We start from the raw sequence: 57,671 nt of genomic DNA, 5'->3' as shown, positions 1-57,671 counted from the left end.
TTATTTGTACAATAAACCTAATTTTATTAAATAATTATACTCTAATTAAAATTAATTTTATTGTAATTAATTTTGGAACGTTTTCATATTTCACTTCTATAACATTAGACATTATTGAAAGTAGCAAAGAAAAGAAATATTTTTTTTTAGCTTGTATAATGTTGTTATGGGCGGGTGGAAACTTAATGGTAGATTTATTAAATCCATTTATAACACCGACAAATAATACTATAGTAATTTGTGCATTGTTATATTGTATCAATATACTAACCGAATTTCTGCATTATAATCCTACATCTCATAAATTAAATTTAAATTCCAAATTTTCATCCTTAATAAAAAATGTCGAATTACAATTATTGACAGGCTTCGTAGTTGCTTATGTCACCTTGGATATATTATGGTATTATGAAGCTTTTGCATTAAAGAAAGAATTAGTATTAATTAATTTAAGACTTATACTAAAATATATTTTTCTAGCAATATGTTTTTCTATAATTCCTATATGCTATATATTAAGCAAAGTAAATAAATATTTGGCTAATTTATCACTAACTATAATTCTGCTCGTCTGCTTTATTTTACTACCGCTTCATGGAACTAATAAAAACCTTAATATATTATATATAATACTAATCGGTAGTTGTTTAGGATCCATTTATATTTGCAATATTTTAATACTAATTGATAAATTTAGGGATTACGAACTTAGAACAGCTTTATTTGCGTATTTTTCAATGTGCAGCATCGGTACATATGCCGGAGCTTTATCATCTCATGTACCTTACGGCACTATTAACGGCAGTGATTTCTTATTTTCTGTTTTTGCCGTAGTCGGTAGTTTTGTAGCTTATCATTTTTGGTATTTTATTAAGTATACATTATATAGATTTTAATAAGACTTCTTACATCACTTGCTAATAAAGGTAATTTGTACGTCGATCCGGTACTCGAATCCTCACGTTACTTGCGGTGTACGCTGCGGTTCTGCGTTCCGTGTCTCCTGCAAATTTCTCCTTATTAGCAAGTGATGTAAGAAGTCTTATACTAAACATAGACGAAGCTCAACTTCAAAAAGAGCAAGGAATCCACAAGGTGAGGAGCGGCGCGTATACTTAATACGTAAATATCACAACTCTGGTAGGATGACACAGCCAATTTTGAAGTTCATCGAGTATATGTGTAATATTCTGTAACATAATATAACTTGTATAATTTGGCATTAAATATTAATATTTAAATATATTTTTACAATGCCTAAAATGCAGCAAAGTACATTATTAAAACCGGTTAGTTGTTACGGAATCGGGGTCCACTCAGGAAAACGTACCCAGTTAACTATAGAACCCGCTAAAGAAAATACCGGAATTATATTCATTAGAACCGATATATCTTCTGAAAATAATTATATTGAAGCTAGCTATTTCAATGTTTCCGATACCTTGTTATCTACCACTATCAGTAATGATCATAAAGTTCAAATTTCAACAATTGAACATTTAATGGCAGCACTTTGGGGATGCAGCATTGATAATGCAATTATTAAAATTGACGGTCCTGAAGTACCAATTATGGACGGCAGTAGTAAACCTTTTGTGTTTATGATTGAGTGTGCAGGAAAAAAATTACAAAATGCTCCTAAAAAATATCTAAAAATTTTAAAAGATATAAAAGTAGTTCATAAAGATTGTGAATTATATTGTACTCCTTCAGATCACATGACTGTAGATTTAACGATTGATTTTAGTAGTAAAGCTATAGGCAGACAAAATCTAAGTTTTAGGGATCAAGAATCTTTTACTAAAAATATTGCGGATGCTAGAACTTTTGGCTTTATAAGAGATGTTGATTATTTGAAAAGCAAAGGGCTTGCCCAAGGTGCCTCATTTGAGAATGCTATAGGAATAGATGAGCAGGATAAAATCTTAAACCCAAACGGCTTACGTTATGAAGACGAATTTGTTCGCCATAAACTATTAGATTTATTCGGTGATTTATATACCAACGGCACTAGCATTGTAAGTGCAATTAAAGGCTACAAAACCAGCCATGCTCTTAATAATGAACTATTGCATAGAATATTTAGCGATACTACCTCTTACAAATTTGTAACTAGCAGTGAGTTATAATAATCATTTCATATTGTTAAATTTCGCTTTCTTTTTTGCATCCTTTTTAAATTTTCACTTTTTGTCCTTTTTATTGCAGCATTATTAACTTTATCTTGATCCATAGCTTTAGTTAAAGGACTATATCCTTCGGCTTTACTAGGATTTTCATAAAATGGATTCATTACATTTTTAATATCTTTAACATAGCTCTCTTTGCTATTATCCATTGTTATTTTATTTTCTCTAAAAAATTCTTCTAAACCGTTTCTTTTTATTTCAGAATTAAAACTGCCTATTATTTCTCGAAATTTTTGTATTTTTTGGTCTTTATTCATACTCCAATAATTCTTATCCATTATTAATTTTTTTAAAGCTAATGTTTGCAATACTTGATTCTTAGTATAATTCTCTAATTGTTCTAAATTTTTATACATAGGAGTATCTTGTTTTTTATATTCTTCATTTATATTTAATTTAAATATTGCTTTTATTTCTATTTTTTCCTTTTCAGTAAGACCGTCGATAATTAATGATGCGGTCGTAACTACACCGTAACCCGTAGCTTTTAATATATCAAGCACATTACCGCTCGCACCTTTAATAATAGAAGCGGCCAAATTTGCGGCTCCACCTAAATTATTGCCAAATATTCGTCCTGTACTTTTCAATTTATTTACATTTAACTCATACTTATCTTGAGTAGCATCCTTACCTGCCGTTTGCGGCGTATATAATTCATTTGTCAAAATATCTTTTAAGCTCGGTTCTAATGATAATATATAATCTTGCTGATTTTTAGCATTTCTGTTATGTACTAATAAATTATTCTCTTTATGAAGTTTACACAAATCATGCACTTTCAAAGTCTCAGTTACAGCTTGAATTCCTAAGCTAACTCCTGAAACAACAGCTACAGCTATAATTATCGGTGATATAGGAGTAAAAAGTCCAGAAACTGTAATTGCTATAGAAGCTATGGAAACTGCATAACTTAAAGTATTGCTAAATAATATTTTACCGATTTTACTTTGTCTAAAACTAGTCCAATAAGATTTTAACTTATTAAATATTTTTCTAACCCTTGATTTTTTTGACATTTATTTTTCTCTCCAAAGAACAAATATTTTTATAAACTTTTCTTTTATTTATTTAATTAACTTCTCTTACAACTTAAATTATAGTATAAATTCTAATAAAAAAACAAAATAAATGTCTGGAAAAGAATTAAATAAAATTGTTGCAGCCATCTTATTTGCTAGTTTAATTGCTATGATGGTTGGATTTGTTGCAAATATATTATACAAGCCCACTCTAGAGTTACAACATCGCGGCTACAGCATTGCGGTTCAAGAATCATCAGCAAATCAAAATACTACCGCACTAGAGCAAGCACTGGTAAATATACCGGAATTAATGAAGACTGCCAACGCCGATAACGGTCGTGAAATAGCCAAGAAATGTTTAATGTGTCATTCTCTTGATAAAGACGGTCCAAATAAACTAGGACCGCATCTTTGGGATGTAGCAGGCAGACCAAAAGCGAGCATAGCAGACTATAAATATTCCCCTGCTCTATCAAAACTTGGCGGCGTATGGGATGATGATAGTTTATTTGCGTTCTTACATAAACCAAGTAACTATGCACCAGGAACTAAAATGTCCTTTGCCGGTATCTCAAAACCACAAAACATAGCTGACGTAATATTATTTTTAAAAACTTATGTTCATGATAAATAATTATCTCACCGAAATATGGTTAATAATAGGTATAATTTGCATAGTTGTTGAATTCTTTACAGTTCCAAGTATTGGATTCTTATTCTTTGGGCTTGGAGCGTTATCAAACACTCTTGTTGTATATAACTACCCTCTAGTTAACTTAACAAATCAAATAACATTTTTTGGTATATTATCACTTATTTGGTTTTGCATATTATATTATCCTCTTAAAAAATATGTTTATAATAAAACTGATAAAACACAAAATTACTCGGATATGATAGGCAAAACGGTAGAGGTTTATAGTGCTACAGTTTCTTCTGATACTATAGGACAAGTAAGATGGTCCGGTGCTATTATGAATGCTTACCTTGTGCCAAATGAAATCGATGCAAAAACAGGCAACCGACTTTTTATTATCGAAGTTAAAGGGAATGTACTAATTTGTTCTAGAGAAAAACCTAATAATAATTCTTAGCAAAATATTTCTAAATGATATTGCCCGCGTAAATACAAGTCCTCATTCAAGTAGGTATTGTTGCGTGGATCATTTTATGTCATTCCCACGGAAGCGGGAATGACACTAAATGCATTTTCCAGTCCAACACGGACAGCCTCTCTAAATATTCTCTTTAAACCAATCAAAAGCTTTTTTAAAGAAACTACTATTTGCATCAAGTCTAATATGAGCAAATTCTTTTTGCTGTTTTAGAGCATGAATTTTTAGCATTCCTATAGTTGCTGAATACATAGCCGGATTATAGTCTTCTATAAAACCGGCAATAATCTCCGGTTTACCGATTCTACTCTGTTTTTCAAAAATTTTATTTGAAAGCTCTTTAAGTCCTCTAAGCTGAGACCCGCCGCCGGTAATTACAACTCTCAAAACTTCAACCTGCCCTTTTGTTGCTTTATCATATTCGGCTTTTACCATTGATAATATTTCTTCGGCTCTTGCTCTTATTACCTCAGCCAATTTATAAATTGTTATGGAAGTATTTAAAGTATGATGAGTATCAACCTGAAAATCCTCCATATTTATAATACTATCTTTCTCAAATAAAGGTATCATTGCATTACCGTATAAAATTTTTAATTTCTCTGCCGTAACAAGATCAATACCAAAGACTTTAGCAATATCCGAGCTAATATGAAAACTACCTATATTTACATGCCCCGTATATATTAATTTACCGGCAAAAAAAATGCCGAAAGAGGTAGTTTTATCCCCCATGTCGATGATAAGCGAACCTAGATTTTTTTCATCATTCGTAAGACAGCTAATAGCAGAAGCATAAATTGCTAGAGTAATATTTGTGACTTCAACATGACATTTAGCGAAGCATTGTACAATATTTGATAACATATTTGAACTAGCAGCAATAATATGTAATTCACAACTAAGTTCTCTACCGTACATACCTATAGGATTCTCGACTGAATTATTATCAAGGGTAAATTCAAGAGGAAAATAATGAATAATGTCTTGGTTTTTAACTTTAAATTCAAGTAATGCTTTTTGTAGTAACTTTTTAATATCCTGCTGCGTTACGGTTTGCCCGTTAACTTTAATGGTATAATTAATATAATAAGATTTAGTGTCGGCACCTGATAACGATAATATAACTTTTTTTATATTTTTACCGCAATCTTTTTCAAGTGCGTAAATTGCTGAAACAATGCTAGTTTCAGCATTTTTTAAATCTGATATAACTCCTGATTTAATACCTTTAGAATGATGCAAATTTTGGCTAGCTACTTTAATTTCACCTTTTTTACTAATATAGGCAGCAATTACGGCAATCTTACTACTACCTAAATCAAGTGTAACAAAATTTGATATTTTCTCTTTCATTTTTTTATGCTTGTTATTCCAAAAACGTCATTACGCAAAGAATTACAAAGTAATGAGACGAAGCAAGCTCAGGATGCTTGACAAGAGTACCACGTCGAAACTACGTTTCTCTTCGCAATGACGATTCTCAGTACTTCTCTATATAATACTTATTCTTATCCCTTAAATCCAAAACCTTATAATTTTGGTTAAATAGCTTATTAGCTTTATTTAGTGCATCGACATATTTTAATGCTTCTTCAAACTCTTTTTCAGGTAACTTAATACTTATATTACCTTTAAGATTTAAATCCCACCTTCTATCTCCGAGTCTTACAGCAGCTGAAGTTTTATTCATTAATGCCGGATATTTCTGCAGCTCTAATACTAATGTACCTGCATAGATATTCGCCCCTTCCCCTACAACATGTAATAAATGAGGAAAAGGTTGAATATTTTTACTAATTTCGTAACCTTCTTCATCGACTAAGAAAAGCTGATTATTAATTTGCCAAATAGCAATAGGTTCTCTTTCAAATAATTTTATATATACCGTATTTGGTAATCTTCTACTGACATATACTTCCTTGATCCATTTATTTTTCTTTAAATTATTTCTAATTTCGTCTAATTTAAGAGCAAAAATAGGACTGTCCTTATTCGCATTTAAAACATTTAATATTGTAGGCTCATCGACATTTTGCTGTCCTTCAATGATAACATTCTCAAGTTTAAACCCAAGTTTTGTTGTTGTTTGGTATATATTTGTTGTTAAGTAGGTTTTTATGCCGGCAAAATATTTTGTAAAAACAAATAGACATACAAAGATAATTAAAGCAATCTTAAGCCCTAATATTGCTTTTTGGTAAATTAGTCCTAATTTTCGGCGTAATGAGATATTATTAGTTTTTTTTGTTTGTTTTTTTTTATTGGAGCTTGTTTTTTTTCTCATGATTCAAAGCTTGCCGTCTTTATAATTTCTTCAATTAAGTTAGTAAAATTTATCCCTGCATAAGCTGCAATTTCCGGCACTATTGATAAAGACATCATACCTGGGTGAGTATTTATCTCCAAAGCATATAACTTGTTTGTCTGCTCTTCTAAAATAAACTCTGCTCTAGCAGGACCTTTACAATTCATTGTTTTATAAATTTTTTCTGATTCTATAAGTAATTTCTCATATAAATTAGCAGGTAGCGGAGCAGGACAAAGATGATCAGCAAATCCTGCGGTATATTTAGTTTCATAATCATAGAAACGATTCTTTAGTAATTTAATCTCTAAAGCTCCAAGAGCTTTGCCGTTTAATACCGCTACTTGCAATTCTCGCCCTTTTATATATTGTTCTATTATTACCTGATCACCGTAAGGAAAATCATAATCGGCAAAGTTAAAATCGTCTTCTGCAAATATCACCTCAACACCAATACTTGAACCTTGCGTAAGAGGCTTAATAACGTACGGTCGTTTCATAGGATCATTTTTTATATTATCGCTTTTATTTACAACAATGCTTTCTGCCATATTAATATTATTCGTTAAAAACCAGATCCTAGAATGTATTTTATCGAATGCTAAAGCTGAAGATAACACGCCGCTATGAGTATAAGGAATCCGCATTATATTAAGTAATCCTGGTAAACCACCGTCTTCACCATATGTACCGTGCAGGCAATTAAACACGATATCAGGTTTTATTTCTTGTAATCTAACGGCAATATCCGCTCCCATATCAATAAAGGTAACTCTATATCCTAATTCAATTAAAGCTTTACTAACTCCTTCACTTGACACTAACGATACTTCACGCTCAGCAGACATACCGCCTGCCATTAATGCTATATGCTTTTTACCGGTACTACTTAATATTTTGACTATAGAGTGTTCTACCCAATGTGTTTGATATTTATGCACGTTTTTTCCTTTCTTATTAAATCCATTGTAATTCCTAACTAAAAGTGGCCTTGTTGCATAGCTCGAAAAACCTACTCGATGTCATCCCCGCGTAGGCGGGGATCCAGAAAAATAACTTCAATATTGATATAGAAGTTACATATTATAAAATAAACATATAAAAAACTTGTTTTTTATATGTTTTACTGGATTCCCGCCTTCGCGGGAATGACATAAAACTAGCTGCAACAACGCCATTTTTAATTAGGGATGACGTCCGATTCTCTTAATCTCCCACTCTAACTTAACCCCGCTATCTTCACATACTTTCTGCTGGACGAAATTACCTAAATCTTCTAAATCCTTAGCGGTAGCATCACCATTATTTATCATAAAATTACAATGAAGTTCTGACATCGAAGCACCGCCTATTCTATAGCCTCTAAGCCCCGCTTTGTCAATAAGTTCCCAAGATTTACACCCTTCAGGATTTGCAAAAGTACTACCGCCAGTACGCTCTTTAATAGGCTGTGTAGATGATCTTGCGTTATTTATTTCATTCATCCGTAATAATATATTTTCACTATCGCCTTTATTTATTTTAAAAATAACTTTGAGAATAATTAAATTCTTTGGTAAATTATTACTGCGATATTTAAAACCGATTTCTTCATTTGTGAATGTTAAAAAGTTTCCTGCAAAGTCAATCGCTTCAATCTGCACTACAATATCTTTAAATTCAGAGCCGTAAGCACCGGCATTCATAGCAACACCGCCGCCGATAGTCCCTGGAATACCTACTAAAAACTCAAAACCGGAAATAGCATTTGCTTGACAAAATTTTGCTAAATTATAATTAAGGCAGCTGCTACCTACTATTAAATGATTATCTATAAACTCAATATTACTAAAATTCTGACCAAGTTTTATAACGACCCCTTCTATGCCGCCGTCTCTGATAATAATATTTGAGCCTGCTCCAAAAGTCTTTATAGGTAATTTTTGCTTATTTTGTATTAAGAAACTTTTTAAATCTTCGCTATCTAAAGGTTTAAAGAAAATTTCAGCATTACCGCCTACTTTAAACCATGTTAAGTGTTTTAAATTATAATCTTTTTTATACTCGCCTTTTACTATCGGTAAAATTAACATATTTAGTCCTGCTATTCGCTTTACTGTTATCTTCACTCTTTTGTCCCCTAGTGCACTTGACCCTATGTTATACGAACAGATGTCATTCCCGCAAAAGCGGGAATCCAGAAAAAAATGATAAAAACAAAGAAAATTATATACTAAATTTTTATATAATTTATTTAAAAAACTGGATTCCCGCTTTCGCGGGAATGACATAAGAGCTATACAACAATACCAGTCAAACCACAGTATGACAGCTAAAGCCACGGGATGACAATCTCCCATCTAATTCATTAGCAAAACTTGAAATATTACCTGCTCCCATCATAATTATCATATCACCAGAAGCTGCATTATCTATAATAACTCCAACCGCATCATCTAGCTCTGCTAGAAAATTTGCTTTATCGTGATGTTTACGCTTAGTAATCTTATCAACTAAACTTCGTCCTGTAATTCCTTCTATAGGGTTTTCACCTGCAGCATATATATCGGTAATATAGAGTATATCGGCATCAGCAAAGCAAAGCATAAAATCATCAAATAAATACTGCATTCTTGAATATCTGTGAGGCTGAAAAATAGCAATAACTTTACCGTTTTGTTTATTTGCTATATTTTTAGCCGTCGCAAGCGTTGCTTTGATTTCCTCAGGGTGATGAGCGTAATCATCGATAATTGAAGCGTTATTATATTCAGCTACTTTAGTAAATCGCCTCTTCACTCCTTTAAAATTATTAAAACCGTTTTTAATAGCTTTAATACCGAAATCTAATTCTATCCCAACGGCAATTGCAGCAAGACTATTTAAAATATTATGTCTTCCGGGCGTTGGAATAGTAATTTTTTCAATAATCGTTGTACCTAGTACATTTGGTAGACTAATTTTTACGTCAAAAGTAGAGGAGGCAATATCAGTGTTAATATTAAACGCTATAATATGAGCATCTTCCGAATCGATGCCATAAGTCACAATCTTCCTTTCAGTAATCTCGTCTACTAACTTACGCACTATTTTATGATCGATACAACAAACGGCAAAACCGTAAAACGGCAAATTAGTAATAAAGCTTCTAAAAGCACCAATTAATGTTTCAAAATCTCTATAATAATCTAAATGTTCAGGATCAATGTTAGTTATTATCGCAATAGTTGATGGAATATGAATAAACGTTGCATCCGATTCATCGGCCTCCGCAATTAAATAATTACTTGAACCAAGATATGCATTAGTCGATTTATTATTGATGATCCCACCGTTAATAACCGTAGGACATAAACCAGCTGCCTCAAATAAACAAGCAACTAAAGAAGTAGTAGTGGTTTTACCGTGCGATCCCGAAACTGCTACTGAACATTTTAATCTCATAAGTTCAGCAAGCATGTCCGCACGTCTAATAATTGGAATTTTACGCTCCAAAGCTTCTTTTATTTCAGGATTCTTTGGATTAATTGCCGATGAAATAACAACATACGACACATTGGTAATGTTCTGCTCGGCGTGTCCTAAAAATATTTTAATACCGTATGACTCAAGCCTTTTAGTATTATAATTTTCTACTAAATCGGAACCTTGTACTTTATAACCTAGATTATATAATATCTCGGCAATACCGCTCATGCCAACGCCGCCGATACCTATAAAATGTATAGTTTCTAAGGTTTGATTAGTTTTTTTTAATTCAAGTAACAGCATTTAAGTTTAATCATTTAAAATTGAGTTCTGCATATAGGTTTTAAGTAACATTGTCAAGTACTAACTGTGTCATACCGCGACTTGATCGCGGTATCCAGTTTAAAATATTAAAATCATTGATATTAAAAGTTATTTTTATGGATACCGTGGTCAAATCACGGCATAACATCGGAGTCTTTTTCAAGAGCCATGCAACAAAACCGATTCAGTATGACAATCATTAATCCACTCTATCAAATTTTGCTTCGGAATAGAAGTTTCCTTGTAGCCCATCGACTTTTAGATCAATTAAAAATTTAGCTATTTCTCCGTTTTCTACGAATTCAGCTACCGTTGCAATACCTAAATCTTCTGAAATTTTAATTAATCTTTCTACGAAATACCTACTTTGTACATCACTTGTAATACTACGCACATATTTACCGTCAATTTTGATAATATCAATTGGTAAACTTTGAAGTTGTTTAAAAGAAGTAAAACCCGCACCAAAATCGTCTAATGCAAATTTACATCCGTACTTATGTAGTTTATTAATAAATAAAGTTATTTTATCGTAATGCTGATTGAAAGAAGTTTCCGTAATTTCAATAATTAAACGATCCCGAACATTATGAGCTTTTAATAAGTTTTCTGCTATTTCCCATAAAGCTTCATCGCCTGTTCCTATATTTGAAATATTAACGGCTAACATTAAGTTTGGGTTGCGGACAAGTTCATTAACAGTCATTTCTAAAACAATTTGATCAATTATAAAAATTAATCCTTTATTTTCAGCAATAGGGATTATAGGACCTACGGAAATATAAACACCGTTCTCGTCAGGTATACGAAGCAGACATTCATAATAATGAATCTTCATAGTATTACGATCTATTATAGGCTGATAAGCAAATCGCATAGTCTTTTTTGCTAAGGCTTGTCGTAGTAAGTTAAGCTGAAGATTAGATTTTCTTATATTTTCCAAATCATGTTCTGTACTGCTATATTCACGGTAATAATAATTATTATTTTGTGAAAGTAACATATTTAATGTTTTTTCAATTTCTGTAGCATTATTACTACCTTTTTTTGGAAATTTAATACTAGCAATATAACAATTCATATAAATTGCCGGCTTCTGTTCATTAATATAAAGCTGCAAAAATAAATATAATTTTCTAGCAAAATTTTTAATTAAGTCAGAATCAGTAGTATTTAGGATAAATAATATTCTATCTTTCTTTATTTTCTTAAACTTTGAAAAAATATTAAGTTCTTTGCTTACATCTTCAATGATTTGATCTAAATCTTCAATTATAAAATGCTTACCCTGCTCTATAAATTCTATTTCATCATAATTAACTAATCTACAAGCAAAACATACGCCTTTTTCCAATTTATCTATCGCATCTTGTAAATCTTTATAATTCGTGCTTAATTCCGACATTGCCATGTGTATCATAAAATTATATACTTAAGAATATTAGGACATTTTTACTGTAAATGAAATAAAAATATGAACCGCATAGAAAGGATACAAGAAAAATTAAGTGTGTTAAAACCACATTTTCAAGAAATAATAGATGAAAGCTATAAACATGCTAGTCATTATAACGGAATTCACAGCCATATAAAAATAAGAATTTCTGCAGAAACATTACAGGGGCAAAGCCTAATTGCCAATCATCGCACGATTAATAACTTACTTGCCGATGAATTTAATAACGGCTTGCATGCTTTATCGATAGAGGTACTATGAAAACAAATAATATTTTAAAAGTAGCCGTTGGAGCTAGCAGCGTAGCACAAAAAGCCTTAAATAGTATAACGGATAAAAGCTGTGGCATAATTGAGGATAAAATACTTAAAGGTAATTACGTCACTCGCGAAGAATTTGAAAAATTACAAACTTTAGTAATAAAACTCAAGAAAGAATTAGCAGAGTTAAAGAGCAAATAATTAATCAACTAGTTTCAGAATTTTCTATTTTTGCTTTTAGCTCTTCTATTTCTTCTATAGTGAGCCATGTTGAATCTACTATTATATTGACATCTATATCTTTAAGTCACAAGTTCTTTGCTATTTCTATGCTTCTTTCTTTCCCTTTTTCACACTGTTCTTCCTAAAGCTATTTCCTCGGCATCTTCCATTAATTTCGCTCTTATATAGGCATCATATTCTTTGGCGGTGAGGTTATGCATTTCTATTATATTGTATGCATCTAATACCTTCTCGCTCTTTATATTTGCAGTGGGCTGTTTTCTGTTTCTGCACACTTAAATAAATGTAGCCACTCATCTATAGTAGTTTCAAGCTTATCTTTATCAAAATTTTAAGCTCTATAAATAACATAGGAAAAATCAAATAAATATTTGTTTTAGTTTCAAGCATTTTAGTCTTAATAAGTGAAATAACTATTACTGGTAATAAATCTTTATGCTTTATTCCTTGTGTAAGTTGCTGTACGTAAGAATGAGCAGAATAATATTGCACTCTTTTTAAGTAATCGCTTTCATTTCTTTTGTGCATCTCGATTATATACCAGCTACCAGCTTCATCTTTAACCTTTAAATCAAATATGCTTCTTGTTCCCTTTATCGAGCATAGGTACTTGCTCTACAGATATAAATTCTATTGCTTTAATTCTCAGCCCCTCAGGTAGTTCAAGAACTGCATTGATAAATTCCTTGAACCTCTCTAAATCACGAAAGATTTTTTTAAATACACTATCAATCAGTGGGATCTCAATATCTTTGCATATTAATTATTACTTTTGGTATTACTCATATTATATAGCTTTTTAAGTAATCAGTAAATAAATACTAGAATATGTACTGTTAATAGAATAATTATTGCTATTTTTTAACAAAAATTACGTACTTTGATCCGTTCTAATGGATACGATTGCTGACATGCCAGGAACTAGATTAGCATTTGGGGATTCAAAATCTATTAAAACAGGTACACGTTGTACGCTTTTAGTAAAATTACCGGTAGCATGATCTGGTGGGATTAAGCTAAATTTAGAGCCGGTCGCAGGAGCAATATTACGAATCTTCCCGTAAATTACCTTTTTAGGCAAAGCATCAAATTCAATTTTGACTTTCATGCCGGACTTAAATTTCTGAATTTGTGTTTCTTTAAAATTAGCCTGAATATACATAGTATTATCTTGAACTATAGAAAACAACACCCTACCCGGTACTATGTAATTTCCGACTTCTAAACTACTATTACCGAATATACCGGGTACCATAGCAATAAGTTTAGTATTTTGTAAGCTCCTTAAGGTTACTTTTTTATTTTCTGTTAGCTCTTTAAGTTTTTCCTGTTCTGCTGCTTTTTCAAGCTCAAGAAGCTGTAAATGTTGCTTAGATATATCTAAATCTAACTGTGCTTGTTTATAATCCGTTTTGGCTTTTTGATATGCGTTTTTAGAATCATCTAACGTTTTAGGGCTAGCAAATTTTGCCTTATTTAACTCCTGCACTCTCATAAAATCTGTTGCAACAATATCAAAGCTTATTTTATTAAGCTTTAATTTTTCAGCTGCTTGCTCTAGGCTACTCCGCCCTATTGAGATTTTTTGCTCTATAATTTCTATATTTTTTATGCAAGCTTCAATAGATGCTTCAAGTGCTGCAAGCTTTGCCTTATAATCTCTATCGTCAATTTCACCTATCAGATCGCCTTTATTAACTTTAGTATTATCGGTAACAAATAACTTTGTTAAAACACCGCTAACTTCAGCACTAACATTTGAAATATCTGCATCTATGTAAGCATTATCCGTAGATTGTGTATTGGCCCAAACATAAATTCTATATCCCAAATAAATAAATATGATTAAGGCTATAATAATTACATATTTAGTAAATGGATTATGTTTATATTTGTCGATAGCTTGTTGTAATACACTCGGCATAATTAACTTTACCAATACCCTCTATGTTTAAAAAAATAACAAATTGGTATAGAAAGAATATATATAACTGCAATTAACGGCAGTGAATACCATGGATATATGATAAGATTTATAATAACAAGAGCAACTAAAATCATTGCAAGCGATAAATATTCAGGTTTAATACTCAAATTTTTTGTTGAAATTGTAGGAAGCCTACTAGCAAGTAGAAAAGCTATAATAGCCAAATATATATTAATTGTTATAGTATGAGTACGGGTATTGATATTTAATAACGTACCGATTTCAAAATCTATCATTACAGGCATTAAAGCAAGTAAAGCACCGCATGGGGCAGGTACACCGGTAAAAAAATAGTCAGTTTTATCTTGTTTCGGTTGATAAATACCAACGTTAAAGCGAGCTAAACGTAGTGCCATACACACTATAAATAATAACATTACCGCTGATGAAAATACCTTATACTCATATTGTTGAAAAGACCATAAATATATCAGATAGGCAGGAGCTATACCGAAATTAGCAAAATCGCATAATGAATCAAGCTCTGCACCAAATGGACTAACTGCATTTAGCATCCTTGCTATTCTACCATCGATACTGTCAATAATTGCCGCTACTATAATGCAATATACCGCAAGTTCCCATCTGCTATCCAAAGCAAATTTTATAGAACTCATACCGGTTACTAAACCAAGCAACGTAATAAAGTTGGGAATTAATTTTATTAGAGGTACAGGCTTAGTTATTATAGATTTACGCATTTTTAACAATTTTTATACTCAAAATGTATTTATCACGTCATTGTAAGGAAAAAACAGTGTGGTTGCATGGCTGTCAATGTCTCATTCCTGCAAAAGCAGGAATCCAGAGAAAAATAATCTTAATTGGTACAAAATTATATATTTGATAAAATAAACAGATAAAAAACTTGTTGTTTATACATTTCACTAGATTCCCTCCCGCCTACGCGGGAATGACATAAACAAACCATGCCTACAGCTGCTCACAATGACGGTTTTAAAGTTATGAGGCTACTTCCTTTCAAACTTAAATTCTGTTGTCTTTTTACGTCCAAAATCAGCAATGATAGTTTCACCGCCTATAGCAGTCTGCCCTTTACTCACTAATAAAGCTGTTTTCAACGGTAGATAAACATCTACTCTGCTACCGAAACGAATTATACCGTATCGCTCGCCCGTTTTAACTTCATTACCCTCTTCTAAATCACAAACTATACGCCTTGCTATAAGTCCGGCTATTTGAACAAAAACAATTTTCTGACCTTGAGCCATTTCCATTAATACTGATTGACGCTCATTATAAATACTAGCTTTATCGAGTGAAGCATTAAAAAATTTTCCTGGATTATAATGAAGTGCTAAAATTTTTCCGTTTGCCGGGATTCTATTAACATGGACATTAAAAAGATTTAGAAAAATACTCACTCTAATCATTTCCACATCACCAAGTCCTAATTCCGGAGGCGGCAATGCTTCCTTAATTTCTTGAATTATTCCATCTGCGGGACTTATTACCAGATCATCACTTATAGGCACAAAGCGATCAGGATTACGGAAAAAATAAATACACCAAGCAGTAGCAATACATCCAATACAGCCAAGTTTTTCATTAAACGATGCTAATAAAAAACTTACTAATGCAAAGCTAGCAATAAATATATATCCTTCACGATGAATAATTTTAAATAAATCATTATATTGTTTCATTTTAATCTCTATGAATCTCCTTATTATTTTTAACTATGCCTGCTCTGCTTTATCCTCTTGGTTCTCACTCTCGTTTTCATCTTCGTCTTGAGGGGTAGCTTGGACTTCTTGCGCAGAACCAAGAGCATATACGCATAAATCCGGAAGTGGAACACCGTTTTTTTTGGCAAGATCATTTAGCTGTGATATTGCTTGCATAACATCATCAGGAATAGTACCACCTCTTTCGTCAGATAACCATTTTGCTTGAAATTGTAGCGGGTGATGCCCTTCTTGAGGCGTACCTATATAAAACTTAAACTTGGCTCTTTGTCCACTAAAATCGCAGTCAAATTCAAACTCTTTATAATGTGCCATAACTTTATGAATTAATAATTATATTAATATTATCATAACAATAAAAATGCAAATCTAAAATAATTTCTTGTCTAATATTTTTTAAGTTTTTTAGCAATATAACGATTTGAATATAGAAATTTACCGCTAGAATCTATAATTATCCCGCCTGCTTCCTTAATAAAAAGCTCAAATGCATAATATAATGTAAAATTTAATAATGATGATAAACATATTAAATCCGCTTTACCTGACGCTACAAGCGTAGCCCCATAGCAAAGAGAACCAAAAGATCTAATATTATCTACCTCTATCTCCTCCAAATCATTATGATTTACACCTTCAATAATTGCTAAACAGTTTTTTAAATCGGCATTATCGGAAACTCTAAGTCTTAATCCTTGATAATTAGAGTTTAAATTATTTTTTTCTATCCAAGCTCCCTTACCTTTTTCAGCATAATAAATTTCATTAAGAGCAGGAAAATATATTACTGTAGAAGTAGGAATTAAAACTTCTTGATTCCTTTTTAAATAAGTTACGGATATCGCAAAAAAAGGTATGCTTCTGGCGAAATTATTTGGGCTATCTATAGGATTAATTAAAAAAACACTCTCATAATTATTATTTAAATCGAATTTATCCTCCGGAAAAAATAAATATTGTGTATATTTTTGTAATTCTTCACATAATAAAGTTTTTAATTTTAAATAAGATCGCTTACAAAATTCTTCATTTCTTACAGAGTTTTTTTGTAGCATTTCGAGTTCTAAAAAATCTCTATGCAAAAACTTAACAGCTTTACGCAGGGCATTAATTAATAAATTAGTTATAGGTTGCATTTGATATTTTTAATTTAAGATATTAGTTTTAGAAATTATGTCGTATGGCTTTAAAAAATTGATACCATTCCTAGCTAAAAGCATTGCCTGAGTGGATGCTGAAAGTCGTCATTGTGAGGAAAAACTGTAAGTTTTGACTAAGCAATCTCAGGATATTTAACGAGATTGCCACGCAGCCTACGGCTCGCAATGACAGGGTGGTATCCATAGTTCAATAAAACAGCTTACTTCGCTCGCTCGACATATGTCATATCATCAGTTTTAACAACAATTTTTTCTCCTATTTCTAAATATTGCGGGACCTTAACTTTAATACCGTTTTCTAAAATTGCTGGTTTATAAGAAGCGGTAGCGGTTGCTCCTTTTATTACCGGATCAGTTTCACTAATTTCAAGTATAACAGTTGGAGGAAGCTCAATATTTAAAGGCTTGTCATTATAAAATTCGATTTTAACAATCATATTTTCAGTTAAGAAAGATAATTTTTCTTCTAACATTTCCTTGGAAATATTTATTTGATCAAAATGTTTAGTATCCATTAATACCAAATCATCACCTTCAAAATATAAAAATTGATAATCTTTTTGTTCAAGTTCAGCTTTTTCTAAATAATCGGCAGAACTGAATCTTTCGTTACGCTTTGTCCCTGTTTTTAAATTTTTCATCTCAACTTGTACATAAGCTCCACCTTTCCCGGGTTGAGTATGTTCCGGTGTTTTGCTGACAACCCATAAATCATTATTATACACTAATATGTTACCTGTTCTAATTGAATTTGCTGAAATTTTCATATATCATACATTTAAGACTTTAAATTAAAGTATAAATATACAAATTATTTCCTTTAAAAACAAGAATTTAATCTTATGACCACAATATTAGTAGTAGATGATATAGAACCCAATATTAAGTTACTAACAGCCAAACTTTTAAAAGAGTATTATACGGTTCTTACTGCAAATAGCGGTAAAGAAGCACTAGCAATTCTTAAAAAAGAAAAAATTGATATTATACTACTTGATGTTATGATGCCGGAAATTGATGGATTTGAGGTATGTAAAACGATAAAAACCGATCCGGAAACTACTCATATACCGGTTGTAATGGTAACTGCACTTTCCGATATTGATGATCGAGTTAAAGGTCTTGAGGCAGGAGCTGATGAGTTTTTAACAAAGCCGATTAACGATACTGCTCTATTTGTAAGACTTAAATCGCTATCTAGAATGAAAAGCTTAATTGATGAGTTAAAGCTTCGTAATAGCACTAATGCATTATTAGGCGTAACAAATATCGAAATGCATGACACTTTTGCAGATAAAAAAATATTACTCATTAATGATGATGTGGTGCAAACTAAAAATATAAAACAAATGTTACTTAAGCTTACCCAAAACGTAAAGGTAATAAGTAATTCCGATGAATTAGATATTATAAATGAATATACCCCCGATTTAGTAATTATCAGTAGTACGCTCGAAAATGACGATCCTTTGAGGATCAGTGTTATTTTAAGAGGTAAAGCAGAAATAAGCGGCGTAGTAATAATTTTACAAATTGATGAAGACGGTATGCCTTTGGTTGTGAAAGGTATTGAACTCGGTATTAATGATTATTTCGTTTATCCTATAGAGGAAAGCGAATTGCTTGCTAGAATTAGAACACAATTAAGACGTAAGCAATATCAAGATAATTTACGTAATGATCTTGAACAAAGTGTCAATTTAGCAGTTAAAGACGGTCTAACCGGCTTATTTAATCGTCGCTATTTCGATATACATCTCAAACAAATTATTGAGAAAACTAATAAAGAAAGTATTAAATTATGTTTACTTATGTGCGATATCGACAATTTTAAACATGTAAACGATACTTACGGTCATCAAGCAGGCGATAAGGTTTTAACAATTGTATCCCGTATTTTGAAGAATACTCTCAGAGTAACAGACTTAATAGCAAGATTCGGCGGTGAAGAATTTACTATACTCTTAACGGATATAGATATTTCTAAAGCAATTGAAACTGCGGAGAGAGTGAGAGTTAAAATAGAATATATGAATTTTCACATTGAAGATCAAATTGAACCTTTAAAAACAACTATTTCAATCGGAGTTACGAAATATAAAAAAGAAGAATCAATAGAATCTTTCATTGAACGTGCTGACAAAGCTATGTATGAAGCTAAAACAACGGGTAAAAATAAAGTAGTAAAATTATAATTGATTTTTTAAAGTAAAAAAATAATGAGCAATTCTTCCAAAAAACATCTTGATTTACCATATAGACCAGGGGTCGGCATGATGATATTAAATGCCGATAACCATATATTCGTCGGTAAAAGAATAGATACAAAAATATCTGCATGGCAAATGCCGCAAGGTGGGATAGTTCCCGGCGAAACACCAAGTATTGCAGCAATGCGTGAGATGTTAGAAGAAATAGGCAGCGATAAAGGATATATTATTGCCGAAAGCAAATGCTGGTATAGTTATGATGTACCAAGCTTTTTAATACCTAAACTGTGGAACGGTAATTTTCGTGGACAAAAACAACGCTGGTTTTTAATTAGGTTTACCGGAAATAACGAAGATATTAATATAAATACCTCTAATCCGGAATTTGACCAATGGCGTTGGGCATCACTTGATGAACTCTTATCTATTATAATACCGTTTAAACGTAAACTTTACCAAGCCGTCGTAAAAGAATTTGAATCATTAATTCAGTAAAAATTTTATATATATAGTACTTGTAGAACAACACTATTTACCTCTTTATCACCTTCAATTCATTCATTTATAGTACTAATAATGAAATATCAGTATTATTGCCTAAAGTAAATACAACACACTCATTTGTTCCTCTAGACAATAAACTAATCTTTATCGCAACTAGATGCAATCATATAATATGTACGTACTATCATTCTTTATTAGGTTATAATTATAATCACCGATTATATGTGCAGTAAATGCATTTGCTAGATTAGATATAGTTATATTAGCAATAAAATCTTTTACTGCTCTTATATGAAATAAGTTTATAATGAAATTACTTAGACAGTAATTTGTTGTTGTTTCAGTTTCCCAATTAACCGTATCAATTTGAGTTTCCGGCATTAAAAATCATGAATTTATATCTTCAAACGCAAATTTTAGCTCTCTAACCAATCCATATAAAATATATTTTTTATCAGCAATATGTACAAAGGTATGATCAGGATGCTCATCTAAAAAATATGTAGAGGTATTAGAAAAAGGTTTTAAATCTACAGAATATACCTTATTTCTATCAAGGCTTTGGTCATAACTATTTTCACTAGAATCAGCTGGTATTAAATTTGGTAATAAAATAAGTCTACAAAAATAACCGATTAACTTAACCATATTTGGTAAAAATTTAATATGATAATTTGGCATAACGTTACTTTATGTTTATTATAACATGTCTTATTATTAAGATTATTGTTATAATTCAATTAATTTAATAAGAAACCATAGTTTAGCTGCTGTTGATACTTGTGTGATTTTTGCTATTATTCTTTTCACTTAAGTAATTCAACCTGAAAATAATTAGATTTTACTTTCTATCTTTGCAGCCAATATAAAGTCGTTTTCCATAAGACCGTCGATTTTATGAGTCCATATTTCCACACTACATGCTCCCCAAGATATAGTTAAATCGGGATGCTATGCTGCCTGCTCTGCAATTTCAGTTATCTTATTTGCAAATTCCATAGCTTTTATAAAATTAGAAAATTTATATTTTTTATAAAGAGGCCCTAATGCATTCACTTGCCACTCACTTTGTAATTGAACTAATAACTTATCAATTTCTTTTTCTCAAGTGGCAGAACTCCACCCTCACATGGTATGCATCTTTTCTCACTGAATACTGTCATAGTTTTTTTCTATATCAAAGTTAAAATATTGATCTTTATAAGGCTCATCTGCAAGTTGTATAATGCCACCACTCAATTTTACATGCTTTAAAATTATGTTTTTGTATCTTAGAACATAAATAATTACGTTTTGCTAAATATTGCTTATCAATTAATTTACTATCATTAGGTAAAGCTTCATCAAATAAGTCAAAAGAAGTATACATGTCTACCGTATTGTCATCTAAAGAGGATTATAACACGCGCGTCTTTCAGCTTTCTCTTAATAATAACTTCAGAATTATTATGCACTTCCTTCTGAAGCTTTATTATTGATCAAGCTACAGTATTACTATGACTAGATCTTTCAGCTATATAACCTAATATAAAACATTTAGACTTATCTCTATATGGGTAAAAGCTTTCCTTATTTTTTTTGATCAATATTATCTTTGCTCCATCTTAAAAATGTTGTACAGCTTTTTGTGGCCTATATGCATATAATCAGTGAATAACCATCTTTTTGTATCTCAGCTTGGTACTGCTCTAAGAGCCTTAACAGCTTATATGGTTAAAATTGCTTCCGGTGCTTTATAACCATCTACCTTTTTACCAACAAAATTTTCATCTGAATAATAATGCATATTTTGAATAATTGTAGGGTCGATATCTTTCAGATACATGAACCCTTTAAGTAAGGATTCAGCATATATTGGAAGAAAGCTCATAAATATAAAAATTAAACTTGTTAAAATCAATTTCATAAAATGCTAGGCTTTGTAAAGATTTCTAATTGATTTTATTTTGAGATATTTTTTAGTGCAAATCATCGTTTTAGAGATCTTCACAGAACCTAATATAAAATAGACTCCTTGGCATAATCTCTTTTCTAAAGGTCATTTGGATCTGGTACTCGAATCCTTACATAGATTTGGCTACGCTCCGGTTCTATGTGCTGTGCCTCCTTCAAATTCCTCTTTATAAAATAGGTTATGCAAGAAGTCTAATATTTATCTTATACAAAATTTTATTAAAAACTATGGAACTGTTAACTTAACAGTACTATAGTAAACTCACCCCCATTTTGTGCCAGGCACGAAGGTAGAGCCTATATATAATAGACGAGAGGATGAACAACGAAGCACAAAGTTCAAATCAGTTTACTATAGAACTGTCAAAAAGACTGATGAATGGTAGCGAGGGAGGGATTTGAACCCCCGACACACGGATTATGATTCCGTCGCTCTAACCAGCTGAGCTACCCCGCCAGGGGAAAAGTGTTTATATAATTTGTTAAGAAGTGTCATTCTAGATAAAAGCGGTTGCATGGCTTGGAAAATGTACTTAGTGTCATACCGTGGCTTGACCACGGTATCCCAAAAAAATAACTTAAAATACTAATTAATTTAAATACTTTAAGCTGAATCCCACGATCAAGTCGCGGGATGATAATAAAAAATTGATCCATGCAACAATTGACTAGCAACTTCTCAAATTGTATCTTAACGTTTAGAGAATTGTGTTTTCTTACGTGCTTTACGTTGTCCGTATTTCTTACGCTCTACTACCCTAGAATCACGTGTTAAAAGACCACCTTTACGCAAAATAGCACGAAAATCTGGAGCAGATTTATCTAAAGCTTTAGAAATTCCATGTAAAATAGCACCTTTCTGCCCTGAAATTCCTCCACCTCTAACAGTACAAATTATATCATACTGATCAATAGTTTTTGTTAAGACAAACGGCTGTAAGATAGTTTTCACATAAGTTTCAGAAGGAAAATACTGGGCTATTGTTTTTTTATTAACAACTATTTTTCCTTTTCCTACTTTAAGCCATACTCGTGCTATAGCATTTTTTCTTTTACCTGTAGCATAAAACTTGCCTAAATTATCTATTTTTTCTTTAGGAGTTTTTAATACTAAAGGTTCTTTAGTTAACTGCTTTTCTACTTTTTCTGTTTTAATTTTTAACTCGGGCATATTCTATTACTTTTTATTTTTTGGATTTTGGCTTGCAAAATCATAAACAGTAGGTTGCTGTGCCATATGAGGATGATCACCATTTGCATAAACATACAAATTACTCATTTGCTTAGCACCTAAAGCATTTCTTGTAATCATTCTTTTTACGGCCATTTTAATAACTCTCTCAGGGTGTTTACCACTTAAGATTTTACCTGCCGTAGTATCTTTTATCCCACCTGGAAATCCTGTATATCTGTAATATATTTTTCCGTCTTTGGGATTTGCTTTTTTACCTGTTAAGTTTACATGCTCCGCATTTATTATGATTATATTATCACCACAATCTAAATGAGGTGTAAAGCTAGGCTTATGCTTGCCGCGTAGCATATTAGCAACTCTGCTAGCGAGTCGTCCTAGTACAATATTTTTTGCGTCTATGACCCACCATTTCTTTTCAATTTCCGATGGCTTTGCCGAGTAAGTTTTCACAATAGTATCTTTTTTAATTAGAATTTAAAATTAAAGAATCAAGCAACATATTTAATACCATTAATACCCACTATCTGTCAAGCTAAATATAATTTATTTACTGCCAAAGATTATTTTTCTATCGGTAGAAAAATATAAATTATTATTTGCTCTTAGCCCATAATAACGAATATTTTTTATAATTTTGACAACATGAGGTATCATGTTTAATCCATTATTATCAACATCAAAACTATATAAAACACCGTTAACGGAAATAACATTTAAACTTCGCTTATTGTTATTATTAACTCCAACAAAAGGTACTAAAAAAGCAGCAGATTTTAGTTTCTTAGGATCTTGTCCATCATTTAAATCAGCTACAAACTTTACTTTCCCTGTTTCAGGATTAAATGCTGCTATTTGTCTAGCATTATTTGTTACAAATAGACTATTACCGATTAAAGACATTGATTGAATATCCTCGGCATTTACCTGCCAAATCACACTGCCGGTTGCTACATTAAGCTTAATAAGCTTACCAAGACCGGTTGCTATATACAGATTCATATTATCATGAACGGGAGTACATAAAATACTTGATTCGTCAAAATTCGGTATAGCTGTACGATCATTAAGATTTGTAAACTCAAAATTCCATTTTACTTCACCGTTTGTTATATTTAAGGCAAGTATTTGTCCGGAATTATAAGTTACTATTACATTATCATGCTGTACTATCGGCGTCATAAAATAACTAGCCGACAAAACTTCCGCTAGGCTTTCATGTTCCCATACAGTTTTTAAAGTTTCTGCATTTAAAGCAATAGTTTGATTACTGATAGTTTGTACTAAGACAGTATTATCATTGAGCACAATAGGCTTAATTCTAATAATATCCGGAAGTTCTTTTCTAATTATTTCATAACCTGATTTTGCATCTAGCACTACTAACAACCTTGAACCGTATGTTACGTATAATTTTCCGTTATGGTGTAAAATTCCACCGCCTATATAATTATCTTTTTTATGTCTACTTAAATTATAAGACCAAATAATCTTATTTTTCTCTATAGAAAATGCAGAAATATTTGATCTAATATCCAATGCATAAATCATATCGCCTATAAAAACCGGCTCGGTAATCGTTTTACTTCTAGTGAAACTATACTGTTTATTCTTAAGCATATTTGCATTAAATGCATATATATTTGCATTAGAATCTAAATATATAGGCTCATGAGTCTGAATTGCTAATTTAGGAGTCAACTCAACAATATTTTTTACCCTTGTTGGTCCAAGCCCGTTACATGAAATTAAAATAAACGGTAATAACAGAAGTGCTATTTTTTTTGTCATATTTTTCCTTAAGTACGAATTATTATTTATTTAAATTTACAAGCAATGCTTTAGCCTGATCTTTTATTAGATCAGATACATTATTTGAAATTAATAAATTTTTTAGATTTTTTTCTGCTTGCGGTTTCATATTATTCTTAATATCCCACATAGCTTTTATAATAGTTGCTGTAGCCCAAAAAGGTTTTTTCTCGTCATCAAAATAGTTTAAATATTTGGTCAATTTCTCTTTATCTTGAATATCTAGATTGTGATCATCCATAACAAGACTACACCATGAAATACGTGCATAAGAAGTAGAAATTTCGGAATATTCTTTATTTTCAATAATTTTATTAAGCAGGTCTTTCGCTTCTGAATATTTTTTTTTTGAAATCTTTATGGCTACTTGTTCTAATGCAGCTATTTCTTTGATTTTAGTATTACTAGTAGTAACTAAATTCTCTAAAGTATTAAAAGCTAATTCTTCATTATCTTTTGTTGTTTCCAAACCAACAGTCTTAACAAGAATATCTCCGTTTTTTTGGTTATTTTTAATTCTTTTATCTTTATTATTATTAATAACAACCATTATAGTAATAGCTATTATAGCAATGATTATTATTATAGGTAAAAGCTTTTTGAAAAAAATTAACCTTTTTTCTTCATTTTGATCACTTAGTACTTCATCCAAAATATCAGTCATATTTTATTATTTTTATTTATTTTTACAGCCAAATTTAATCTTAGCATCTTCTGCCATTTTCTTGGATGCGGCAGTTCTATTAGTTGGAAATTCCTTATCAAACTTAGCAAGCATATTACATGCTTCCTGAGTTTTTTTTAGTTCGCCTAAGGAAAGTGCTAACTTCAATAACCCATCGGAAGATTTGGCCCCTTTCGGTAACTCTTTATAGCCTTTTAAATAGTTAACCGCTGCCCCGTTATAGTCTTTTTGTTTAAAAAAGCATTCCCCATACCAGAAATAAGCATTACTAATTAGCAAACTGTTAGGATATTTTTGGATAAAATTTTTAAACTTATCTTTTGCTTCAGTAAGTTTATTATCTTTATAAGCAGCAAGAGCCAAATCATAGGCTTGCTTATCAGGAGCTATATCCTTATTAACCGTAATAGGTTTTTTAGGCGCATTATCCGTCATATCTTTAAGCAAAGCTATATCAAAAACATCTTGTTTTTTTGAATCACCGGCTTCTAAAACTTCAGTATTTTCTTCTTGATTTGAAATATTTGAGTTCTGAGTTAGCAGATCAATTTTATGCTGTAAAACCTCAACTTTACCGATTAGCCTTCTGATTTCTTGTTCCTGTTCATCGAGTCTATTTTCAAAATCATTATTTGCTACATATTTTAAAGGCTTTCCTTTAATAGTTTCGCTTTCTCCGAAAGAAAACATAGAAAATAAAAAAGTAAATAATAAGACAATCAGTTTCATATATTTTTTAAAAATTTATAATTTTTTTATAATACCGAAATTTTTTTAATATTCCACACAATTTTTTATATTTCAATACTACCGTCATATGTAAACGTTATTGTTATGGTGGTACCTTCATTTATCTTACTTTGCAAATCAAATTTACCTTTCATCAGTTCAACCAGCTTTTTAGTAAGCGGCAACCCAAGACCGGTACCTTCATATTTTCTACTAAGCTCACTATCAATTTGACCGAACGCCGATAAAGTTTTTGGGATATCTTTTTCCTCAATACCGATACCGGTATCTATAACTTTTATATATACTAATTTTGCTAACTCATCTTTTTCCAGTGCAATAGTAACACTACCTCCGGAATTTGTAAATTTCACGGCATTTGATAAAAGATTTAAGAATACTTGTTTTAGCCTTTTTGGATCAGCCTTTATAACCACATGCTCTTTCGGTAATCTACTAATTAAAGCCACTGCGGCTTGATCGGCACGAGGCTTAACAAGTATCAGCGAAGAACGAATTAATTTATTTAAATCAAGATCTATACTATCTACTTTTAATTTATCGGCAGAAGCTTTAGAAAGATCTAAAATATCATTAATCATACTAAGCAAATGCTTACCGGCATCATTTATATCTTTAATATAATTTTTACTTTTTTCTTCATCTCTTTCCGACATAAGAATTTCCGAAAAGCCTATTATAGCATTAAGCGGTGTACGCAATTCATGACTAATATTAGCAAAAAACTTTGTATTTGAAGAGCTGGTTTTTTCTACTTTTACTATTTGAGCTTTTAAATTTCTATTTATTTCAAGCTGTTCCTCAATGATTTGTCTAGCATAGTTAGTATTACTAATAATTATAGTGCAGAATATTATAAAAATAATGATAAAAGTTATAAAAACCTTTTGCTCAAGAGAGGTTATATTTTGCCACTGGCTGGTAATATTAGTGTTAATCTCAAATACTGCATCTACGGGAAAATCTAAATTATTATTTATAACAGGGATATAGCTAGTAATAAAAGAAGCCTCTTCCACTGTTAAATCACTTTCATTTTCTATTACTACCCTTGGTAATAATATATGACTTGTAATACCTTCAAAAGCATCTCGAAGCGGAGCTTTTGAAGTAAAGGATTTTAAAAAAAATTTATCGATTTTTGCGGTAACTATCTCAACCAAACTATCATCTTTATAATTGTCTACACTATACATATGTAACATATTACTAGTGATGAATTTATTACCTTTGAGATCGTAGAGAGAAATATTAATATTAAGATTGGTGAACCATTGAGCGGTAATCTTTGCAAAATTAATAAAATCTTGATCTTGTAATAGTTTTAAATAATCGAATTTGTGTAATTTACTGATTACGTTCTGATGAGTATTCCAAATATTATCAGTGTAAAGTTCTACAATTTTAGTATGTTCCAAAGCCACTTGTTTTACTATCATTTCTTTTATCATAAAATAACGATAAAACATCATATTTATGACAATATTAAGAAACAATATAATGAATGACAATCTTACTATATACTTATTATGGTTCATTATAAGACCTAGTAGTTATTTTTAACTCAACTGATGTCATCCCTGCGGAAGGCTTGCTCGCATAACAAATCGCCATTGCGAGTGACTAAAAGGAGCGTGGCAATCTCATAAACCAGGGTGCCTGAGATCGCGTACGTACAAAACTTACAGTTTTTCCGTAGCTTATGACGAAGAATCTACCCATGCAGCAAAACCGAGAATGATATTATCCTCTCTACTTATCTTCTTGTTTAACTCTCTCGTTTGTTTCCAGCTTCTTATTAATAATCAACCCTGTAATTACATCATAAGCACGAGCAAATTGATAATCTTTTTTGTATAATTCCGATAATTCATTCTCTTCTTGTTTATTATTTTTGGCTTTTGTTGCTTTTTGGCTATCTTTGTTTTTTTCATTATCATTCTTCAAATAATTTTTTAAAGAACTCTCAGAAAAACGCTTATCTATTTTTTTCACTTCTGGATACTCAACTTTCGCCGGCTCAATTAAAATATCAGGCTCTATTCCTTCTGCTTGAATAGAACGACCGCTTGGGGTGTAATATTTAGATATAGTCAGTTTTACGGCAGCCCTAGAATTGATTTGTGTTAAAGCCTGAACTGATCCTTTACCGAAAGACTTAGTGCCAAGTATTATTGCTCTTTTATGATCTTGTAAAGCTCCGGCAACTATTTCCGAGGCAGAGGCAGAATTACCGTTTATTAAAACTATCATAGGTACTTTGGGAGCTTTTAACGAAAACTCATTTGCTTTAATTTCGCTATTACTTGATTTAGTTCTACCTTTTGTTGTTACAATTACACCGGAATCAATAAAATAATCACTAACAGCAATAGCTTGATCGAGTATACCTCCGGCATTATTACGTAAATCTAGAATTATACCTTTAAGGTCATCTTTACCCTCAGTTTTTAACTTCTTTACTGCTGCCTTCAGCTCAGAAATTGTTGACTCATTAAAAGTAGTTATACGTATATATGCAATATTATTTTTTTCTAAATGTGCTTTTATCGGCTTGATTTTTACTATTTCGCGAGTAAGCTCTAGCTCTTGCGGTTTTGCCTCTTCTTCCTTAATTATCAACAATTTAACCTTAGTACCAGGCGTACCACGCATCTCTTTTATAGCTTTATTAGGACCAAGCGTAGAGACTAACTCATCATTCACGCCTACTATATAATCCCCACCTTTAAGCCCTGCTTTGAAAGCCGGCAAATCGTCAATAGGCGATATTATCTTAATTGCTCCGCTATCATACATTATTTCAACACCGATTCCGCCGAATTCACCTTTTGTAAAAGTAAAAATATCTTCTAAATCCTCATCGGTATAATAGCTTGAATGGGGATCAAGTGAGTTTAACATACCGTTAATTGCTTCATCTATCATTTTTTGCCTATCGGGCACCTGTACATAAGCCTTTTCGATACGTTCAAATATTTCTTGAAATTGCTTATAAGCTTCCTGATTTGATATTTTATTTTCAGTTTCTTTTTCTCCTTCTGCAAATGCACAAATAGAATTTATAATAAAAAATAGTGTTATAATTAAACGTAATAACATAATACTCCAAATATGTGTGTTTTTTAAGCAAAGCGTCATTGTGAGGAAAATTACGAAGTAATGTGACGAAGCAATCTCAGGATATTTGATGAGATTGCCGAGTCGCCTACGGCTCCTCGCAATAACGATTAAATATCCAGCTCACTAATAATTTTATCCATTTTAACTAAAGCCTGTTCATAAATAAATTGAAATCTTTTTTCCGGCTTTTTACCCATTAAATCATCTACTATTTTATCAACATTTTGAACATCTTCTAAAGTTACCTTTAAAAGCGATCTTTTTTCCGGATGCATAGTAGTTTCCTTTAATTGTGCAGGCATCATTTCACCGAGACCTTTAAACCTACCTACTTCAATTTTAGCTTTACTAGCTTTTAATAATTTATCCGTTAACTTAGCTTTTTCCTCTTCATCGCCTGCATAATAAGTTTTATTAGACTGTGTTAAACGATAAAGCGGAGGCTTAGCTAGATATAAATGCCCCTCTTCTACCAATTTCGGCATTCGTAAAAAAAAGAAAGTCATTAATAGCGAAGCTATATGAGCACCGTCAACATCTGCATCAGTCATAATAATTATTTTTTCGTAACGCAGATTTTCTTTTTTATAATTCTTTAAACTACCGCAGGCAAGAGCTATTTCTAAATCTTGTATTGCTTGATTATTAACGATTTTCTCAAGCGTAGAACTCGCAACATTTAGAACTTTACCCCATAGCGGTAATACTGCTTGCGTTTCTCTATTACGTGCTTGTTTTGCAGAGCCTCCTGCCGAATCACCTTCTACAATAAATAATTCTGTCCCTTCAGGTGAAGTGCGTGTGCAATCGGCAAGTTTACCGGGTAAACGTAATTTTTGAGTGGCATTTTTACGGGAAATATTTTTTTCGTTTTTCTTACTGATTCTAAACTCAGCAATGCTAATTACATGCTCAAGTAAATTAGTAGCTAAAGCTTTATCGCTACTAAGAAAATGGTCAAAATGATCTTTTATTATATTCTCGACCGGTTTACTTACACCGTTTGATACTAATTTTTCCTTAGTTTGTCCTTGAAAAGACGGCTCAGCTATAAAAATAGAAAGTACGACACTTGTGGTTTCTAAAATATCCTCAATAGTTAGATTAGCAGCTTTTTTATTCCCTATCATTTCACCATATGCTTTAAGCCCACGTAAAATAGCTGACTTAAGTCCTTGCTCATGTGTTCCTCCTTGAGGAGTCGGAACAGTATTACAATATGATTGAACAAATGCCGAGCTATCGTTATTTTGCCAACAAATCGCCCATTCAAGTTTTATCCTGTCCGACGTAGACTCTATATTACCTGCAAAAATTCCTGGAATAACTAAATTATCTAAAGTTATTTTTGAACTTAAATAATCTTTTAAACCGTTCGGGAAACTTATTAATGCCTTTTTAGGTATATCTGACTGTACTTCTACTTCGCATACCCATTCTATAGTAACACCGCGATATAAATAAGCTTTTGACCTTGCAAGCTCATAAATCTTTTTAGGATTAAAATGTAATGTTTCACTAAAAATTTCCGGATCGGGAGTGAAATTTATTGATGTACCTCTTAGCCTTGTAGATGCTTCTTCACATATTAAATCAGTTAATTTTTCTCCTTTAGAATAACTTTGGCTATATAATTTACCTTGTTTATAAACCTTTATTTCTAAATGTTTAGATAAAGCATTTACTACCGATATTCCAACACCATGCAATCCACCTGCAGTATGATAAACATTATTTGAGAATTTACCTCCTGAATGAAGAGTAGTTAAAATTACTTCTAAAGCTGATTTGTCAGGAAATTTAGGATGATTATCAATAGGGATACCGCGACCGTTATCAAATATAGTAATACTATGATCATGATGCATTTTTATCGTGATGATACTTGCAAAGCCGGCGACTGCTTCATCCATAGCATTATCCAGCACCTCAGATACTAAATGATGCATAGCATTTGAATCAGTACCCCCGATATACATCCCCGGTCTTTTACGAACAGGCTCAAGCCCCTCTAATACTTCAATATCTTTTGCACTATAGTTATTATCGACTAGCTTATTTTTCTTTTCTTTGTTAAAGCTGAATAAATCGCTCATATATTAGAGATTTAATTAATTATTTTCTCTCCTAAATTAAACTATTTAACATAGAAAAGCAATTAAGCTTTAAAGAAATTGTTTGAAAATGCTACGTAATTGCGAGGCAAAACTGTAAGTTTTGACGAAGCAATCTCAGGATTTTATACTATTTTATGAGATTGCCACGCTCCTTACAGTCGCTTGCAATGACGATAAAAATAATCTTATCAATATCCCTTAGCTTTGATTAACATACAAGCTATGTTAGCGTTTCCTTGAGCTAATGCAATATCTAATGGATATTGGCACTCATCATTTAGAGTAGAAATGTTAATACCTCGTATGACCAAAAATTTTGCTAAATAGTAATTATCGTTATAAATAGCAGCAGTTAGTAATGTCTCACCGCTTCTACCTTTTTCTTGCAATATAGGATAAACGTCAAGTAACGCACGCAACCCAAAAAGATTGTTTCTATCCACTGCTCTAAAAGCATTCTCTACTGCACTACAATAAGATAGATTGGCATAAATATCTTTCTTTTTATTTATATCATTATCATATTTAATAAAACTCTCTACAACTTTTCTTCTTTCGGCACTTGCTATCCATTCTGCTTTCTTTTGGAACAGCTCTATATATGCATACATATCCATCTGCTCTAAAGTCGCCTGCTCTGTTAGTTTACCAAGCACTATATCATCATCAGGTAAAAGTAACATTTGTGTTTCATCTTTAACAAATTTTGTTACCAACTCCGATGTTTCATTATTTACGTTATTATCTTGTTTTTGAATCGTGACATTTGGAGAGCTTGCCGGAGGTGATTTCTCTTGATTATTTGTAGTTTGATTATTATTAATTTGTAAAGGCTGAAGTTGATTCAGCTTCACTACAACAACGGGTATAAGCGGCGTATTCCAATCTTGTTTTTTTGGGACATCTGAAACAGCTACAAATGTCTCTTGCGAGTTATTGAGTTCTGCTGAAGAATCAGTTGTAGGAATTACTTTAGACGGATTAGTAACGGGTGTATTTGGGCTAGTCGGTGTTATAGGCTGTGTAGAAGGTTGATTTGTAGGCATTACCGAAGGTGCAGGTACATTACTAGGTACTGCCGGAGGTACTGTTGTCGGCATAGTACTTGATGTATTATCTTGGGTTACCGGCGGGCTAACCACAGGCGGAGAAACAGCAGGTATATTAGTTATAGAGGGCGGTGCTATCGGTGCTACGCTTTCTTCCTCTTTATTAGCATCAGGAGGGGGATTAAGCGGAATAGGCTTATGCACAGGCGGCAAATTGGTTGGTGTATATATTTGCACCGGTCGCTGCGGAGGCACTAAATAACTTCCTGCTTGAGCCGGAGGCATAGATACTATCGGTCTCGGTACATTAGGAATTATAATATTAGAAGCTAAATTTGTATCATTATGCTCATTAGAAGCAACTTGTGCTTCATGCATTTCATTACTTGTAACACTAGGTAACGTTGCACTACCAATATCTATAAAAGGTTCAGATGCCTCGGCTTCATTAGATTCCTGAATGTCATGAGAAGCTAAATTTACACTACTTTCATGACTGGGATTTGTATGAACGTTATCACTTGTAGCACTAGGCAATGCTGTATTACCGACATCTATAAACGGCTCAGCTTGTTCATTGTCATTAGGCTCTTGGGAAGCTAGCTTTGGTTCTTCTTGATGGGCTGCTTTAGTTTGTTCATTTGCTTGTTTAGGGGGTATATCTTTCTTTTTTGGTTTACTAAAAAATTGTTTAAATTTATCAAAAAAAGAAATATCGGCACTAGCGCGAACATCCTTATCTTTAGTATCTACTTCGGCAGCCGGTAATGATGGCGGTAAGGGCGGAGGTGAAGCATAACTTTGAACTATCACTAATAATAGATTTATAAAAAATAATATCTTACATAATTTATTTAACATATAATTCCTTATTAAATAATTTATTTGATAGCAGGAGGTGGTTCGATGTCATTCCTGCGAAAGCAGGCATCCAGGGTAAAGCGAGATAAATCGAGCTTTTAATATTAAAACTTACTATGTATATACCTTTTAATTGTTGGATTCCCGCTTCCGCGGGAATGACATCAACAAGCCATACACCTCCCCCGCTTTTAGCTAGCAATGACATTCACTCCCCTACCTCTTACTATTCTGCACCAATTTCTTTATCTCAATCTCTACTAACTCTTTAACAAGTACAGGTAGATTTTTATCAAGCCAAGCTTTAAGTTCTGGTTTTAACATCTCAACGACTAATTCTTCAAGTGCATTTTTAGATGAGATATTATTATCCAGCTTTTTATCTTTAATAGTATCAGTAAAATTTTTAAAAATATCACCTACCTCTTCAGCAGATTTAGTTGATATTAACTTTTCTTCTTCATCTTGATTTACTATTTCCGTTAGCTCTAATACATCTTCATCTTCGCTATCATTTTCATGAATAGGATTTTTACGCTCGTTTATTACTCCTTTAATCGCTTTTAATATGTCTTCTATCGACATATCTTGGTTCTTTTTATTGTCCTTACTCACGTTAGAAACCTATAAACATTTTCTTTTTAATAGTCTTAAACTCTTCTTCAGGACTAAAATATTTTACTTTAAGTTTTAAACTTTGAGCCGTTAGCTCGCCGGTTAACAATTTCATTTGATATGCCGCAAGTACTGAAGATTTATACGCATCCACACGAGTTATTTTTGCTTCGTATAATTTTTCTTCGGCAGTTAAAACATCTAATATTGTTTTAGATCCGACTATTTCCTCTTGCACAGTACCGTCATATGATATTTGAGCAGCATCCACTCCTTGATTAGCGGCAACAATACGAGATTTTGCTGCTTCAAATCCCTCCCACACGCTTACAACCCCTGCTTGGGTCTGCTTTATCACATTATCAAGCTGAACTGCACTATTTCTTGTTTGATTTTTAGCCGATCTGATTCTTGAATATTGAGCTCCTCCCTCAGGATAAATAGGGATATTTACCGAAAGAGTAGTAGTGTAGCTTCTATTATTTATAGCATTTATATCACCTTGTGGATTGTAGTATGTTCTACCGGATTGCAGTTGCACACTTACTTGCGGTAATAATTTCCCTTTTTCTGCCATTTCTAAAGCTTTAGCCGCAGTTACATTATGCCTTGCCGAATCAATATCAGGATTGAGTTTAGCAGCTCTTCCAGTTAACTCATCTAATGAAGCAGGTAACATTTTAGGTAACTCAGGCATAGTTATATTAGTCGGCTCTATTCCAAATACTCTAATAAAATTTGCTTTTTTTCCTTGAAAATCGGCATAAGCAGCTAGTTTATTCGTTTCTGCTGCTGCAAGCCCCGCTCTTGCGGTTGCTATATCTACTTCCGTTGCTTCTCCAAGTCTTAATTTTTCCTCAACGGTGTTAACTTGTTGTATGTTAGTGCGAACTCTACTTTCGGAAATATCATATTTCGCTTTGCTCTCAACACAATCAAGATACGCAGTTATTAAATTTAATAATATTTTTTGTTCACCGGCATAATATGCACCCCGTGCAGCTCTAAATCCTGCTTGAGCAGCTTTAAGAGCCGCAACGCTAGAACCACCATTAAATAGAGACTGTTGAATTGTTAATGCACCTTGATCACTATCTGTTTCCCTTGGAGTAAGACCAAGCCTATCAGCATATTTTTTATTATATTTAGTCTTATTATGTTGTCTATTAATCTGTAATCCGACACTAGGCATAAACCCCGAAAAAGCTCGCGGAAACTGCTCAATCGAGTCTAAAAACTTAATTCTAGCAGCTTTCAGCTCCTCATTATTCTTATACCCTTCAGTTAAAGCTCCCTGCAAATCAACTGCTGCAACCGAACTAGTTAGTAATAATGTAACAATAAATGTAATTAATTTACGCATAAATTTCTTGAATAATTGATAATATGTTAGTTAGATTAGTTTAATCTTGAATATACCTATATCCTAATAAAACAATATAAATCTATTGTAGCAATGTTAGCACGTAATATAACAAAAATTAATCTCAAGGACAATGATAACTATTTTACATTTTATTTTACGGTTATAAAGCTTTAAGATTAATTAATATTTGATAACAAAATAAAATTTTATGTCTATAATTGATTTTTCTAGTTTCAGCGGATTAAATAAAGAATAACAAAGACTTTTAATAAAATTAAAAGGTTTTACCAAATCTTTGAAAATGAATGTAAAAGATTTAGAAGATCTTATTTTATATTTTACAAAATTCTTTAATGAATTATCTCACACTGAAAATATCGATGTAGCGAAAATAGAAAAACTTTTTAATAGGACAATCCAAGAATCTATAACTACTTTATCTGAAGCGCTTTAGAAAGCATCTCAAGAACAGTTAAAAAACAAAAGATATATTTTTATTTGACAGGATTATTGTAGAAAAATGTTTAAATGTTTTAGAACACATTTTATTTCAGCAAGAATGAGATAAACTCTATCCTGGAGCTTCTAAAAAAATTATAGAATCATTAGACAATATATTAGTCGGGGTTATATCGACTCAAATACCGATGCTTGGAATATTTATACAAACAAGAGGAATACTTGAAAAAGTAAATAATCTTATTGACTCTGAAAAAATTATTGCCCAAAATAACAAAATTGCATAATGATATAAAAGAAATAAGGAAAGAAGCTAAATCTCATGAGAAGCTTGAAAACATCTATGAAAAAGCCAAAAAAGTTGCTACAATTTCAGAAATATCAAAAGAACCGACTCGAAAAATTATTGAAATAGCAAATAAAAACCCTAATAACCAAGCTTCACTAGAGAATATTGTAAAAGCTACTAAAGCTATACCAAAAAGCAAAGATGAAGTAGAAGAAAAAATAACAGAACTAAAAAGTAATATTGAAAGTGCAATTCCACAAGATACAAATATTGACAAATTAAACTCTGTAAAGAATACTATTTCTGGTAATCTAAATGAAGCTAAAACAGAATTATTAAAAGTATTACATCCGGAAGCTTCTTGTAGCGCAAAGATAGAATCCTTATGTAAAGCAGCAGAAAAAGCTACGAAAATTGCAAGCGACATAAAAAAAATAGTAGGAGTAATACCAGGAAGTCAAGAACTCGGAAATGTTATAAGTCTCACAATAAAAACTAACTTATTACCGCCTCCGGTCTTAGCAATTGCAAAGCTAACTCCTGATATAGCTAACTTAGTTAATATAGGTAAAGCAGTGGTTACTATACTTTCTAAAACACACAACTTAACTCAACAACAAGGAAGAGCAAAATAGTGTCTAATTCTAATACTCATATTTTAATTGCCATAGGTTGCTTATTAGCATTATTATTAATATTTTTAATGTATAAGAAAATAGCAGCACGTAAAAACAATATATTACCTGCTGCAGGAGGTAATATTGATGATTCGCCAAATGTGGCACTTAATAGTCAAACACCAGAAAATAAAAAGCTGACATTACAAGAAAGAATAGAACTATCTTGGCAATTCCTTTATAATATCACGGAAGTTATTTTAAATAAATTCTCTAAAGAAGATGTTATTCAAGTGAATAAATGCGGTCAAGTTTTATTTGAAAATGGCGTTAGATATGAACATGTAGTCGATCTTGCAATTCCTCAAGTTAAGTCTCATACTCAAACAGTTGAACAAGAACAATCTAAAGGGAAAAAAGCCTTAGGGGTATAACTCTTTTCTTTGAAAAGTAGTATTTTATACTTTTCTTTAAAGAATGTTTAAAATCAATTATGTTTTTTATCCTTTACTTATATACTAATATAACTATTTAGGCATTTATTCCTAAATAGTAATTTTTTAGGAATAAACTCCAATTAAGTTAGATTATAAAAGGCAGCATTCTTAGCTAAATAGGTAAATTTTATTTAAACTATGTCTAATATATATCTTGTTACTATATCGTTTAATAAAAGTAAGCAATTCTTATTATTGGCATTTACTTTGTAGTTTTATCGGTTCTTTATACCAAAACGGTAATATATTAAATAATGGAGAATTTTTAGTCTTACAAAAAATAAATTGGTTTTTTATGCAGTAATTCCTAATAAAGATGCTTTGCATGCTTCACATTTAAGCTATCATGCATTGAAAGATAAAGATGCATTAGAGCAATTGGGCGTAATAATTAGTTATAAAATAACAGCAGACTATGTTAGTGCAACACCTATTGATATCGAAAAAAATATTGAAAATGCAAAATTTCTCTATTTATATCCTATTTCATGGTCAAAAGCTTATGAAGAGCAGCTTATATTACGTACAGATGAGGGGCGATATCTACCTTTATATATAATAAATGATAAAGACCGATATCTCGGAGGAACAATTACTTCTTGGCCAAATGATTATGCGGCGGCTTACAGCTTATGGCTTTCAAGCTATAAACATTAGAACCTTTAATGAAAAAACAATTAGCAGAATTAGATAGTGATATTTCTATAAAAGGAAGAAAAATGAGTAAGCGAATACAAAAATGTTTAAAAAAGAAAGTTTTTTATCCTATAGCAGCACCGGTATCAGGAAACTCCTATGCACGTTCTAATTATTCAAATTGTCCATCTTGTAAAAAAGATTGGCAATTCAACACAACATTTCATGAAATATTTGATTATAAATGTAATAAATGCCTTTTATTAGGTTAGGAACTTCATAGTTAGCTTTTGGTTGCAGAGATACCTTACATATTCTTAATATAATGCCGGTTTAAACAAATCCGTTAACTTGATGCTCCCAGAATTCCTTAAAAGTGCCGTCTTCTACAATCTTGCCTTTATCCATAACAATAATTCTATCCATATGCTTGATAGTAGATAATCTGTGGGCTATAGCAATTGTTGTGACATTCTCAATATCAAGCATGGTATTCATAGATTTTTGTACTTCTTGCTCTGTATGGCTATCAAGGCTTGAAGTTACTTCATCTCAAACCAAAATCGGAGCGTTTTTAAGAATAGCACAGACAATTGCTATACGTTGCCTCTGTCCACCACTTAGCTTTACTCCTCTCTCACCGACAATGGTGTTATATTTTTCCGGTAAACTTTCGATAAATTCATAAATATTTGCAGCTTTGGCGACATTTTCTATTTCCCAAGGCAAAGCATTCTCTTTTGCATATCCGATATTCTTACCTACTGAGCGATGAAAAAGCATAATATCTTGAGGAATTAATGATATCTGCTCCCACAGGCTGTCAAAGGAAGTATCGTAAAGGCTTTGGTTATCGATTATAATATCGCAAATTCCGGCTTAAAATTTTTCAATAATAATGCAATTAAAGTGGCTTGACCGCTACCTGAATTCCCGACAATACCGACTTTCTCACCGGCTTTAATATACAAATTAAGAGACTGGAATACACTACTCCCCTCTTTATAAGCAAACGATATATCCTTAAATATAATCTCCCCTTTGAAGATTTTTAATTCAGCAGCATTTTTTATCTATAGTATCTTGTGGGATTTGCATGATTGTAAAGGCGGAGCGAAACGCTGCTATATCTTCTAAAAAGTCTTTAAGTTCCATAGTGGCATGCCACGAATTTTCAGTAACTAAAAAAGTAAGGAACATAATAAAAGCAATATCGCCGATACTAATTTCACCAAGATTACGTTAAATGAATTACATACACAAATACACCTATATACCCAATATACTAAACTGAGTATTATACAAATAATTAAATCATATTTGTAATATTTTTGTTAGAGGATGTACATTATGGTAATAATCATTTACTTTATTTAATTCTCGCTGCTTTGCTACAAACGAAAAAATAGTAAAGATGTTTATAATACAATCAGCTACCAAGAATCTTGCTTATCTTGTTCCATTGTAGCAAGTTTAGTAAAAAATAATTTTATCTCTTGATATTTTTTTCTTGGATAGTTTATCTAGAATTTTAATTTGCGAATCAGCTATATTAATAATAGTTCTCACATAATCTCCTTAGAATTTTTTCCTAATTAGGATATCATATCCCTATGATACGTATTATTATCTTATATAATCCTTTAGATTTAAAAGCTACAAATATTTCTCATTCTCTTCTTTAACCACAGCTATTAACTGCTCAACCGATAATACTTCTTGGTCAGTAGTTCCAAGCCTTCTAATCGCTACTTGTTTATTTTCTTGCTCTTGTTTACCGATTACTGCAATCATCGGTATTTTTTGATTAGAAAACTCACGAATCTTATAGTTAATTTTATCAGGTGAGATATTAAAATCCGTTCTTACCCCGTTATCAATTAAAGCTTTCTGCACTTCCAAAGCGTAATCGTTCAAATCGCTGGTAATAGTTGCAATAGCAACCTGCACTGGTGCAAGCCAAAGCGGAAACCTACCTGCATATTCTTCGATCAATATACCAATAAAACGCTCAAGTGAGCCAAGGATCGCTCTATGTAGCATTACGGGTCTTTTTTTCTCTCCGCTTGCTGCAACATAGCTAGCGTCTAACCGCTCCGGCAAAACAAAATCCATCTGAAGCGTACCGCATTGCCATTGCCGCCCTATCGCATCGGTTAATACAAACTCAAGCTTCGGACCGTAAAATGCCCCCTCGCCTGGGTTTAGTGTATAAGTAAACCCTGCTTGTTCTACTGCTTCTTTTAAAGCATTCTCAGCCTTATCCCAAACTTCATTGCTCCCTGCTCTGATTTCAGGACGATCAGAGAATTTTACCTTTATATCAGTAAAGCCGAAATCCTTATAAACTTCAGTCAGTAATTTACAAAAACTAACCGTTTCATCGGTAATTTGTTCCGCAGCACAAAATATATGTGCATCGTCTTGCACTAAACTCCGCACTCTCATTAAACCGTGCAATGCACCGGATGCCTCATTACGATGGCACAAACCAAACTCCGACATACGAAGAGGTAAATCACGATAACTCTTGATACCTTGTTTGAAAATCTGCACGTGGCAAGGGCAGTTCATCGGCTTCAAAGCTAATGTCTTGTCGTCTGTTTCTAACGCAAACATATCATCACGAAACTTTTCCCAATGTCCTGAAGCCTCCCAAAGGCTTTTATCGACCAAAACAGGAGTCTTAACTTCGGTATAACCGTTTTTACGAATCTTTTTCCTAATATACTGCTCAATGGTATTATATATACTCCAACCTTTATCATGCCAAAATACCATTCCTTGAGCTTCTTCTTGGAAGTGGAATAAATCAAGCTCACGCCCAAGCTTTCTATGATCACGCTTTTCGGCTTCTTCAAGCATCAAGAGGTAACTATCTAGCTGCTCCTTCGTGGCCCAAGCAGTGCCGTATATACGCTGCAACATCTCATTACGACTATCACCTCGCCAATACGCTCCTGCAACTTTCATCAACTTAAAATGCTTAACAACCCCTGTAGAAGGAGAATGCGGACCTCGGCATAGATCAATAAAATTACCTTGCCTGTATAAAGTAATTGGCTCACCTGCCGGAATTGAAGCAATAATTTCAGCTTTATAATGCTCTCCTATCGATTTAAAAAACTCTACGGCTTTATCCCTATCCCATAGCTCTCTTGTTACTTGCTCGTTCTTTTGTGAAAGTTCTTGCATTTTAGCTTCTATAACGGCTAAATCATCATTGGTAAAAGGTTTATCACGAGCAAAATCGTAATAATAACCGTTTTCAATTGCAGGACCAATCGTTACCTGAGTTTCAGGGAATAGTTCCTTTACTGCTTCTGCTGTTAAATGTGCCGCATCGTGCCTTATTATCTCGAGACATTCAGGATCTTTCGCAGTTAAAATACGAAACTTGCAATCATTGTCAATTACGATACTTAAGTCTTGAAGCTCACCGTTTATTTCAGCAACCATTGCTGCTTTAGCAAGTGACATTGAAATTGCATTTGCTACTTCATAGGCGGTAATGTTTTTTGCAAATTGTTTTATACTCCCATCGGGAAAGGAAATATTAATCATTCTTTTATAACTTATTTTTTTCTTCAAATTTTTTACTTGTAGACTTTATCTCGTAGCTCTTATTTCATTCCTGCAAAAGCAGGAATGACACTTAGACTACTTGCTTTCTTGATCTATCATAGCCATGGCATTTATAAATTCTAATACTCTTGCATCACTCAGGATCTGATCAATAGCTTTATCGTTAAAGGTTAGTCCGGCGTCTTTACTTTTTACATCCACTACTAAAGATTCACCGTCTTTTAATTCAGAATTTTTACTAAAAACTTCTATTGCCCTAAAGCCGTATTGCTTTATTATTGAAGATTGTTTTCCTAGATTTAAAGCAAATTCCTTAGAATCTTCTATTTTATTAAGCACCGGTACAATAGCATTATTAGTATAATGCACAAAATTATTTATAACCACACTCGGATCCGATAATTTTATTACGCTTTCTAGATTCAGAGGATTATCTATACTAGGCATATCAATATCAATAGCAAAATTAAAATCATCCATTACAAGATTAGTTTTACCGGATAATTTTTTTGCTTCAGGATCAAACTTACCTTTTAAATTAAATTCGGAATTATTTATTTTTGCAAAAACACCCATTACTCTTTCTCCATCTTCTTGAGTAATAGGGCTAGTTAGTTTAAAAAATTTATCTAACTCAGCTCTTTTGTTTAAACCATTACTAAAGTAGCTTCCTAAAGCTTCAGCTGCCGTTTTTTGGTATGTTTCAGAAGGTTCTATAGTAGATTTAATATTTAAAGCAAAATCAAAAATTTTATCTTTTTCTATATTTAATTTATATAAATTACTTTCTACTTTTCCTTTTCTTTCAATATCACAAGCAAATAAAAACGGCTTACCTTTTACTAATTCTCCTAACATCTGCATAAAAATAACAGCATACATATTCTCATCTTGCCTTTGATCTAGAGAAAAATTTTGAATTAATAATTTCCCAAGAGCTACTAACTCATCACTATATTTTAGTTTTAATTTGGAATTGTAAGAAATAGGTAAATTCAATATATCTAACTTTGTCAAACCATACTCAAAGAAAGCAGTATCAGAGTCATTAGCTATTTGATCTCTCAAAAATTCAAAAATTTTATCATATAAATTTCTTCTGTAATTTTCAGAAATAAAAGAAACAGTATTTTTTCCATCCAAAATTAACAAATTAAGGTTATCCGATGTCTTAGTATTAGTAATTACAGAATTACTAATATCACTCTCTGCTAATTTTTCTGCATCTAGAGAACTATAAAGAGTTGATTTATTGTCACTCAAGCTTAATTTCCAATAATCAGGCTCTCTATTAAACAAAGATTTTCTAAACCAAATTGTTGTATGATGATCAGGTGAGTAAAAAATATTTTTTTCATCTTGAGCGGTAGTAATTTTTACATTATTTCCGTAAGAATCAATTTTTGTAATATTCAAAAACGGTATATGTCTAATAACTATTTCATCACAATAAAAATCTATAGGTTTTAACATTACTTTATTTAAAGTAACACTAAATCCATATTTATTAACTTTTATTGCATCATAAGTTATATATTCTTCATATTTATCAAGAATAGAGATAATATTTTCTTTACTTTGATGTTCAAATTTATAGGCAGCATATCCCCACCCTACTAGGATTAGCGCTATAAAGCTTATTATAATAAATCGTATTTTCATCTTTTTTACTGTAAAAAATTATTAAAAATCAATGTTGTTCCTGCGTAGACACCTAATCGTCATTGCGAGCAGCAGTAGGCTGCGTGGCAATCTCGTCAAATATCCTGAGATTGCTTCGTCAAGTACTTCGTAATTTTCCTCGCAATGACGAAAAACTGCACTTTGTAATAAAACCTTAAACAGTCCAAAATAGCATATATCGCTTAAAAAATATATTTATTTTTCTTTTAAACGATCAGCTATTAGCTGATATGATTCAAACACCTTATTTGGTTCTTTTTCAAGCAATTCAAATCCCAATTTTTCATTACTGTTAATATGCCATAATCTACAATTATCCGGACTAATTTCATCAGTTAACATAATGATAGATTCTTCACCGTTAAACACACGCCCAAATTCTAATTTACACTCAACAAGCCGAATCCCGACACCGATAAATAAGCCGCTTAGAAAATCATATATACGCAAAGCCTGCTCTTTTACCGCTTTAATTTCATCCCTAGTTAACCAGCCGAAATTTAATATTTGATACTCATTAACTATCGGATATTTAAATTCACGACTTCGGACCTTAAAATCAATGATAGGTTTATCAAATACATACCCTTCATCAATTCCGAATTCTTTTACAAATCTACTGCATGCTACTGATGATATTATTACTTGTATCGGGAAAACCTCAACATATTGAATTAATTGCTCCCTCATATTTATTTTTTCGATAAAATGATTTTCAATGCCGATCATTTCCAGTTTATCCATTAGAAAGGAAGAAATATTATTATTAAGTACTCCTTTACCTGATATATCAACAATCTCACCTGTTTCTAAAATAGCCTTATCGGAAAAAGCCATTATAAGTAAAAAATCTTCTTCAGCAGAATATAAAATTTTACTTGAACCTTCATATAATTTTTTTTTCATTTATTTGTCTCAAAATTCATTTTCCTCGTAATTGGGAGAAAATTACAAAGTAATTGACGAAGCAATCTCAGGAGCTTGTTATTATTTCATGAGATTGCTACGCAGCCTACGGCCGCTCGCAATGACGACTCTGGTATCCACACAAGCATATCATTAAAATCCCTGAAGATCATTCGGACCGATAATTGCCGACGTAATAGTACCACTAAATATTTTATTTGCCGTATTAATAATATCATCAGCTTGTATGCTCATGATAATTTCCATAATCTCTTCAGGAGAAAGATATTGACCGAAAACAGAATAATTTTTACCTATTTCTTCTGACTTATAGGTATTTTTCTCTTGAGCCATTTGTAAATTACTACGTAGTTGTGTTTTAGCTCTAAGAATCTCTTCTGTGCTTACTTGTTCAGTCATTTTTATTATTTCGTTTTTAATCTCTCTATATAATAATTCTAATTTATCATGTGCAGTGGATGCATAAATTGTAAACACTCCACTATCAAAATAAGCACTATTATAACTACCTACTGCATATGCTAAACCTAATTTCTCACGAATACTTTGAAATAAACGCGATGACATACCGCCACCGAATATTATAGAAAGTAGATGGGTTTGGTAAAGCTTTTCTAAATTAATATATGATGTACCTTCAAACCCTAGCACTAAACTAGTTTGCTCTAACTCCTTATTAATAAAGCCGTGTCCGCCTATGTATTTTGCTGGAATAAAGCTACTTTTTACTCCTTGCTTCAAAGAAGAAAATAACTGTTCCGCTATAATTACTATTTTATCATGATCAATATTACCGGCAATTGATAAATAGAGATTTTCAGCATTATAATGTTTATCTATAAAATTAAAAAAATGTTCTTTCGTAAAAGTTGCAAGGGTTTTAGCAGTACCTAAGATTGACTTACCCAATGGTTGTTCTCTATAAACTTTATTATAAAATTTCTCATATACTAGGTCATCTGGATTATCCTGATGATGAGCAATTTCCTGCATGATCACCTGATATTCCTTAGCTATTTCCTCATCAGAAAAAATAGAATTTTGAATTATATCGGCAAGTATATTAAGTGCTTTATCACAATTTTCAGACAAGACTCGTGCATAATATACCGTATTCTCATGACCGGTATAGGCATTAAAATGTCCGCCTATAGAGTCAAACGCTTCCGCTATCTGTTTTGCCGTTCTAGTTTTTGTACCTTTAAAAGCCATATGCTCAAGAAAGTGAGATATGCCATCCTCTTCTACATTCTCATAACGTGCTCCAACTTTAGCAATTAAATTTATTGCTACTGAATTAACATAAGGCATATTATATGTTAAAATTGTCAAACCGTTTTTTAATTTACTAACATTAAAATTTTCTTTCATAATTTATCTTTTATTTTCTAAATCGTCATTGCGCGGAGATGTATAGCATCGACGTGGCAATCTCAGAAATTTTATATTACTTCATGAAATTGCCACGCTCCTTATAGTCGCTCGCAATGACGTTTTTTGATTTAAGCGATGACTCTCTTAACTTCGTAAGCCTTAGAAATCTTGCAAAAGCAAAAATTATTGAATCTACAAAACCGTCAAAACCAAATACAAAATAGCGTCTGATAAAAAACGCTTTACAAAACCACCATATCATTTCTGTTGTTAAACGAAAATTTGAAAGCTTTTTTCCTTGCTTAACTAAATCTTTTGCTTGCTCGTTAGAATAAAAATTTGCTTTAGTGACCAACTGCTCAATTGAAGTACCCGAATAATGATAAGCAACTTCATTTAATAGATAAATTTTACCTGCAAAATCAACATCTTTATTAAATATTACCGAATCATGAGTAGTACTATTTACGGTATTTGCAAAGCTTGCAAATTTTTTATTATACAACCGAATACATTTATTAAATGGCGCAAACATTCGTGGCTTTTGGTCATTACGATGCATTATTAACAGCTTTATTTGATAAGCTAAATAACGATCTTGATTATGAGAGGCAAAAATATACTCTATTTCGTCTTGTAACTCTTTAGACAACTCCTCATCGGCATCAATATTAAGAACCCAATCATTTACGCAAAGGCTTTCGGCAAAAGATTTCTGTCCTACATAACCAAGCCACGGTTTTATTACTACCTTTGCTCCTAATTTTTCAGCTATTGCTACCGTATCATCAGTACTTTCACTATCGACTACTATCACCTCATCAGTAATATTTTTTACGCTATTTATAGCTCGTGCTACCCTTGTGGATTCATTTTTGGTAATAATAAATGCTGAGATTTTTTCAGTTAATGACTTATGCATAATACGTATACATTCTAAGAATTTTTACAACTTTTTCTTGTTTATAAACTTCATAAACCAACCTATGTTGAATATTAATTCTTCTTGAATAGCAACCGCTAAAGTCACCAACGAGCTTTTCATATGGAGGGTAAATTTTCCAAGGATCAGTACTAATTATGTTTAATAAAACTTCTACTTTATTCTTTAAACCGGCTTGCACTATTTTCTTAGCATCTTTTTGTGCTTGTATAGTATAACGAATTATATACATTTATAAAAAATTACCAATTTAATTTATCGCTACACTTTGCTATAGGCTCTGCTCGTCCTTCAATTATAGACTTATGCATATTTGGAATAGATAATAAATATAAAGTTTCTTCCATATTATGATAATCTTCTTCTGAAATTATAACTACATTATTTCTTTTACCTTTAATATAAACAGGTTTGTGTACATCAGAAACATAATCTATAAGTTTATAAAGCTTACTTCTTGCTTCGCTTGTATTATATATTTCCATTATTTTTTCCTTATAGTTAGTGAGACTTAATATTAATAACGTACTATAAACAGTACGTTTTGTCAAGGTTATATTCCTACTATCACCCTAAACACCAGCTTAACTACATAAGTTAAAAGGAATGTGGATAATAATCCGCTAAGCCATAGGATAATAAACCATTGCCACCCTTTGAGACAAGAGGTTATTGTTTTAAATTTTTTAATATATCGGATGATGAGATGATTTGCCACGGAATATATAATAACAATAGAATGTGTAGCCAAGTATGACAGGTAGGAATATCCCAGCCCCTATCAACAGTAAAGACTGTGACTCCGGTGCTGCTGCAGCAGTTTCAAGCGTAACTTTATAAGGAACTATATATGGCCATATGCTTATCGCGAGCCCTAAATATCCTAATAAAAATAACAAGATCGTATAAATAAACGGCTTTACTTCTTTTTTCTGCTTAACGGCTTTAATTAACTTGATAAATATTAAAGCAGTTACAATAGGTACAATAGATAAATAGTAAATATTAGGTACACTAAACCAACGATGATTTATTTGGTTATTTAAGAAAGGAACCCATAAGCTTACAAAGCCCATAAAAAGTGCAACGTAAAATAAAATATATAAAGCAGATTTATAAGCCCAATCTTGTGTTGTCTTTTCTGTTTTCAGGATAAGCCAAGTAGCACCCAAGAGTGCATAACCGAATATTAATGCTATCCCCGTCATAACGGAAAAGGGAGTAAGAAAATCAAAGCTCCCTCCTGCAAATTCTCGTCCTTCTATCTCTATTCCTTGGACAAACGTACCAAGCATTAAACCTTGACAAAAAACAGTAATCATAGAACCGAAATGAAAAGCGTAGTCCCAAATATAACGATGACCTATATGAGCCTTAAAACGGAATTCAAAAGCTACACCACGAAATATTAGACCGAGTAACATCAATATAATAGGAATATATAAAGCCGGCATTAATAGCGAATATGCCAACGGGAAAGCCGCAAATAAACCACCGCCGCCAAGTACTAACCAAGTTTCGTTACCGTCCCAAAAAGGAGCAATAGAATTGATCATTTTATGACGGCAATCATCGGTAGGTGCAAACGGAAATAAGATTCCTACTCCTAAATCAAAACCGTCTAATAAAACATAGAAACAAATAGCGGTAGCTACAAGCCCACCCCAAACAAGCGGTAAATCTATATAAGGTGCAAAATTTAACATAAGCTTATTACTTTTCTAATAATGGGTTATTCAAACCACTCTCTCCGTACATTTCTTTATTATCTATCACTTCTATACCTTTCTTTATCAAATGCATTATATAATATATACCCGCTCCGAAAATGATCACATACACTACTATAAAAGCAATTAGAGAAATAAATACATATTTGCCGAGTACCGGTGATACCGTATCCACGGTTTTTAAAATATTATATACTATATAAGGTTGTCTACCTACCTCGGTTACGAACCAACCGGCAAGTACTGCAATAAAACCTGAAGGTGACATTAATATATACCAATATTGAAACCAATGCGTAGTATATAATCTTTTCTTCAAGTAAAGATATAACCCCACAATACCTGTAAATACCATTAAGCAACCGATTCCTACCATAATACGAAAGCTAAAAAATACTACTGCAACCGGCGGACGCTCTTCTTTTGTCCATTCTTTTAATCCTTTCACTTCACCATCTAAACTATGCGTTAAGATTAAACTACTAGCATAAGGTATTTCTACAGCATATTTTGTTTTTTCTTCTTCCCCGTCAGGAAAACCGATAAGATTAAAAGCTGCTCCTTTATCTGTATTCCAAATACCTTCCATAGCCGAGACCTTGACCGGCTGATATTTAAGAGTATTTAAACCATGCAGATCACCAATAACTATTTGAATAGGTGCAACGATTAACGCCATTAACACCGCCATAAAAAGCATAATTTTAGCATGCTCTTTATAACGATTATTCAGTAAATAAAAGCTAGCTACACCACCGATAACAAAAGAAGTAGTTAAATAAGCCGCCGTAATCATATGGAAAAAGCGATATGGGAAAGAAGGGTTAAAGATAATTTCTAGCCAATTTAAAGGATAAAAGAATCCTTCGCCTCGCAGTTCAAAACCAGCAGGCGTATGCATCCAGCTACTAGCTGCAAGTATCCAAAAAGCTGAGATTACAGTACCAACGGCAACTATTAACGTAGAAATAAAATGTACTTTTTTACTGACTTTATTAAAGCCGAATAACATTATACCTAAAAAAGAAGATTCGAGGAAAAAGGCAGTAAATACTTCAAAACCAAGAAGCGGACCAAGGACATTTCCAACCTTATCTGAAAAATTCGACCAGTTAGTACCGAATTGATAAGACATTACAACACCCGAAACTACTCCCATACCGAAAGTAACGGCAAAAATCTTCACCCAAAATTTGTATATTTCTTGATAAACCGGCTTTTTTGTTTTCAACCACAACCCTTCAATTACCGCTAAAAAGCTTGCAAGCCCTATAGTAAAAGCAGGGAATATTATATGAAAACTTATGGTAAAAGCAAATTGAATCCTTGATAATAATCCTTGATCAAATTCCATATTTAAGCTGCTGTTTTAAGATAATAAGCTTTGTGACAATAACAATATACTCCCAGTGTAATAACGTATACTTACGTGAGTACCACAGTACTTATAGGACGACGACGTAGCCAATTTTTCAAATTAAGCGAGTATACAGTATTTGATTTAATCATCCACCTTTGCTATTATTAAATTCTATCTGATTAGTTTTAACAAATTTTCCTTTTTCGGAGTTCCAATTATAATGAACATTTACTATTCTTACTTCTGTAACATTAATATCACCATTGGGCAATTGCGTTACATCATACCCTTTTCGGATAGAATCCGTAATTAATAAACTTGCTTGACAAATATATTTTACATCAAAGAACGGAGAATTGTCTTCCTTAGACTTTTCTTGTTCTTCTAAAAAATTATTAGATAATTCTTTTGCTTGCATTTCTAATGATGTTGAAGTTATTTTCTGAATTTTGTAGCATTATTTAAGGTAAGAAGCAAGGCTTGTTTATTATTTTTCCACAGATTTAATATTTTGAGGTATATTTTAAAATAATTAAATTAAATATGCTCCAAAATAACACGAATTAATATATTATTTTAAAATCGAGGTACATTATCGTGATAAAATACCCTACTTTATCTAAATCAACATTTAGCTTAAGTATTTATTTTTTAAAATTCGATAAAGTTAAAATGACTTTATTGACTGTAATTTGTATTTTACTCGGTATGATTCCGGCGATTGATAGTATATTACTTCAGAAAATCATTGATTTAATAGAATCTTTCAGCGATAAGAACGCTAATAATCTTTTATCTTCCATGATTTACTGGGCAGTATTTTATGCTCTTTGGTGGGAGAGTATTAATATAGCATATCGTTCATATGATTATTTGTATCTCAAGACTATGCCCGTAATAAAAGGGAAAATACTAAATGAACTTTATAATTACACCCAATATCATAGCCATAAATTCTTTCAGGATAATCTAGCAGGACATATTAGCAATCGTATTACCGAAACTGCAAGATCGTTTGAGATGATTATTTCAATATTTGGTGAAAAAATTCTTCGTAAACTCGCTATTATTGTATTTGCATTAATTGCTTTATATTCAGTACATTACGTTTTTGCTACGATATTTATTTTATGGATTACGGTTTTTTTAGGACTTAGTGTTCTTTTCTCCGATAAAATCAATAAATACTCATTAAATTATGCTAGAAGCCAATCTTTTGTTGCCGGTAGTATCGTAGATGCAATTAGCAACATTAATGCGGTTAGAATGTTTACAGCCCATAAATTTGAACGTCAACATCTCGAAACAAGAGTAGAAAATGCCGTAGCCGATGAGCAAACTATGCAATTCTTTATGTTCAAATTGCGTTATGCTCTTGGGACTTCTTGTTCAATAATGATTTTTATAATGATTTATTATTTATCTAAACTTCGTAGCGAATTATCTATAAGCATAGGTGATTGCGTATTAGTGCTAACATTATGTATAAATGTAGCAGACGATATTTGGGATTTAACGCAAGAAATCGGTGATATGTTCGAGCAGGTCGGGGCATTTAATCAAGGCTTATCTTTAATGGCACCGCATATTATAACTGATATTGCAAACGCTACTCCATTAGATATCAAAGAAGGGGTTATTGAATTTAGAAATGTTACATTTAATTATCATCATAATAACAATCTATTTTATAATAAATCGGTATTAATACCGAGTAAACAAAAAGTAGGACTAGTTGGATTTTCAGGTTCAGGGAAAACCACTTTTATTAGTTTACTCACGAGGTTACATGATATAGAAGAAGGAATGATTTTAATAGATAATCAAAATATTAAAAACGTAACTCAAGATTCTTTAAGAAAAGCCATTAGCCTTATACCTCAAGAACCGGTGCTTTTTCATCGTACCATTTTGGACAATATCAGATACGGGAAAAAAGAAGCTACTCTTGAGGAGGTTATAGAAGCAGCAAAAGCTGCACATATTCATGATGTTATCGATAATCTACCGGACGGTTACGATACTATGTGCGGTGAACGGGGGAATAACTTATCAGGCGGTCAGCGTCAAAGAATTATCATAGCAAGAGCCATCTTAAAAAATGCTCCTATTTTAATTCTCGATGAAGCAACAAGTAGCTTAGATAGCGAGACGGAAAGCCTGATTCAAGAGTCAATGGATTATTTAATGCAAAATAAAACCGTGATAGTCATTGCCCACAGATTATCTACTTTACTCAATATGGATAGAATTTTAGTTTTTGAAAAGGGAAGTATAATCGATGACGGTAACCATGCAGAATTACTAAAAAATAGTAAGCTATATCAAAAATTATGGAACTCTCAAGTTAAAGGGTTAATAGTGTGAGGAGGTATTACCCTGGTTTTATGTCATTCCTGCTTTCGCAGGAATTACATAAAACCAGCCTCAACCTTTAAACTAAATCATTATAAGCCACTATTTCTCCTGTTGCTTCAACTTGAAGTAGTCCGCACTCTGTCATTGCTTGTATTGCACTCTCAGGTAATTCTATCTTATCTGTAGCGTTACTATCGAATAATATCTTCAATTTTTAAAATGCATAAAAACTCTAAAGGCGGTATCAATTTAACTATCTTTCCTCCTAATTCTATTAATGGTTGTTTTATAGAATCATCCGAATCCACACTCATTTGATTTGAAAATATTATATAGTTCTAATAGGCTTTTTATATACTCATCCTTAGAAACATCTTTTACAACCGGTAATATTGCTGCTTTCCATTGAACAAACGCAGCTAAATCTTTCTTGTCAATAGCCTTAATTTTCTTGTAATCATTCTTACGCAATGTGGATTCAAGCGTTAAAAGAGCTTTCAGAGGTTCATAAATTGCTTCCTTGTCACGGACCATTTGACCGTCAGAATCGAGTATATTCGATTAGCACCATATTGTAACAATACTTTTACCATATCTGTACTCTGCTTACTATCATTCAATTCTCTAGTTAGGTCTACTAAACTTTTAAATGCGGTTTTTCATATTAGCACCATAAGCGAGCAATTTAGTTACCATGGCTATATTTAGGTATAGGACGTACATATTTCTAAATAAGTCATATTGTCACCTGTTACTACGTAATTAGGACCCACACCATTTTCAATTAGAAATGCTGCCATATCAAAATGTTGCGCTGTTAGGGCAGTGTGAAAAACGGTCATACCGCTGTTGTGGTCAAGGATTATATTTGCACCTTTGGCAAGTAGAAACCTTACTATCCCTTTCTGATTATTATGACACGCAAAATATAAAAAAGATTTAGCCTCACCTTCCAATGTATATACTTCTGTATTTGGATCTTCAAGCAAAGCTTTGAATTCTTTGACAAAACTTTCTCTAAAAAATTCATATCTTTTTATTTTATATATATTATTAAATCCCATATTTTCTTCTATATCTTTACTGCTTAATATCTCATGAAATTTATTTCTAATTATATCATCGATTATCAAGTATGTCCCTTAATGATTCAATTGATAGTATTTTGTATCGTACAGAAAAAAATCATTTTATCAACAAATAGTTGATTTATTAGTAAGCAATCAATAAACTAAAATATTATATTAAATATTGTCATATGCTGTTATAATCACTTTTTTAGCCACTAATATTTAAACAATGAAACTATCTGATTTTGACTTTGATTTACCAAGCGAACTGATCGCACAATATCCATCTAGTGAACGTGATAACTCAGATTTACTAATTGCTGTTACGCCGCCTATTAAAACCAAATTCTACAACATAATAGATTACTTAAAAGAAGGGGACTTATTAGTCTTTAATAATAGTAAGGTAATAAAAGCACAGTTAAATTTGGGGAAAAATATTACAATAAATTTGAATCAAAAATTATCAGATGATAGTTGGTCGGCTTTTGCTAAACCAGCTCGAAAGCTTCATGTAAATGATGAATTTTATTTTGATAATCATAAGGTAATTATTACCGAAAAACTTGCAATGGGTGAGATTAAAGTAAAATTTAAGCTTAATGATATTTCTGTATTCGAGTTCTTAAATAAATACGGTGAGATGCCGCTACCGGTTTATATTAGGCGTTCACACTCATTATGTCATCCCGTGGCTACGACCACGGGATCCAAAACATATTTAAATAATGACTGGATACCGTGGTCAAACCACGGGATGACAAACACTCAAAACGACAACGACCGCTATCAAACTGTCTATAGCCAAATAGAAGGTTCAGTTGCAGCACCGACAGCAGGCTTGCATTTTACAAAGGATATACTTGATAAGCTTAAGGCAGAAGGCATACAAGCCACATTTTTAACATTACATGTGGGAGCTGGAACTTTTTTACCTGTAAAAACCGAAAATATTCATGAACATAAAATGCATACCGAATATTGCTCTATTACTCCTGACACTGCTGAAATTATCAATAAAGCAAAGCAAGAAGGGAAACGTATTATCGCAGTCGGCACTACAACACTTAGAACACTTGAGAGTTCTTGCAATAACGGCATCGTAAAAGCAGGTAGCTTTAAAACCGATATTTTCATAACACCAGGTTTTAAATTTCAAACAGCCGATATGCTACTTACTAATTTCCATTTTCCTAAATCTACTTTATTTATGCTTATATGTGCTTTTGCCGGATTTAAAGAGATGCATGAATTATATAAATATGCTATAAAAGAAGCAATGCGTTTTTTTAGCTACGGCGATGCAACGCTTTTATGTAGGAAATGATAATCACAACCGTCATTGCGAGCAACTAAAAGGAGCGTGGCAATCTAGCAAAAATAACAAAAAATGCTAAAGGTTAGCATTTTTCACTGGATCCCGTGGTCAAACCACGGGATGACGGAGGTGAAATTGATCCACGCAACAAAGCCTTCCTGCTTTTAGCTAGGAACGACATTTTAGAAAAAACCTATAACAAACTAGATAAAAAATATTTTGGATGGTTAAATCCTCTACTTCATTAATACGCGATTCAAAACAAACTGCTTTACGAGAAGAATTAAAACAGCTGGCAGCAGCACTTAATAAGCCTAAAAGTTTATTCAAATTCTTTAATCAAAACAACTTAGAAAGCGGAATTTATTTATACGGTCCGGTGGGCAGCGGTAAAACTATGCTCATGAATTCTTTTTGTGAAGAATTAACCACACCTAAAATAATAATACATTATCAGAACTTTATGCAGGAAATTCATAAATCTATGCATAAATTACAAACAGCAAATCAAAAAGATATCATCCCTAAAATTGCTAAAAACTATACTAAACAAACTAAAGTGTTATGTATAGATGAGTTTGAAATTAAAGATATTACTGATGCAATGATAATCGGTAGATTGTTTAATGCATTAATACAGCAAAATATTTTTATTTTTATAACTTCTAACACGAGTCCCAATAATCTGTACAAAGACGGATTACAACGAGAATCTTTCTTACCTTTTATAAAGATAATCAATAATACATTTTATGTTAAATATCTAGATAATCAACATGATTATCGATTTGATAAAGCGTTAAGAGTTAAAGAGGCAAGGATAATTTATCCTTTAACTTTAGAAAACCAAAACAAACTTGAAAAAATTATCACGGATATTAGTGATAATAATCTTGCTCCTCAAAATATACAGGTTCTAGGTAGAGAAATATCCTTTCAAAAAGTGCATAAACGAATATTAGTAACAGATTATAATGAATTATTTACAAGAGACTTAAGCTATATCGATTATGTTAATATTTGCCAAAATTTTAACGTTATTATAGTGGGGAACGTTCATACTATCGATGCTAACGATACAAATACAGCCGTTAGATTTATCAACTTTATCGATAATGCCTATTTCTATAAAATACTCTTATTTATGAGCCTAGAAAATAACCCAAATAAAATATATCAAGGTTCAGCACGAGCCGCAGAATTTAAACGCACTATTTCAAGACTAAATGAAATGAATAGCGAATCTTATTTATTAAATAATGATTTTAAGAATTAACTTCAATTTTCGCTAAAAAAGCTCTTTAATTACTAATTAAAATTTATTTACAGATGACCTCTAAGAAACTTAATAAATTCATCAATATTGATCTTTATATCGTCTTCTAAATGCTCTTCTGTTGTCTGATGATCTACATAAAAAGGATAATAATCGCATTACATATAATTTGCCATTCTTTTATAAAAACTTCTAGAGGGAGTTGTACCATGATCAATCTCTACTACCGTGCATTTTGGAACCGCAAAAATAAAGTTAGCAAATCCTGATCCGTGCGATCCAACTATTATTTTTGCTTTATTAAAAAGCTGGGCCTGTTCATACGGAAAGGATAGCGCTAGATATATTACTTTCAAACCGGATCTCTCAATTTTTTCTATTAATTCCTCTTCATTAACTATTGTTCGGGTAGAAGCGTATTTACGAGAAATATATATTTTATCGTATGCTTTACTATTATCTTTAATAAAAATATTTCTTAAATCTTTTTTTAACCATAAAGGCAAAGGTGTACCTTTTACCGGAATAAAAGGTACAGATGGAACAATTAGTCTAGTAGCTTGAATTATACAGTCACTATTTACTACAAAAAGCTTATCTTCCGGTATATTTAAATAATTTAATACTATTTCTAATGACTTAATTTGCCATGAATATTTTAAATTATTAATATAGGTACGATCATATTCAAGAGCTGATTCTTTTAATATAATTAATCTAGGCAAAATTTGTAGCAGCCAATGATACCAATTTTCAGAACCAAAAGATAAAATTACTGCTAATTTTCCATTAAAATATAAACGATTTTCAGTATTAATATCTCGTTTTTTTAATAAACGATGTTGATCACCTAAGCTTGTTTGAGGATCTTGTAGAATATAACCTTCTTGAGTTAAAATTCCACCTTCATTAATTACTGTGACGTTTGGTAACTCTAAAATAAATTGACCAGTATTTTTTTTCTTTAAATAGCTTTTTAATTTCTATGTTAGATTTTAGCGATTCTATGGAAATAAATTGATGTTTATTCTTTCATGCGTAAGCATTACTAATATAGAGAAAGGTAAAAATTATGAATATAAAATATTCTCATAAAGAGAAAGAAAGATAATTAAAAATTTGCATTGCAAGCTTGGCAGCGACTTACTCTCCCATGCCTTATGACATAGTACCATTAGCGCTATGAGGTTTCACATTCGAGTTCGGGATGGGATCGTGTGTTTCACTCATGCTATAACCACCAAGCTAGCAATACAAACTTTTAAAAAGATAGATTTGTATTATAGTCTACTGTTAATGTTGTTGCACGACTCAAAAAAATTCTCAACATCATATCTTAACTTTTACTACGATACTCAGCAAAATAATTTTCGCTGGATATCGTTGCAGGACTACAGTATAACATTAGTTATGCAATAACATTTTTATTAGTTGATAAAACTATTTAACCTGATAACTTTGTGAGTAGATACTACACTCTTATAACATTAACACTATATGCATATGTAATCTCACAGCAAAGTAAATCAATCGAGCTATTAGTATCGGTTAGCTACACACATTACTGTGCTTCCACACCCGACCTATCAACGTGGTGGTCTTCCACGGCTCTAATGGGGAAGTCTAGTTTTGAGGTGGGTTTCCTGCTTAGATGCATTCAGCAGTTATCCCTTCCGTACTTAGCTACCCAGCTGTGCCGTTGGCACGACAACTGGTCCACCAGGGGTACGTCCACCTCGGTCCTCTCGTACTAAAGGCAGATCCTCTCAAACTTCCTACACCCACGGCAGATAGGGACCGAACTGTCTCACGACGTTCTAAACCCAGCTCACGTACCACTTTAATCGGCGAACAGCCGAACCCTTGGGACCTTCTCCAGCCCCAGGATGTGATGAGCCGACATCGAGGTGCCAAACGATTTCGTCGCTATGGACGCTTGGAAATCATCAGCCTGTTATCCCCGGAGTACCTTTTATTCGTTGAGCGATGGCCCTTCCACTCGGGACCACCGGATCACTATGACCGACTTTCGTCTCTGCTCGTCTTGTCAGACTCGCAGTCAGGCTAGCTTATGCCATTGCACTCTAAA

At 32.1% G+C, this 57,671-nt stretch carries 64 protein-coding genes, 1 tRNA gene, 2 rRNA genes and 2 pseudogenes (2 of these 69 cut by a window edge); 16 read left to right on the top strand and 53 right to left on the bottom strand.

The annotated features are described in order from the left end of the window. On the top strand, positions 1 to 896 hold the 3' portion of the coding sequence (locus tag BTU51_RS01955; RefSeq protein WP_012150555.1) for an MFS transporter. The gene continues 253 nt to the left of window position 1, outside the view; the window shows 896 of its 1,149 coding nt (coding positions 254-1,149); its start codon lies off the left edge, out of view; the stop codon is at positions 894 to 896. Here the strand turns inward: BTU51_RS01955 and BTU51_RS09880 are convergent. Further along, positions 889 to 1,055, bottom strand: a pseudogene (locus tag BTU51_RS09880) (palindromic element RPE1 domain-containing protein); the annotation flags it as partial. The gene BTU51_RS01955 and the pseudogene BTU51_RS09880 sit on opposite strands and share 8 nt — an antisense overlap. A 207-nt stretch (positions 1,056 to 1,262) precedes the next feature. On the opposite strand from BTU51_RS09880, the gene lpxC reads away from it, so the two are divergent. After that, positions 1,263 to 2,129, top strand: coding sequence for a UDP-3-O-acyl-N-acetylglucosamine deacetylase (lpxC, locus tag BTU51_RS01950; protein WP_012719516.1), 867 nt, complete (start codon positions 1,263 to 1,265; stop codon positions 2,127 to 2,129). 8 nt (positions 2,130 to 2,137) lie between these two features. Here the strand turns inward: lpxC and BTU51_RS01945 are convergent, their stop codons facing one another. After that, a complete protein-coding gene (locus tag BTU51_RS01945) occupies positions 2,138 to 3,208 on the bottom strand; it encodes a hypothetical protein (protein WP_012262284.1) in 1,071 nt (356 codons plus the stop codon). 112 nt (positions 3,209 to 3,320) lie between these two features. Between BTU51_RS01945 and BTU51_RS01940 the strand changes: the two genes are divergently transcribed. Both BTU51_RS01940 and BTU51_RS01935 read left to right on the top strand, forming a co-directional pair. Then, on the top strand, positions 3,321 to 3,848 hold the full coding sequence (locus tag BTU51_RS01940) for a c-type cytochrome (protein WP_012150552.1): 528 nt from the start codon (positions 3,321 to 3,323) through the stop codon (positions 3,846 to 3,848). After that, a complete protein-coding gene (locus BTU51_RS01935) occupies positions 3,832 to 4,308 on the top strand; it encodes an NfeD family protein (RefSeq protein WP_012262283.1) in 477 nt (158 codons plus the stop codon). The genes BTU51_RS01940 and BTU51_RS01935 overlap by 17 nt, the downstream gene beginning before the upstream one ends. A 141-nt stretch (positions 4,309 to 4,449) precedes the next feature. On the opposite strand, the gene ftsA is transcribed toward BTU51_RS01935, so the two are convergent. From ftsA to BTU51_RS01905, 6 genes are all read right to left on the bottom strand, one after another. Then, complete coding sequence (gene ftsA / locus BTU51_RS01930; RefSeq protein WP_012150550.1) at positions 4,450 to 5,685, bottom strand: cell division protein FtsA; 1,236 nt, start codon at positions 5,683 to 5,685, stop codon at positions 4,450 to 4,452. Between the two features lie 127 nt (positions 5,686 to 5,812). Further along, positions 5,813 to 6,616 carry a cell division protein FtsQ/DivIB gene (locus tag BTU51_RS01925; protein WP_012150549.1) on the bottom strand — a complete coding sequence of 268 codons (804 nt, stop codon included), beginning with the start codon at positions 6,614 to 6,616 and terminating at the stop codon, positions 5,813 to 5,815. Further along, the gene (locus tag BTU51_RS01920; RefSeq protein ID WP_012150548.1) at positions 6,613 to 7,578 is read right to left on the bottom strand and encodes a D-alanine--D-alanine ligase; all 966 of its coding nucleotides are present in this window, start codon (positions 7,576 to 7,578) and stop codon (positions 6,613 to 6,615) included. Before BTU51_RS01920 ends, BTU51_RS01925 begins: the two co-directional genes overlap by 4 nt. Positions 7,579 to 7,821: 243 nt before the next feature. Then, positions 7,822 to 8,709: a UDP-N-acetylmuramate dehydrogenase gene (gene murB, locus BTU51_RS01915; RefSeq protein ID WP_012150547.1), complete on the bottom strand. Its 888-nt coding sequence runs from the start codon at positions 8,707 to 8,709 to the stop codon at positions 7,822 to 7,824. Between the two features lie 220 nt (positions 8,710 to 8,929). Further along, positions 8,930 to 10,387 (bottom strand): UDP-N-acetylmuramate--L-alanine ligase, encoded by a 1,458-nt coding sequence (gene murC, locus BTU51_RS01910; protein ID WP_012150546.1) that lies wholly within the window; start codon positions 10,385 to 10,387, stop codon positions 8,930 to 8,932. A gap of 220 nt (positions 10,388 to 10,607) precedes the next feature. Beyond that, entirely contained in the window at positions 10,608 to 11,828 is a 1,221-nt protein-coding gene (locus BTU51_RS01905) for an EAL domain-containing protein (RefSeq protein WP_012262282.1), read from the bottom strand. Positions 11,829 to 11,882: 54 nt separating this feature from the next. Here BTU51_RS01905 and BTU51_RS01900 point away from each other — a divergent pair, with 54 nt between their 5' ends. Continuing rightward, positions 11,883 to 12,125 carry a BolA family protein gene (locus tag BTU51_RS01900; protein ID WP_012262281.1) on the top strand — a complete coding sequence of 81 codons (243 nt, stop codon included), beginning with the start codon at positions 11,883 to 11,885 and terminating at the stop codon, positions 12,123 to 12,125. Further along, entirely contained in the window at positions 12,122 to 12,325 is a 204-nt protein-coding gene (locus BTU51_RS01895) for a hypothetical protein (protein WP_004996338.1), read from the top strand. The genes BTU51_RS01900 and BTU51_RS01895 overlap by 4 nt, the downstream gene beginning before the upstream one ends. A gap of 339 nt (positions 12,326 to 12,664) precedes the next feature. Here the strand turns inward: BTU51_RS01895 and BTU51_RS09045 are convergent, their stop codons facing one another. The 7 genes from BTU51_RS09045 to efp all read right to left on the bottom strand — a co-directional run bounded on the left by BTU51_RS09045 (position 12,665) and on the right by efp (position 17,990). Further along, a complete protein-coding gene (locus tag BTU51_RS09045) occupies positions 12,665 to 12,901 on the bottom strand; it encodes an Rpn family recombination-promoting nuclease/putative transposase (RefSeq protein ID WP_230453578.1) in 237 nt (78 codons plus the stop codon). Between the two features lie 337 nt (positions 12,902 to 13,238). Next, complete coding sequence (locus tag BTU51_RS01885) at positions 13,239 to 14,291, bottom strand: HlyD family secretion protein (RefSeq protein WP_014362308.1); 1,053 nt, start codon at positions 14,289 to 14,291, stop codon at positions 13,239 to 13,241. An 8-nt stretch (positions 14,292 to 14,299) separates the two neighbouring features. Next, positions 14,300 to 15,064: a CDP-diacylglycerol--serine O-phosphatidyltransferase gene (pssA, locus tag BTU51_RS01880; RefSeq protein ID WP_012150540.1), complete on the bottom strand. Its 765-nt coding sequence runs from the start codon at positions 15,062 to 15,064 to the stop codon at positions 14,300 to 14,302. 261 nt (positions 15,065 to 15,325) lie between these two features. Further along, complete coding sequence (locus BTU51_RS01875) at positions 15,326 to 16,021, bottom strand: phosphatidylserine decarboxylase (protein ID WP_012150539.1); 696 nt, start codon at positions 16,019 to 16,021, stop codon at positions 15,326 to 15,328. Between the two features lie 33 nt (positions 16,022 to 16,054). After that, complete coding sequence (locus BTU51_RS01870) at positions 16,055 to 16,378, bottom strand: DUF2610 domain-containing protein (protein WP_012150538.1); 324 nt, start codon at positions 16,376 to 16,378, stop codon at positions 16,055 to 16,057. A 71-nt stretch (positions 16,379 to 16,449) separates the two neighbouring features. Then, positions 16,450 to 17,199, bottom strand: coding sequence for an inositol monophosphatase family protein (locus BTU51_RS01865; RefSeq protein WP_012150537.1), 750 nt, complete (start codon positions 17,197 to 17,199; stop codon positions 16,450 to 16,452). A gap of 224 nt (positions 17,200 to 17,423) precedes the next feature. Continuing rightward, complete coding sequence (gene efp, locus BTU51_RS01860) at positions 17,424 to 17,990, bottom strand: elongation factor P (protein WP_012150536.1); 567 nt, start codon at positions 17,988 to 17,990, stop codon at positions 17,424 to 17,426. A 75-nt stretch (positions 17,991 to 18,065) separates the two neighbouring features. On the opposite strand from efp, the gene BTU51_RS01855 reads away from it, so the two are divergent. Beyond that, the gene (locus tag BTU51_RS01855; RefSeq protein ID WP_012262280.1) at positions 18,066 to 19,418 is read left to right on the top strand and encodes a PleD family two-component system response regulator; all 1,353 of its coding nucleotides are present in this window, start codon (positions 18,066 to 18,068) and stop codon (positions 19,416 to 19,418) included. Between the two features lie 24 nt (positions 19,419 to 19,442). Next, on the top strand, positions 19,443 to 19,928 hold the full coding sequence (locus BTU51_RS01850; protein WP_012150535.1) for an RNA pyrophosphohydrolase: 486 nt from the start codon (positions 19,443 to 19,445) through the stop codon (positions 19,926 to 19,928). 162 nt (positions 19,929 to 20,090) lie between these two features. Here the strand turns inward: BTU51_RS01850 and BTU51_RS01845 are convergent, their stop codons facing one another. From BTU51_RS01845 to BTU51_RS01760, 19 genes and pseudogenes are all read right to left on the bottom strand, one after another. Continuing rightward, positions 20,091 to 20,318, bottom strand: a complete 228-nt coding sequence (locus BTU51_RS01845; RefSeq protein WP_012150534.1) for a hypothetical protein — start codon at positions 20,316 to 20,318, stop codon at positions 20,091 to 20,093. Positions 20,319 to 20,324: 6 nt separating this feature from the next. Beyond that, positions 20,325 to 20,618: a hypothetical protein gene (locus BTU51_RS01840; protein WP_012262279.1), complete on the bottom strand. Its 294-nt coding sequence runs from the start codon at positions 20,616 to 20,618 to the stop codon at positions 20,325 to 20,327. 153 nt (positions 20,619 to 20,771) lie between these two features. Further along, positions 20,772 to 21,100 (bottom strand): annotated as a pseudogene (locus BTU51_RS08770) (4a-hydroxytetrahydrobiopterin dehydratase). A 44-nt stretch (positions 21,101 to 21,144) separates the two neighbouring features. Continuing rightward, positions 21,145 to 21,306 carry a M15 family metallopeptidase domain-containing protein gene (locus BTU51_RS01830; protein WP_012150531.1) on the bottom strand — a complete coding sequence of 54 codons (162 nt, stop codon included), beginning with the start codon at positions 21,304 to 21,306 and terminating at the stop codon, positions 21,145 to 21,147. Between the two features lie 336 nt (positions 21,307 to 21,642). Next, entirely contained in the window at positions 21,643 to 21,843 is a 201-nt protein-coding gene (locus BTU51_RS01825; RefSeq protein WP_012262278.1) for a M15 family metallopeptidase domain-containing protein, read from the bottom strand. 427 nt (positions 21,844 to 22,270) lie between these two features. Beyond that, positions 22,271 to 22,347: transfer RNA gene (locus tag BTU51_RS01820), tRNA-Met, on the bottom strand. Between the two features lie 35 nt (positions 22,348 to 22,382). Continuing rightward, a complete protein-coding gene (locus tag BTU51_RS08085) occupies positions 22,383 to 22,547 on the bottom strand; it encodes a hypothetical protein (protein WP_155105196.1) in 165 nt (54 codons plus the stop codon). A 34-nt stretch (positions 22,548 to 22,581) separates the two neighbouring features. After that, complete coding sequence (gene rpsI / locus BTU51_RS01815) at positions 22,582 to 23,061, bottom strand: 30S ribosomal protein S9 (RefSeq protein WP_012150530.1); 480 nt, start codon at positions 23,059 to 23,061, stop codon at positions 22,582 to 22,584. Between the two features lie 6 nt (positions 23,062 to 23,067). After that, positions 23,068 to 23,535, bottom strand: a complete 468-nt coding sequence (gene rplM, locus BTU51_RS01810) for a 50S ribosomal protein L13 (RefSeq protein WP_012150529.1) — start codon at positions 23,533 to 23,535, stop codon at positions 23,068 to 23,070. Positions 23,536 to 23,628: 93 nt separating this feature from the next. Further along, positions 23,629 to 24,873, bottom strand: coding sequence for an outer membrane protein assembly factor BamB (locus tag BTU51_RS01805; RefSeq protein ID WP_012150528.1), 1,245 nt, complete (start codon positions 24,871 to 24,873; stop codon positions 23,629 to 23,631). Positions 24,874 to 24,895: 22 nt separating this feature from the next. Then, positions 24,896 to 25,558: a DUF2659 family protein gene (locus BTU51_RS01800; protein WP_012150527.1), complete on the bottom strand. Its 663-nt coding sequence runs from the start codon at positions 25,556 to 25,558 to the stop codon at positions 24,896 to 24,898. A gap of 12 nt (positions 25,559 to 25,570) precedes the next feature. Beyond that, positions 25,571 to 26,308 (bottom strand): tol-pal system protein YbgF, encoded by a 738-nt coding sequence (gene ybgF, locus BTU51_RS01795; protein WP_012150526.1) that lies wholly within the window; start codon positions 26,306 to 26,308, stop codon positions 25,571 to 25,573. Positions 26,309 to 26,373: 65 nt separating this feature from the next. Then, a complete protein-coding gene (locus BTU51_RS01790) occupies positions 26,374 to 27,867 on the bottom strand; it encodes a sensor histidine kinase (protein WP_012150525.1) in 1,494 nt (497 codons plus the stop codon). Positions 27,868 to 28,081: 214 nt separating this feature from the next. Then, a complete protein-coding gene (locus BTU51_RS01785) occupies positions 28,082 to 29,431 on the bottom strand; it encodes a S41 family peptidase (RefSeq protein WP_012150524.1) in 1,350 nt (449 codons plus the stop codon). 128 nt (positions 29,432 to 29,559) lie between these two features. After that, on the bottom strand, positions 29,560 to 31,548 hold the full coding sequence (gene parE / locus BTU51_RS01780; protein WP_012150523.1) for a DNA topoisomerase IV subunit B: 1,989 nt from the start codon (positions 31,546 to 31,548) through the stop codon (positions 29,560 to 29,562). 209 nt (positions 31,549 to 31,757) lie between these two features. Next, entirely contained in the window at positions 31,758 to 33,479 is a 1,722-nt protein-coding gene (locus BTU51_RS01775) for an ankyrin repeat domain-containing protein (protein ID WP_012150522.1), read from the bottom strand. Further along, entirely contained in the window at positions 33,469 to 33,687 is a 219-nt protein-coding gene (locus BTU51_RS09040; protein WP_012150521.1) for a hypothetical protein, read from the bottom strand. Before BTU51_RS09040 ends, BTU51_RS01775 begins: the two co-directional genes overlap by 11 nt. Before the next feature lie 8 nt (positions 33,688 to 33,695). After that, positions 33,696 to 34,094, bottom strand: a complete 399-nt coding sequence (locus BTU51_RS01765) for a DUF2497 domain-containing protein (RefSeq protein ID WP_012262276.1) — start codon at positions 34,092 to 34,094, stop codon at positions 33,696 to 33,698. A 1-nt stretch (position 34,095) separates the two neighbouring features. Beyond that, complete coding sequence (locus BTU51_RS01760; RefSeq protein ID WP_012150519.1) at positions 34,096 to 35,457, bottom strand: TolC family outer membrane protein; 1,362 nt, start codon at positions 35,455 to 35,457, stop codon at positions 34,096 to 34,098. A 298-nt stretch (positions 35,458 to 35,755) separates the two neighbouring features. Between BTU51_RS01760 and BTU51_RS10140 the strand changes: the two genes are divergently transcribed. From BTU51_RS10140 to BTU51_RS01740, 5 genes are all read left to right on the top strand, one after another. Then, on the top strand, positions 35,756 to 35,914 hold the full coding sequence (locus tag BTU51_RS10140; protein ID WP_012262275.1) for a hypothetical protein: 159 nt from the start codon (positions 35,756 to 35,758) through the stop codon (positions 35,912 to 35,914). A gap of 284 nt (positions 35,915 to 36,198) precedes the next feature. After that, positions 36,199 to 36,843: a hypothetical protein gene (locus BTU51_RS10135; RefSeq protein WP_012150516.1), complete on the top strand. Its 645-nt coding sequence runs from the start codon at positions 36,199 to 36,201 to the stop codon at positions 36,841 to 36,843. Beyond that, on the top strand, positions 36,843 to 37,259 hold the full coding sequence (locus tag BTU51_RS01750; RefSeq protein WP_012150515.1) for a DUF2660 domain-containing protein: 417 nt from the start codon (positions 36,843 to 36,845) through the stop codon (positions 37,257 to 37,259). Before BTU51_RS10135 ends, BTU51_RS01750 begins: the two co-directional genes overlap by 1 nt. 348 nt (positions 37,260 to 37,607) lie before the next feature. Further along, entirely contained in the window at positions 37,608 to 37,979 is a 372-nt protein-coding gene (locus tag BTU51_RS08075) for a DUF2310 family Zn-ribbon-containing protein (protein ID WP_041472424.1), read from the top strand. A gap of 8 nt (positions 37,980 to 37,987) precedes the next feature. Beyond that, positions 37,988 to 38,230: a DUF2310 family Zn-ribbon-containing protein gene (locus BTU51_RS01740; protein WP_041472423.1), complete on the top strand. Its 243-nt coding sequence runs from the start codon at positions 37,988 to 37,990 to the stop codon at positions 38,228 to 38,230. A gap of 61 nt (positions 38,231 to 38,291) precedes the next feature. Here the strand turns inward: BTU51_RS01740 and BTU51_RS01735 are convergent, their stop codons facing one another. The 13 genes from BTU51_RS01735 to BTU51_RS01675 all read right to left on the bottom strand — a co-directional run bounded on the left by BTU51_RS01735 (position 38,292) and on the right by BTU51_RS01675 (position 49,978). Then, entirely contained in the window at positions 38,292 to 38,456 is a 165-nt protein-coding gene (locus BTU51_RS01735) for a multidrug ABC transporter permease (protein WP_012262273.1), read from the bottom strand. 54 nt (positions 38,457 to 38,510) lie between these two features. Beyond that, a complete protein-coding gene (locus tag BTU51_RS09675) occupies positions 38,511 to 38,765 on the bottom strand; it encodes an ATP-binding cassette domain-containing protein (protein ID WP_250637615.1) in 255 nt (84 codons plus the stop codon). Between the two features lie 50 nt (positions 38,766 to 38,815). Beyond that, complete coding sequence (locus BTU51_RS09670; RefSeq protein WP_012150514.1) at positions 38,816 to 38,929, bottom strand: ATP-binding cassette domain-containing protein; 114 nt, start codon at positions 38,927 to 38,929, stop codon at positions 38,816 to 38,818. A gap of 685 nt (positions 38,930 to 39,614) precedes the next feature. Continuing rightward, entirely contained in the window at positions 39,615 to 41,522 is a 1,908-nt protein-coding gene (thrS, locus tag BTU51_RS01720; protein WP_012150512.1) for a threonine--tRNA ligase, read from the bottom strand. 96 nt (positions 41,523 to 41,618) lie between these two features. After that, positions 41,619 to 43,205, bottom strand: a complete 1,587-nt coding sequence (locus BTU51_RS01715; protein ID WP_012150511.1) for a hypothetical protein — start codon at positions 43,203 to 43,205, stop codon at positions 41,619 to 41,621. Between the two features lie 216 nt (positions 43,206 to 43,421). Continuing rightward, on the bottom strand, positions 43,422 to 44,132 hold the full coding sequence (locus BTU51_RS01710; protein WP_004996420.1) for a phosphoribosylaminoimidazolesuccinocarboxamide synthase: 711 nt from the start codon (positions 44,130 to 44,132) through the stop codon (positions 43,422 to 43,424). Positions 44,133 to 44,285: 153 nt separating this feature from the next. After that, positions 44,286 to 45,524 carry a M16 family metallopeptidase gene (locus BTU51_RS01705; RefSeq protein ID WP_012150510.1) on the bottom strand — a complete coding sequence of 413 codons (1,239 nt, stop codon included), beginning with the start codon at positions 45,522 to 45,524 and terminating at the stop codon, positions 44,286 to 44,288. A gap of 76 nt (positions 45,525 to 45,600) precedes the next feature. Then, the gene (locus tag BTU51_RS01700; RefSeq protein WP_012262268.1) at positions 45,601 to 46,449 is read right to left on the bottom strand and encodes a glycosyltransferase family 2 protein; all 849 of its coding nucleotides are present in this window, start codon (positions 46,447 to 46,449) and stop codon (positions 45,601 to 45,603) included. After that, positions 46,442 to 46,702, bottom strand: coding sequence for a Txe/YoeB family addiction module toxin (locus tag BTU51_RS01695; RefSeq protein WP_012150508.1), 261 nt, complete (start codon positions 46,700 to 46,702; stop codon positions 46,442 to 46,444). Before BTU51_RS01695 ends, BTU51_RS01700 begins: the two co-directional genes overlap by 8 nt. A 10-nt stretch (positions 46,703 to 46,712) precedes the next feature. Beyond that, positions 46,713 to 46,955, bottom strand: coding sequence for a type II toxin-antitoxin system Phd/YefM family antitoxin (locus BTU51_RS01690; protein ID WP_012150507.1), 243 nt, complete (start codon positions 46,953 to 46,955; stop codon positions 46,713 to 46,715). 201 nt (positions 46,956 to 47,156) lie between these two features. Continuing rightward, complete coding sequence (gene cydB, locus BTU51_RS01685; RefSeq protein WP_012150506.1) at positions 47,157 to 48,176, bottom strand: cytochrome d ubiquinol oxidase subunit II; 1,020 nt, start codon at positions 48,174 to 48,176, stop codon at positions 47,157 to 47,159. Between the two features lie 7 nt (positions 48,177 to 48,183). After that, positions 48,184 to 49,554, bottom strand: a complete 1,371-nt coding sequence (locus tag BTU51_RS01680; protein ID WP_012150505.1) for a cytochrome ubiquinol oxidase subunit I — start codon at positions 49,552 to 49,554, stop codon at positions 48,184 to 48,186. Positions 49,555 to 49,705: 151 nt separating this feature from the next. Further along, positions 49,706 to 49,978, bottom strand: coding sequence for a DUF2671 domain-containing protein (locus BTU51_RS01675; RefSeq protein ID WP_012150504.1), 273 nt, complete (start codon positions 49,976 to 49,978; stop codon positions 49,706 to 49,708). 179 nt (positions 49,979 to 50,157) lie between these two features. Here BTU51_RS01675 and BTU51_RS01670 point away from each other — a divergent pair, with 179 nt between their 5' ends. Then, the gene (locus BTU51_RS01670) at positions 50,158 to 51,927 is read left to right on the top strand and encodes an ABC transporter ATP-binding protein (RefSeq protein WP_012150503.1); all 1,770 of its coding nucleotides are present in this window, start codon (positions 50,158 to 50,160) and stop codon (positions 51,925 to 51,927) included. 67 nt (positions 51,928 to 51,994) lie between these two features. On the opposite strand, the gene BTU51_RS09780 is transcribed toward BTU51_RS01670, so the two are convergent. The 3 genes from BTU51_RS09780 to BTU51_RS01660 all read right to left on the bottom strand — a co-directional run bounded on the left by BTU51_RS09780 (position 51,995) and on the right by BTU51_RS01660 (position 53,051). Continuing rightward, positions 51,995 to 52,129 carry a hypothetical protein gene (locus BTU51_RS09780; protein ID WP_012262266.1) on the bottom strand — a complete coding sequence of 45 codons (135 nt, stop codon included), beginning with the start codon at positions 52,127 to 52,129 and terminating at the stop codon, positions 51,995 to 51,997. 83 nt (positions 52,130 to 52,212) lie between these two features. After that, positions 52,213 to 52,452, bottom strand: coding sequence for a hypothetical protein (locus BTU51_RS01665; protein ID WP_012262265.1), 240 nt, complete (start codon positions 52,450 to 52,452; stop codon positions 52,213 to 52,215). 170 nt (positions 52,453 to 52,622) lie between these two features. After that, a complete protein-coding gene (locus BTU51_RS01660) occupies positions 52,623 to 53,051 on the bottom strand; it encodes an ankyrin repeat domain-containing protein (RefSeq protein ID WP_012150500.1) in 429 nt (142 codons plus the stop codon). Positions 53,052 to 53,217: 166 nt separating this feature from the next. Between BTU51_RS01660 and queA the strand changes: the two genes are divergently transcribed. Together queA and zapE are read left to right on the top strand one after the other, a co-directional pair. Then, a complete protein-coding gene (queA, locus tag BTU51_RS01655; protein WP_012150499.1) occupies positions 53,218 to 54,315 on the top strand; it encodes a tRNA preQ1(34) S-adenosylmethionine ribosyltransferase-isomerase QueA in 1,098 nt (365 codons plus the stop codon). A gap of 214 nt (positions 54,316 to 54,529) precedes the next feature. Then, the gene (zapE, locus tag BTU51_RS01650; RefSeq protein ID WP_012150498.1) at positions 54,530 to 55,582 is read left to right on the top strand and encodes a cell division protein ZapE; all 1,053 of its coding nucleotides are present in this window, start codon (positions 54,530 to 54,532) and stop codon (positions 55,580 to 55,582) included. Between the two features lie 158 nt (positions 55,583 to 55,740). Here the strand turns inward: zapE and BTU51_RS01645 are convergent, their stop codons facing one another. The 3 genes from BTU51_RS01645 to BTU51_RS01630 form a co-directional block, all read right to left on the bottom strand. Then, on the bottom strand, positions 55,741 to 56,307 hold the full coding sequence (locus tag BTU51_RS01645) for a glycosyltransferase family 61 protein (RefSeq protein WP_012150497.1): 567 nt from the start codon (positions 56,305 to 56,307) through the stop codon (positions 55,741 to 55,743). A 405-nt stretch (positions 56,308 to 56,712) separates the two neighbouring features. Then, positions 56,713 to 56,827 (bottom strand): 5S ribosomal RNA (rrf, locus tag BTU51_RS01635). A gap of 272 nt (positions 56,828 to 57,099) precedes the next feature. Further along, positions 57,100 to 57,671, bottom strand: a 23S ribosomal RNA gene (locus tag BTU51_RS01630); it runs 2,189 nt beyond the window's last position.

Source organism: Rickettsia rickettsii, assembly GCF_001951015.1.
GTDB lineage: Bacteria > Pseudomonadota > Alphaproteobacteria > Rickettsiales > Rickettsiaceae > Rickettsia > Rickettsia rickettsii.
The sequence above is the reverse complement of the archived record's forward strand: the minus strand, read 5'-3'. Positions and strand labels throughout refer to the sequence as shown.

What these genes read in the sequence shown, in the direction of transcription:
- rpsI (WP_012150530.1), bottom strand. Translation starts at nt 23,061, where the DNA reads ATGCCCGAGTTAAAAATTAAAACAGAAAAAGTAGAAAAGCAGTTAACT.
- BTU51_RS01845 (WP_012150534.1), bottom strand. Translation starts at nt 20,318, where the DNA reads ATGCCGGAAACTCAAATTGATACGGTTAATTGGGAAACTGAAACAACA.
- BTU51_RS01690 (WP_012150507.1), bottom strand. Translation starts at nt 46,955, where the DNA reads ATGGAAATATATAATACAAGCGAAGCAAGAAGTAAGCTTTATAAACTT.
- BTU51_RS01945 (WP_012262284.1), bottom strand. Translation starts at nt 3,208, where the DNA reads ATGTCAAAAAAATCAAGGGTTAGAAAAATATTTAATAAGTTAAAATCT.
- BTU51_RS09040 (WP_012150521.1), bottom strand. Translation starts at nt 33,687, where the DNA reads ATGTCATTGCTAGCTAAAAGCGGGGGAGGTGTATGGCTTGTTGATGTC.
- murC (WP_012150546.1), bottom strand. Translation starts at nt 10,387, where the DNA reads ATGCTGTTACTTGAATTAAAAAAAACTAATCAAACCTTAGAAACTATA.
- zapE (WP_012150498.1), top strand. Translation starts at nt 54,530, where the DNA reads ATGGTTAAATCCTCTACTTCATTAATACGCGATTCAAAACAAACTGCT.
- ftsA (WP_012150550.1), bottom strand. Translation starts at nt 5,685, where the DNA reads ATGAAAGAGAAAATATCAAATTTTGTTACACTTGATTTAGGTAGTAGT.
- BTU51_RS01800 (WP_012150527.1), bottom strand. Translation starts at nt 25,558, where the DNA reads ATGACTGATATTTTGGATGAAGTACTAAGTGATCAAAATGAAGAAAAA.
- BTU51_RS01665 (WP_012262265.1), bottom strand. Translation starts at nt 52,452, where the DNA reads ATGGTCCGTGACAAGGAAGCAATTTATGAACCTCTGAAAGCTCTTTTA.
- ybgF (WP_012150526.1), bottom strand. Translation starts at nt 26,308, where the DNA reads ATGAAACTGATTGTCTTATTATTTACTTTTTTATTTTCTATGTTTTCT.
- efp (WP_012150536.1), bottom strand. Translation starts at nt 17,990, where the DNA reads ATGAAAATTTCAGCAAATTCAATTAGAACAGGTAACATATTAGTGTAT.
- BTU51_RS01900 (WP_012262281.1), top strand. Translation starts at nt 11,883, where the DNA reads ATGAACCGCATAGAAAGGATACAAGAAAAATTAAGTGTGTTAAAACCA.
- BTU51_RS01735 (WP_012262273.1), bottom strand. Translation starts at nt 38,456, where the DNA reads ATGAATACCATGCTTGATATTGAGAATGTCACAACAATTGCTATAGCC.
- BTU51_RS01785 (WP_012150524.1), bottom strand. Translation starts at nt 29,431, where the DNA reads ATGTTATTACGTTTAATTATAACACTATTTTTTATTATAAATTCTATT.
- BTU51_RS01830 (WP_012150531.1), bottom strand. Translation starts at nt 21,306, where the DNA reads ATGTATACTTCTTTTGACTTATTTGATGAAGCTTTACCTAATGATAGT.
- BTU51_RS01775 (WP_012150522.1), bottom strand. Translation starts at nt 33,479, where the DNA reads ATGTTAAATAAATTATGTAAGATATTATTTTTTATAAATCTATTATTA.
- BTU51_RS01875 (WP_012150539.1), bottom strand. Translation starts at nt 16,021, where the DNA reads ATGAAACAATATAATGATTTATTTAAAATTATTCATCGTGAAGGATAT.
- BTU51_RS08085 (WP_155105196.1), bottom strand. Translation starts at nt 22,547, where the DNA reads ATGGATCAATTTTTTATTATCATCCCGCGACTTGATCGTGGGATTCAG.
- BTU51_RS01805 (WP_012150528.1), bottom strand. Translation starts at nt 24,873, where the DNA reads ATGACAAAAAAAATAGCACTTCTGTTATTACCGTTTATTTTAATTTCA.
- BTU51_RS01710 (WP_004996420.1), bottom strand. Translation starts at nt 44,132, where the DNA reads ATGAAAAAAAAATTATATGAAGGTTCAAGTAAAATTTTATATTCTGCT.
- BTU51_RS01715 (WP_012150511.1), bottom strand. Translation starts at nt 43,205, where the DNA reads ATGAAAATACGATTTATTATAATAAGCTTTATAGCGCTAATCCTAGTA.
- BTU51_RS01705 (WP_012150510.1), bottom strand. Translation starts at nt 45,524, where the DNA reads ATGAAAGAAAATTTTAATGTTAGTAAATTAAAAAACGGTTTGACAATT.
- BTU51_RS01790 (WP_012150525.1), bottom strand. Translation starts at nt 27,867, where the DNA reads ATGAACCATAATAAGTATATAGTAAGATTGTCATTCATTATATTGTTT.
- BTU51_RS01700 (WP_012262268.1), bottom strand. Translation starts at nt 46,449, where the DNA reads ATGCATAAGTCATTAACTGAAAAAATCTCAGCATTTATTATTACCAAA.
- BTU51_RS01940 (WP_012150552.1), top strand. Translation starts at nt 3,321, where the DNA reads ATGTCTGGAAAAGAATTAAATAAAATTGTTGCAGCCATCTTATTTGCT.
- BTU51_RS01935 (WP_012262283.1), top strand. Translation starts at nt 3,832, where the DNA reads ATGTTCATGATAAATAATTATCTCACCGAAATATGGTTAATAATAGGT.
- BTU51_RS01680 (WP_012150505.1), bottom strand. Translation starts at nt 49,554, where the DNA reads ATGGAATTTGATCAAGGATTATTATCAAGGATTCAATTTGCTTTTACC.
- BTU51_RS01850 (WP_012150535.1), top strand. Translation starts at nt 19,443, where the DNA reads ATGAGCAATTCTTCCAAAAAACATCTTGATTTACCATATAGACCAGGG.
- BTU51_RS01825 (WP_012262278.1), bottom strand. Translation starts at nt 21,843, where the DNA reads ATGAAATTGATTTTAACAAGTTTAATTTTTATATTTATGAGCTTTCTT.
- thrS (WP_012150512.1), bottom strand. Translation starts at nt 41,522, where the DNA reads ATGATTAATATTTCCTTTCCCGATGGGAGTATAAAACAATTTGCAAAA.
- BTU51_RS01675 (WP_012150504.1), bottom strand. Translation starts at nt 49,978, where the DNA reads ATGCAAGCAAAAGAATTATCTAATAATTTTTTAGAAGAACAAGAAAAG.
- parE (WP_012150523.1), bottom strand. Translation starts at nt 31,548, where the DNA reads ATGAGCGATTTATTCAGCTTTAACAAAGAAAAGAAAAATAAGCTAGTC.
- cydB (WP_012150506.1), bottom strand. Translation starts at nt 48,176, where the DNA reads ATGTTAAATTTTGCACCTTATATAGATTTACCGCTTGTTTGGGGTGGG.
- BTU51_RS01870 (WP_012150538.1), bottom strand. Translation starts at nt 16,378, where the DNA reads ATGGCACATTATAAAGAGTTTGAATTTGACTGCGATTTTAGTGGACAA.
- queA (WP_012150499.1), top strand. Translation starts at nt 53,218, where the DNA reads ATGAAACTATCTGATTTTGACTTTGATTTACCAAGCGAACTGATCGCA.
- BTU51_RS01760 (WP_012150519.1), bottom strand. Translation starts at nt 35,457, where the DNA reads ATGCGTAAATTAATTACATTTATTGTTACATTATTACTAACTAGTTCG.
- murB (WP_012150547.1), bottom strand. Translation starts at nt 8,709, where the DNA reads ATGTTAATTTTACCGATAGTAAAAGGCGAGTATAAAAAAGATTATAAT.
- BTU51_RS01905 (WP_012262282.1), bottom strand. Translation starts at nt 11,828, where the DNA reads ATGATACACATGGCAATGTCGGAATTAAGCACGAATTATAAAGATTTA.
- lpxC (WP_012719516.1), top strand. Translation starts at nt 1,263, where the DNA reads ATGCAGCAAAGTACATTATTAAAACCGGTTAGTTGTTACGGAATCGGG.
- BTU51_RS01865 (WP_012150537.1), bottom strand. Translation starts at nt 17,199, where the DNA reads ATGCAACCTATAACTAATTTATTAATTAATGCCCTGCGTAAAGCTGTT.
- BTU51_RS01740 (WP_041472423.1), top strand. Translation starts at nt 37,988, where the DNA reads ATGAAAAAACAATTAGCAGAATTAGATAGTGATATTTCTATAAAAGGA.
- BTU51_RS01840 (WP_012262279.1), bottom strand. Translation starts at nt 20,618, where the DNA reads ATGCCAAATTATCATATTAAATTTTTACCAAATATGGTTAAGTTAATC.
- BTU51_RS01895 (WP_004996338.1), top strand. Translation starts at nt 12,122, where the DNA reads ATGAAAACAAATAATATTTTAAAAGTAGCCGTTGGAGCTAGCAGCGTA.
- BTU51_RS01855 (WP_012262280.1), top strand. Translation starts at nt 18,066, where the DNA reads ATGACCACAATATTAGTAGTAGATGATATAGAACCCAATATTAAGTTA.
- BTU51_RS01695 (WP_012150508.1), bottom strand. Translation starts at nt 46,702, where the DNA reads ATGTATATAATTCGTTATACTATACAAGCACAAAAAGATGCTAAGAAA.
- BTU51_RS01885 (WP_014362308.1), bottom strand. Translation starts at nt 14,291, where the DNA reads ATGCCGAGTGTATTACAACAAGCTATCGACAAATATAAACATAATCCA.
- BTU51_RS01925 (WP_012150549.1), bottom strand. Translation starts at nt 6,616, where the DNA reads ATGAGAAAAAAAACAAGCTCCAATAAAAAAAAACAAACAAAAAAAACT.